The sequence below is a fragment of the Chromobacterium sp. W521 genome (assembly GCF_052805975.1).
Genome location: NZ_JBRBAF010000005.1, coordinates 56885 through 114156 on the forward strand (window position 1 = coordinate 56885; position 57272 = coordinate 114156).

The 57272-nt window shown below is 61.7% G+C and carries 52 protein-coding genes, 3 tRNA genes and 1 riboswitch (2 of these 56 running past the window's edge); of the genes, 13 read left to right on the plus strand and 42 right to left on the minus strand.

All coding sequences use genetic code 11. From position 1 onward, the window contains the following. Positions 1–517: the 3' end of a phosphoenolpyruvate--protein phosphotransferase gene (ptsP, locus tag ACUXV1_RS08735; RefSeq protein WP_446015157.1), read on the plus strand. It extends 2003 nt beyond the left edge of the window; the window shows 517 of its 2520 coding nt (coding positions 2004–2520); its start codon lies beyond the left edge, outside the window; it ends in the stop codon at positions 515–517. A gap of 86 nt (positions 518–603) precedes the next feature. Beyond that, a complete protein-coding gene (gene ptsG, locus ACUXV1_RS08740) occupies positions 604–2367 on the plus strand; it encodes a PTS glucose transporter subunit IIBC (protein WP_194427691.1) in 1764 nt (587 codons plus the stop codon). Positions 2368–2437: 70 nt separating this feature from the next. Here the strand turns inward: ptsG and ACUXV1_RS08745 are convergent, their stop codons facing one another. From ACUXV1_RS08745 to hppD, 12 genes are all read right to left on the minus strand, one after another. After that, positions 2438–3235: a Cof-type HAD-IIB family hydrolase gene (locus ACUXV1_RS08745; protein ID WP_196783841.1), complete on the minus strand. Its 798-nt coding sequence runs from the start codon at positions 3233–3235 to the stop codon at positions 2438–2440. Positions 3236–3327: 92 nt separating this feature from the next. Continuing rightward, entirely contained in the window at positions 3328–3684 is a 357-nt protein-coding gene (locus ACUXV1_RS08750) for a carboxymuconolactone decarboxylase family protein (RefSeq protein WP_043642223.1), read from the minus strand. A 148-nt stretch (positions 3685–3832) separates the two neighbouring features. Continuing rightward, positions 3833–4102 carry a CBU_0592 family membrane protein gene (locus tag ACUXV1_RS08755; RefSeq protein WP_043642221.1) on the minus strand — a complete coding sequence of 90 codons (270 nt, stop codon included), beginning with the start codon at positions 4100–4102 and terminating at the stop codon, positions 3833–3835. Positions 4103–4131: 29 nt separating this feature from the next. Further along, positions 4132–6144, minus strand: coding sequence for a CocE/NonD family hydrolase (locus tag ACUXV1_RS08760; protein ID WP_446015158.1), 2013 nt, complete (start codon positions 6142–6144; stop codon positions 4132–4134). Then, positions 6141–7709, minus strand: coding sequence for a BCCT family transporter (locus tag ACUXV1_RS08765; protein ID WP_446015159.1), 1569 nt, complete (start codon positions 7707–7709; stop codon positions 6141–6143). Before ACUXV1_RS08765 ends, ACUXV1_RS08760 begins: the two co-directional genes overlap by 4 nt. 219 nt (positions 7710–7928) lie before the next feature. Then, positions 7929–8819 (minus strand): LysR substrate-binding domain-containing protein, encoded by an 891-nt coding sequence (locus tag ACUXV1_RS08770; RefSeq protein WP_081554826.1) that lies wholly within the window; start codon positions 8817–8819, stop codon positions 7929–7931. A 99-nt stretch (positions 8820–8918) separates the two neighbouring features. Next, a tRNA-Phe gene (locus ACUXV1_RS08775) sits at positions 8919–8994 on the minus strand. Positions 8995–9019: 25 nt separating this feature from the next. Continuing rightward, positions 9020–9095: transfer RNA gene (locus tag ACUXV1_RS08780), tRNA-Phe, on the minus strand. Between the two features lie 308 nt (positions 9096–9403). Continuing rightward, the gene (maiA, locus tag ACUXV1_RS08785; protein ID WP_043642215.1) at positions 9404–10048 is read right to left on the minus strand and encodes a maleylacetoacetate isomerase; all 645 of its coding nucleotides are present in this window, start codon (positions 10046–10048) and stop codon (positions 9404–9406) included. Then, the gene (locus ACUXV1_RS08790; protein WP_043642212.1) at positions 10041–11024 is read right to left on the minus strand and encodes a fumarylacetoacetate hydrolase family protein; all 984 of its coding nucleotides are present in this window, start codon (positions 11022–11024) and stop codon (positions 10041–10043) included. The genes maiA and ACUXV1_RS08790 overlap by 8 nt, the downstream gene beginning before the upstream one ends. A 185-nt stretch (positions 11025–11209) precedes the next feature. Continuing rightward, complete coding sequence (locus ACUXV1_RS08795; RefSeq protein WP_043642210.1) at positions 11210–12340, minus strand: homogentisate 1,2-dioxygenase; 1131 nt, start codon at positions 12338–12340, stop codon at positions 11210–11212. A 199-nt stretch (positions 12341–12539) separates the two neighbouring features. Next, a complete protein-coding gene (gene hppD, locus ACUXV1_RS08800) occupies positions 12540–13613 on the minus strand; it encodes a 4-hydroxyphenylpyruvate dioxygenase (RefSeq protein ID WP_446015161.1) in 1074 nt (357 codons plus the stop codon). Positions 13614–14095: 482 nt separating this feature from the next. Between hppD and ACUXV1_RS08805 the strand changes: the two genes are divergently transcribed. Continuing rightward, positions 14096–14581: an Lrp/AsnC family transcriptional regulator gene (locus ACUXV1_RS08805; protein ID WP_039756263.1), complete on the plus strand. Its 486-nt coding sequence runs from the start codon at positions 14096–14098 to the stop codon at positions 14579–14581. A 238-nt stretch (positions 14582–14819) separates the two neighbouring features. Here the strand turns inward: ACUXV1_RS08805 and metF are convergent, their stop codons facing one another. Both metF and ahcY read right to left on the minus strand, forming a co-directional pair. Next, the gene (gene metF, locus ACUXV1_RS08810) at positions 14820–15656 is read right to left on the minus strand and encodes a methylenetetrahydrofolate reductase [NAD(P)H] (protein WP_043642207.1); all 837 of its coding nucleotides are present in this window, start codon (positions 15654–15656) and stop codon (positions 14820–14822) included. Positions 15657–15787: 131 nt separating this feature from the next. Beyond that, positions 15788–17197 carry an adenosylhomocysteinase gene (ahcY, locus tag ACUXV1_RS08815; RefSeq protein WP_043642204.1) on the minus strand — a complete coding sequence of 470 codons (1410 nt, stop codon included), beginning with the start codon at positions 17195–17197 and terminating at the stop codon, positions 15788–15790. A 62-nt stretch (positions 17198–17259) separates the two neighbouring features. Next, positions 17260–17333: riboswitch (S-adenosyl-L-homocysteine riboswitch) on the minus strand. Positions 17334–17412: 79 nt separating this feature from the next. Between ahcY and ACUXV1_RS08820 the strand changes: the two genes are divergently transcribed. Then, positions 17413–19050 carry a histidine kinase N-terminal 7TM domain-containing diguanylate cyclase gene (locus ACUXV1_RS08820; protein ID WP_446015162.1) on the plus strand — a complete coding sequence of 546 codons (1638 nt, stop codon included), beginning with the start codon at positions 17413–17415 and terminating at the stop codon, positions 19048–19050. A 206-nt stretch (positions 19051–19256) separates the two neighbouring features. On the opposite strand, the gene metK is transcribed toward ACUXV1_RS08820, so the two are convergent. Next, positions 19257–20426: a methionine adenosyltransferase gene (gene metK / locus ACUXV1_RS08825; RefSeq protein ID WP_019101982.1), complete on the minus strand. Its 1170-nt coding sequence runs from the start codon at positions 20424–20426 to the stop codon at positions 19257–19259. 76 nt (positions 20427–20502) lie between these two features. Here metK and ACUXV1_RS08830 point away from each other — a divergent pair, with 76 nt between their 5' ends. Both ACUXV1_RS08830 and ACUXV1_RS08835 read left to right on the plus strand, forming a co-directional pair. After that, positions 20503–21384, plus strand: a complete 882-nt coding sequence (locus ACUXV1_RS08830; protein WP_203389680.1) for a lysophospholipid acyltransferase family protein — start codon at positions 20503–20505, stop codon at positions 21382–21384. Between the two features lie 69 nt (positions 21385–21453). After that, positions 21454–22320 carry a lipid A biosynthesis lauroyl acyltransferase gene (locus ACUXV1_RS08835; RefSeq protein WP_337883421.1) on the plus strand — a complete coding sequence of 289 codons (867 nt, stop codon included), beginning with the start codon at positions 21454–21456 and terminating at the stop codon, positions 22318–22320. A 489-nt stretch (positions 22321–22809) separates the two neighbouring features. Here the strand turns inward: ACUXV1_RS08835 and ACUXV1_RS08840 are convergent, their stop codons facing one another. From ACUXV1_RS08840 to tpiA, 18 genes are all read right to left on the minus strand, one after another. Continuing rightward, complete coding sequence (locus tag ACUXV1_RS08840; RefSeq protein WP_043642191.1) at positions 22810–23103, minus strand: DUF2818 family protein; 294 nt, start codon at positions 23101–23103, stop codon at positions 22810–22812. Positions 23104–23115: 12 nt separating this feature from the next. Then, positions 23116–24570, minus strand: a complete 1455-nt coding sequence (nuoN, locus tag ACUXV1_RS08845; RefSeq protein WP_043590766.1) for an NADH-quinone oxidoreductase subunit NuoN — start codon at positions 24568–24570, stop codon at positions 23116–23118. Between the two features lie 20 nt (positions 24571–24590). Continuing rightward, positions 24591–26087: an NADH-quinone oxidoreductase subunit M gene (locus ACUXV1_RS08850; protein ID WP_019103712.1), complete on the minus strand. Its 1497-nt coding sequence runs from the start codon at positions 26085–26087 to the stop codon at positions 24591–24593. A 40-nt stretch (positions 26088–26127) separates the two neighbouring features. Next, positions 26128–28161 (minus strand): NADH-quinone oxidoreductase subunit L, encoded by a 2034-nt coding sequence (gene nuoL, locus ACUXV1_RS08855; protein WP_118268273.1) that lies wholly within the window; start codon positions 28159–28161, stop codon positions 26128–26130. Positions 28162–28193: 32 nt separating this feature from the next. Then, complete coding sequence (nuoK, locus tag ACUXV1_RS08860; RefSeq protein WP_019102195.1) at positions 28194–28499, minus strand: NADH-quinone oxidoreductase subunit NuoK; 306 nt, start codon at positions 28497–28499, stop codon at positions 28194–28196. 26 nt (positions 28500–28525) lie between these two features. Continuing rightward, positions 28526–29185, minus strand: a complete 660-nt coding sequence (locus ACUXV1_RS08865; RefSeq protein ID WP_039755352.1) for an NADH-quinone oxidoreductase subunit J — start codon at positions 29183–29185, stop codon at positions 28526–28528. 9 nt (positions 29186–29194) lie between these two features. Next, the gene (gene nuoI / locus ACUXV1_RS08870) at positions 29195–29674 is read right to left on the minus strand and encodes an NADH-quinone oxidoreductase subunit NuoI (protein ID WP_196783887.1); all 480 of its coding nucleotides are present in this window, start codon (positions 29672–29674) and stop codon (positions 29195–29197) included. Positions 29675–29702: 28 nt separating this feature from the next. After that, positions 29703–30749 (minus strand): NADH-quinone oxidoreductase subunit NuoH, encoded by a 1047-nt coding sequence (gene nuoH, locus ACUXV1_RS08875; RefSeq protein ID WP_043642185.1) that lies wholly within the window; start codon positions 30747–30749, stop codon positions 29703–29705. 3 nt (positions 30750–30752) lie between these two features. Beyond that, entirely contained in the window at positions 30753–33083 is a 2331-nt protein-coding gene (gene nuoG / locus ACUXV1_RS08880) for an NADH-quinone oxidoreductase subunit NuoG (RefSeq protein ID WP_446015165.1), read from the minus strand. A gap of 3 nt (positions 33084–33086) precedes the next feature. Continuing rightward, entirely contained in the window at positions 33087–34382 is a 1296-nt protein-coding gene (gene nuoF / locus ACUXV1_RS08885) for an NADH-quinone oxidoreductase subunit NuoF (RefSeq protein WP_019103467.1), read from the minus strand. Beyond that, a complete protein-coding gene (gene nuoE / locus ACUXV1_RS08890; RefSeq protein ID WP_019103468.1) occupies positions 34382–34882 on the minus strand; it encodes an NADH-quinone oxidoreductase subunit NuoE in 501 nt (166 codons plus the stop codon). The genes nuoF and nuoE overlap by 1 nt, the downstream gene beginning before the upstream one ends. After that, entirely contained in the window at positions 34882–36135 is a 1254-nt protein-coding gene (locus tag ACUXV1_RS08895) for an NADH-quinone oxidoreductase subunit D (protein ID WP_043590760.1), read from the minus strand. The genes nuoE and ACUXV1_RS08895 overlap by 1 nt, the downstream gene beginning before the upstream one ends. Next, positions 36128–36724 (minus strand): NADH-quinone oxidoreductase subunit C, encoded by a 597-nt coding sequence (locus tag ACUXV1_RS08900; protein ID WP_446015166.1) that lies wholly within the window; start codon positions 36722–36724, stop codon positions 36128–36130. The genes ACUXV1_RS08895 and ACUXV1_RS08900 overlap by 8 nt, the downstream gene beginning before the upstream one ends. An 11-nt stretch (positions 36725–36735) precedes the next feature. Beyond that, complete coding sequence (locus tag ACUXV1_RS08905; protein ID WP_019103471.1) at positions 36736–37212, minus strand: NuoB/complex I 20 kDa subunit family protein; 477 nt, start codon at positions 37210–37212, stop codon at positions 36736–36738. Continuing rightward, positions 37203–37559 carry an NADH-quinone oxidoreductase subunit A gene (locus tag ACUXV1_RS08910; protein WP_019103472.1) on the minus strand — a complete coding sequence of 119 codons (357 nt, stop codon included), beginning with the start codon at positions 37557–37559 and terminating at the stop codon, positions 37203–37205. Before ACUXV1_RS08910 ends, ACUXV1_RS08905 begins: the two co-directional genes overlap by 10 nt. 93 nt (positions 37560–37652) lie before the next feature. After that, positions 37653–37737, minus strand: a tRNA-Leu gene (locus ACUXV1_RS08915). Between the two features lie 17 nt (positions 37738–37754). Beyond that, positions 37755–38105, minus strand: coding sequence for a preprotein translocase subunit SecG (gene secG, locus ACUXV1_RS08920; RefSeq protein ID WP_043590758.1), 351 nt, complete (start codon positions 38103–38105; stop codon positions 37755–37757). A 1-nt stretch (position 38106) separates the two neighbouring features. Further along, positions 38107–38853 (minus strand): triose-phosphate isomerase, encoded by a 747-nt coding sequence (gene tpiA / locus ACUXV1_RS08925; RefSeq protein WP_043590756.1) that lies wholly within the window; start codon positions 38851–38853, stop codon positions 38107–38109. Positions 38854–39041: 188 nt separating this feature from the next. On the opposite strand from tpiA, the gene pstS reads away from it, so the two are divergent. From pstS to ACUXV1_RS08950, 5 genes are all read left to right on the plus strand, one after another. Further along, complete coding sequence (pstS, locus tag ACUXV1_RS08930) at positions 39042–40085, plus strand: phosphate ABC transporter substrate-binding protein PstS (RefSeq protein ID WP_043642181.1); 1044 nt, start codon at positions 39042–39044, stop codon at positions 40083–40085. 67 nt (positions 40086–40152) lie between these two features. Then, a complete protein-coding gene (pstC, locus tag ACUXV1_RS08935) occupies positions 40153–41115 on the plus strand; it encodes a phosphate ABC transporter permease subunit PstC (RefSeq protein WP_019103115.1) in 963 nt (320 codons plus the stop codon). Between the two features lie 35 nt (positions 41116–41150). Continuing rightward, positions 41151–42044: a phosphate ABC transporter permease PstA gene (pstA, locus tag ACUXV1_RS08940; protein ID WP_143330180.1), complete on the plus strand. Its 894-nt coding sequence runs from the start codon at positions 41151–41153 to the stop codon at positions 42042–42044. A 12-nt stretch (positions 42045–42056) separates the two neighbouring features. Then, the gene (gene pstB, locus ACUXV1_RS08945) at positions 42057–42821 is read left to right on the plus strand and encodes a phosphate ABC transporter ATP-binding protein PstB (RefSeq protein WP_043590752.1); all 765 of its coding nucleotides are present in this window, start codon (positions 42057–42059) and stop codon (positions 42819–42821) included. Positions 42822–43076: 255 nt separating this feature from the next. Continuing rightward, a complete protein-coding gene (locus ACUXV1_RS08950) occupies positions 43077–44531 on the plus strand; it encodes an inorganic phosphate transporter (RefSeq protein WP_043642176.1) in 1455 nt (484 codons plus the stop codon). 406 nt (positions 44532–44937) lie between these two features. On the opposite strand, the gene recG is transcribed toward ACUXV1_RS08950, so the two are convergent. From recG to dusA, 9 genes are all read right to left on the minus strand, one after another. Then, the gene (gene recG / locus ACUXV1_RS08955; RefSeq protein ID WP_446015167.1) at positions 44938–46986 is read right to left on the minus strand and encodes an ATP-dependent DNA helicase RecG; all 2049 of its coding nucleotides are present in this window, start codon (positions 46984–46986) and stop codon (positions 44938–44940) included. A gap of 87 nt (positions 46987–47073) precedes the next feature. After that, the gene (locus ACUXV1_RS08960) at positions 47074–47502 is read right to left on the minus strand and encodes a DUF2147 domain-containing protein (RefSeq protein WP_043590748.1); all 429 of its coding nucleotides are present in this window, start codon (positions 47500–47502) and stop codon (positions 47074–47076) included. Between the two features lie 187 nt (positions 47503–47689). Beyond that, positions 47690–48526, minus strand: a complete 837-nt coding sequence (locus ACUXV1_RS08965) for a PhzF family phenazine biosynthesis protein (RefSeq protein ID WP_114152343.1) — start codon at positions 48524–48526, stop codon at positions 47690–47692. Further along, positions 48523–48981 carry a DUF4124 domain-containing protein gene (locus ACUXV1_RS08970; RefSeq protein WP_446015169.1) on the minus strand — a complete coding sequence of 153 codons (459 nt, stop codon included), beginning with the start codon at positions 48979–48981 and terminating at the stop codon, positions 48523–48525. The genes ACUXV1_RS08965 and ACUXV1_RS08970 overlap by 4 nt, the downstream gene beginning before the upstream one ends. Before the next feature lie 240 nt (positions 48982–49221). Beyond that, complete coding sequence (locus ACUXV1_RS08975; RefSeq protein WP_043642167.1) at positions 49222–49602, minus strand: RidA family protein; 381 nt, start codon at positions 49600–49602, stop codon at positions 49222–49224. After that, positions 49602–50813, minus strand: coding sequence for a radical SAM family heme chaperone HemW (hemW, locus tag ACUXV1_RS08980; RefSeq protein WP_446015170.1), 1212 nt, complete (start codon positions 50811–50813; stop codon positions 49602–49604). Before hemW ends, ACUXV1_RS08975 begins: the two co-directional genes overlap by 1 nt. Before the next feature lie 49 nt (positions 50814–50862). Continuing rightward, positions 50863–51456: an RdgB/HAM1 family non-canonical purine NTP pyrophosphatase gene (rdgB, locus tag ACUXV1_RS08985; protein ID WP_446015171.1), complete on the minus strand. Its 594-nt coding sequence runs from the start codon at positions 51454–51456 to the stop codon at positions 50863–50865. Between the two features lie 204 nt (positions 51457–51660). Continuing rightward, positions 51661–52731, minus strand: a complete 1071-nt coding sequence (locus ACUXV1_RS08990; protein WP_019104484.1) for an ABC transporter substrate-binding protein — start codon at positions 52729–52731, stop codon at positions 51661–51663. Positions 52732–53065: 334 nt separating this feature from the next. Continuing rightward, complete coding sequence (gene dusA, locus ACUXV1_RS08995; protein WP_141111116.1) at positions 53066–54094, minus strand: tRNA dihydrouridine(20/20a) synthase DusA; 1029 nt, start codon at positions 54092–54094, stop codon at positions 53066–53068. Positions 54095–54525: 431 nt separating this feature from the next. On the opposite strand from dusA, the gene ACUXV1_RS09000 reads away from it, so the two are divergent. Then, positions 54526–56559: a glycoside hydrolase family 3 protein gene (locus ACUXV1_RS09000; RefSeq protein WP_446015173.1), complete on the plus strand. Its 2034-nt coding sequence runs from the start codon at positions 54526–54528 to the stop codon at positions 56557–56559. A gap of 247 nt (positions 56560–56806) precedes the next feature. Next, a protein-coding gene (locus ACUXV1_RS09005; protein ID WP_208854926.1) for an AraC family transcriptional regulator crosses the window boundary here: on the plus strand, positions 56807–57272 show its 5' portion. Its footprint extends 296 nt past the window's final position; the window shows 466 of its 762 coding nt (coding positions 1–466); it begins with the start codon at positions 56807–56809; its stop codon lies beyond the right edge, outside the window.

The window sequence follows — 57272 nt, forward strand, 5'->3', positions numbered from 1 at the left end:
GGCCTCGCTGGACGAGCTGCGCGCCGCCAAGGCCGTGCTGGCCGAAGAGCAGGCCGCAAGCGGCAGACAAGACGTCAAAGTGGGCATTATGGTGGAAGTGCCTTCCGCCGCCGTCATGGCCGCGCGCTTCGCGCCGGAAGTGGACTTCTTCTCCATCGGCACCAACGACCTGACTCAGTACGTGCTGGCGATGGACCGCGGCCACCCGCAGCTGGCCAAGCAAGCCGACGCGCTGCACCCGGCGGTGCTGGCGATGATCGCGATGACCTGCGACGGCGCCCGCGCCCACGGCAAATGGGTGGGCATCTGCGGCGGCCTCGCCTCGGACGAACGCGCCGCGCCGCTGCTGGTGGGCATGGGCGTCACCGAGCTGTCGGTCAGCACCCCGGCGCTGGCCGCGGTCAAGGCCACGCTGTCGCGCTGGAGCGCGGCGGAGTGCCGGACCTTGGCGCAGCAGGCGCTGGCCCTGTCCACGGCGAGCGAAGTCCGCGAGCATCTGAACGCGCAAGCCCGATAAACGAAACTCTCCGGTCATCCGGAGCGATGTGGGGCGGCGAACGCCGCCCGCTATTTCCTACGCTGTTGAGCAAGGAATGAACCACCATGTTTAGTCAATCATTCGCATTTCTGCAAAAGATCGGCAAAGCGCTGATGCTGCCGGTGGCCGTGCTGCCGGTAGCCGGCCTGCTGCTGGGCATAGGCGCCACCGATTTCCACACCCAGAGCACCGTGGCGCTGGCCATCCTGTCGCTGATGAAAAACGCCGGCGACGTGATCTTCGGCAATCTGCCGCTGATCTTCGCCGTCGGCGTGGCGCTGGGCTTTACCGAGAACGATGGCGTGGCCGCGATCGCCGCGGTGATCGGCCATCTGGTCACCACCGTCACACTAGGGGTGATGGCCGGCCTGATGGGCGTCAAACCCGATACCATCATGGGCTTGCCGTCGATACAGACCGGCGTGTTCGGCGGCATTCTCGCCGGCGGACTGGCGGCGTATATGTTCAACCGCTATTACCGGATCAAATTGCCCGAATATCTGGGCTTCTTCGCCGGCAAGCGCTTTGTGCCCATCGTCACCGCCATCAGCGCCATCGCGCTGGGCGTGGCTCTGTCCTTCATCTGGCCGCCGATAGGCAACGCCATCAAGAGCTTCTCGCAGTGGGCCGCGGTCAGCGATCCGCGCACCGCCGCCACCGTCTACGGCTTTGTCGAGCGTCTGCTGCTGCCCTTTGGCCTGCACCACATCTGGAACGTGCCCTTCTTCTTTGAAATCGGCGCCTTCCCCGACGCGGTAAGCGGCAAAATGATACACGGCGACATCAACCGCTTCTTCGCCGGCGACCCCACCGCGGGCATCCTGTCCGGGGCCTTCCTGTTCAAGATGTTCGGCCTGCCGGCCGCGGCCATCGCCATCTGGCATTCGGCCAAACCGGAGAACCGCGTCAAAGTGGGCGGCATCATGATTTCCGCCGCGCTAACGTCCTTCCTCACCGGCATCACCGAGCCCATCGAATTCTCCTTCCTGTTCGTGGCGCCGGTGCTGTATTTCCTCCATGCCTGCCTGGCGGCGTCGGCGCAATTCATCGCCAACACCCTGGACATGCACATGGGCTTCACCTTCTCCCAGGGCGGCATCGATTTCCTGATGTTCAACCTGATCGGAGACAAGGCCAAGCACGCCTGGTACGTGTTCATCCTCGGTCCGATCTACGCGGCCATCTACTACGGGGTGTTCCGCTTCGTCATCGCCAAGTTCAACCTGAAAACCCCGGGCCGCGAGGACGAGAGCGCCGATGCTGGCGAAACAGTCAGCGAAGACGCGCGCGCGCGCGAACTGGTGCTGGCCTTTGGCGGCCGCAGCAACATCAGCAGCCTCGACGCCTGCATCACTCGCCTGCGCATCGCGGTGCGGGAACCCGCCAAGGTGAATCAGGCCAAGCTCAAGAGCATGGGCGCATCCGGCGTGGTGGTAGTGGGCACCGGCATTCAGGCCATCTTCGGCCCTCAGTCGGAAAACCTGAAAACCGATATGGAAATCTATCTGCGCGGCGCCGGCGCGGACGCCGAAGTCGACGCGCCCGCCAGCGCGCCGGCTCCAGTGCTTCATGCCGCAACACCGACGCCCGCCGCCGATCAGAACCAAGCCGCGGCGCTGCTCCAGGCGCTGGGCGGCAAGGCCAACCTGGCCAAGGTGGAAGCCATCGCTCATACCCGTTTGCGCGTGGAGCTGAAACAGGGCTCTCAGTTCAATCAAGACGCCGCCCACGCGGCCGGCGTGGCGGCGATGCAGGAAGTGGCTCCCGGCGTCTGGCACCTGATCGTCGGCGACCGGGCGGCCGGCCTGGCGCAAGCGCTGCAAGACTGAACGGGCGCGCCCCGACATGCAAAACGCCAGCGCTTGCGCTGGCGTTTTTTATTGGAACTCCCGATTCGATCTACAAGGCGAACAGCTCGCGCAAATGGCGGGCCACCCCTGCCTCGCGGTTGCTGCCTATGCGCGGCACATCCGGCAGTTGCTCTGCCAGACGAGCCTGGGCGTTGCCCATCATTCTCGGATGGCCTGCGGTGCGCAGCAGTTCGATATCATTCTGACCATCGCCGAAAGCTAGGCAATGCGCCTTGTCCAGGCCCAGATCCGCCAACACCAGTTCCAGCGCGTGGCCTTTGGATACGCCGGGCGCCATCACCTCCAGGCAGTCGTCGGCCGAGAAAGTAATGTACAGCTCATCGCCAAAGGCCTGGTGCAGCTTGCGCTCCACCTCCAGCAAATGCGCGTGCTCGCCGATGTAGAGCACTTTGCCCACGCCCGAGCCGTTGTGCCCGGCCAGATCCGCCAATTGATAGCGCAAACCGGAATCGGCGTGGAAATTGAGCAGATACTGGCAAGGCTGATCAATCAGCCAAGCGTCGTCCAGATAGAAGTTCAGTACCGTGCCGGCAGCGAATTCCGCCTGCGCCAGCCTGCGCACCAAGGCGGGATCGATATCCTGGCGATGCACCAGCTTGTCGTCGGGATCATGGACCCGCGCGCCGTTGGAAGTAATCAGGTGAGCCCGGATGCCCAGCGCCTGACGAATGCCCTGCACGTCCAGATAATGGCGGCCGGTGGCGATGGCGAATCGCACGCCGCGCGCCTGCAAGGTCTGCAACGTGGCGGCGGTGAACGGGTCCACCGCGTGGTTGGGGTCCAGCAAGGTGCCATCCAGATCGGATGCGATGAAGTGATACACCATCAAACTCCCGCGACAACAGAAGCGTACATTATACGCGCGGCCGACGACGCTGCCCATCAATGCGAGCGAATGCTTTCTGGTCCGAACCGGGATCAGTTGGGCGCGCCCTCGCCGCCAAATTGCTCATAGGCCTGCAAGGCCTCTGCCGCCGTCATCAAGGACGGACCACCGCCCATATAGACGGCCACCTGCAGCATCTCCATGAATTCGGCACGGCTGCACCCCAGTTCCACCAGCGCCTTGGCGTGGAAAGCCAGGCAACCATGACAACGGTTGGCGATGCCGATGGCCAGAGCGATCAGCTCCTTGGTCCGGTTCGACAATGCGCCGTCTGCGTGAGCGGCGCGGCTCATCTGGCCGAAGCCTTTCATGGTTTCCGGGATTTCTTTGCGCAGCTTGCTCAACTCCGCGCCGAGTTCCGCGCTTAATTCGGGGTAGCTGTAACTCATGTCCTGCCTCATCAAAATAATAATATATATTATATTTAATCATATACTAAAAGATAAAAGCAAGCCCTATGCGACACGAAGACAGCATGGCCGCGCGACCATGCCATCCCGTGCTCCTCTTCTTTACGATAGGCAGCCCCTTGCCCGCCTAAACACCGCCTCTTCCCGGCAAGGCCAGCAAACGCTCCTTACGCGTCTTGCGCATGCCCACCAGGCTGATGACTATCCACAGCACTTGCGCCAGCAGTGACGCCAAATTAAAGGCATAGCACAGCGAGATCAACAGCAGCAGTGCACCAATCAGATTGAAGCCGCTATAGCTGTAGTCGCTCAAATCCACCAGCCTCCATTGCAACAGGCTGTAAGCCAATAGATAGAAAAACACTCCGATCAGTCCTATCCAGTCATACCACATCATGACGCCCCCTCCCCTTGAGGAGCCCTACCCTATTGGGCACGGCGCGGCACATATTCGTCCCATTCCCGCTGCTGTAGCAGTTGCTCCCCCTCCCAGGCGCTTTGCCGCGCCATGATGCGGAAATGGCTGGCATCCGCCGTCAGCGCCAGCTCGCTCTCCACCCTGACTTGCCAATCACCACGCCCCGCGCCATAACTCCACTTCACCACGCCGCTGGCCGACAAGGGCTGATCAGGCCGGATGCGGTAGATTTCCTCGCAGGTTTGCGCCACTTCCAAACCGTGGTCGTCAAAACGATAGTGGCCGAAATCGTCTCGGATCACGGTGCGGACCTCACCGCTCATCGCGTCCTCGATGATTTCGCGGCTGCTGGCGGGAGAACGTAAATAACTCAAGGCCAGCGGCGGCGCGGCTTCTGGCGCGGCAAAGGGCTGCGTTACCACGGTGCTCAAATCATGTACTGGCAGGCTTAGCTCGGCACTCGCCAAGTCCAAGGTCAGCCGGGCATGATCGGCCGCCGGCCAGATCAGCGGGAAGTAGGCACTGGAAACGCTCAGCCGCAGCCGATGGCCAGCCGGCAAACGGTAGCCGCAATCATCCAGTTGCAGCCGGATCTGCATCCATTCGTCCGGTCTTACCGCCTGCAGCTGTTGATAGTCGTCGCGCAGCGCCAGGTTCAGCACCCCGTAACTGATGCGGGTCACGGCGCCATCCGGCGCCACATCGTTTAGCCGCACCGCGAGTTGACCGCTGGAACTATCGCACTTCAGCCTCAGCCGCAGCACCGGCGCGCCTAGCAGCGGCAGTTCCCGCTCCAGCGCGCTGCTGTCGAACACCAGCGAGCCGGCATCGTCGCGGCGTTGATCCAGCGGAAACTCCGGCCCCAGCCAAATCACACAGTATTCGCCGCAAGCGGCGCCGGTGGTCAGGGGCGAACGAATGCTGAGTTCGCCGGTATCGGACGCCCCCGGTCGCAGTTCGCCCGCGGCGCTCAGCCCCCATTGCTGCGGCCCGACATGCGGGCTGGGCCAGGCCGGATCGCGCAGCCAAACCCCCGGACGCGCGGCGTAACTGGCCTGCGGGGGCACTGCGTCTTGCAGATACAACGTGACCGGGTCTTCCGCCATGATGCCGGTGTCAATATCCTTCAACCAGTAGTCCCACCAGCGCAGCGCTTCCTGCAAAAAGCCAATCGCCGGATCCGGCACCGCGAAATGCGGGTACTTATGGGCCCACGGACCGATCAGCGCTTTTTTCGGACAACTCAGTTGCTGCATCATCCGGCCGACGGCGTTATGGTAGGCGTCACCCCAACCGCCCACCGCGTAGACGGCGGCCTTGATGGCGCTGTAATCGGTGCAGATGGAACCATGCCGCCAATAGTCATCGTCAGTCTGATGACTCAACCAGGTCTTGAGCAGCAGCGGCATTCGCTCCAGCCGTTGCAACCATCGTTCGCGCCATGCTTCGCCCACCAACAGCGGATCGGGTACGGCGGCGCAGTAGCTGAACATAGTGCCGGCCCAGCCCAGGTTCTCCAGCAATAAAGCACCGCCTTTGTAATGGATGTCGTCGGCGTAGCGGTGGTCGGTGGAGCATATGGTAATGACGGCTTTCAAGGCTTCCGGCTGACGAGCGGCCACTTGCAGGCTGTTGAAACCGCCCCAGGAAATGCCCATCATGCCCACCTTGCCGCTACACCATGGCTGCGCGGCGATCCAGGCAATCACTTCCAAGGCATCGTCCTGCTCCTGCCGCAGGTATTCATCGACAAACTCGCCGTCGGATTCGCCACACCCCCGCATATCCACCCGGAGACAGGCATAGCCGTGGCCGGCGAAATACGGATGGGTCAGTTGATCGCGCACAGCGGTGCCGTCTCGCTTGCGATAAGGCAGGTACTCCAGAATCGCCGGCACTGGCCTCGCTTCTGCGTCCAGCGGCAGCCACATCCTCGCCGCCAATTGGCAGCCATCAGCCAGCGTGATGGTGAAATGCTCCACGTCGCGAATGGCGTGCGGAAACTGCGTAACGGTTTTCATGCTTGTGTCTCCTTCGCGGCAGCGGATTCCTGAATATCAGTCCGAGAGACCAGCTTGCCGGAATTCACCAGGATGATGAGCGACAGCATGCAGCCCATAATGATGAGCAGGGCCGGCAAGCCCCCGAGGTTGGACATCATCTTGACGCCATCGACGCCGCCGGCGTAGCTGGTCATCACCCAGGACACCACGCCAATCACCGCGCCCCACACGACTTTCATGCCCATGCCGGCACTTTCGGCGCTGTCGGCTGAAAAGCCAGCGGTGCACAAATTGCTGATCGCATCGGTATTGCTGTCCGCCGCGGTGACATAGTTGAGAAAAGCGATGAACACCACCATGGCCACCATGATTTCGCTCATTGGCAGTTGGCGGATGATGGTGTACAGCACATTCTCCACGCCCCGGCTCTCCAACACTCCTTTCAGCAGACCTGCCTGGCCCAGATCAATGGCAAGGGCGGAGCCGCTGAAAATCATGATCCACAGCGCGGTAAAACCGGCGGGCAGCAGCAGGTTCATTACAATCACCTCGCGCACGGTGTAGCCGCGGGATATCTTGCCGAGGAACATGGCGCTGATCGGCGCCCAGGCAAACCATACCGCCCAGTAGAAGATGGTCCATGACCCGGCCCAGCCATCCTGGCTGGCCGCGCCGGTGGACAGGCTTAGCCGGAAAAACTGGTTCAAATAGTTGCCGAATGATTCCAGACCAAACGCCAGGATGAAGGTGGTCGGCCCAAAGATCAGCAAAAAACCGGCCAGTGCCAGCAATATCCAGGTATTGATGCTGGACAGCCAAGTCAGCCCGCGGTGCAGGCCGCTGAGCGCAGAGCCGACAAAGGTCAGCACAATGGCGGCAATGACCAGCCCGATGCTGAACGGGCTGGCAGGTAGTGGCAGATACTGATTGATCCCCCCCACCAACGCCAACGCGCCGGTACCCAAGCTGGACGCCATCCCGGCCACCAAGGCATACAGCGCCAGCGCGTCTATCAATTGCCCGCTGCGGCCATCCACCCAGCGCCCCAGCAAGGGCCGCAACATGCTGCCCACCGAAAACGGCTGCTTGAGGTTGTAAAACACCAAGCCGAACAACAGCGCCGGCACGGTGTAAATGGCATAAGGGGTGAACGTCCAGTGCAGAAACATCGCCGACATGGAGAAACTCGCGGCCTCGGCGCTGCCTGCACTCAGGTGATAAGACGCCGGAGGGTAGTACAGATGGTAAATCGGCTCGGCCGTAGTCCAAAACAGCACCCCAACCGCCATGGTCGTCATCAAGGTGACGGCAAACCAACGCTTGCGATTCAATAGCGGCTTGGCATCCACACCGCCGATACGCAGCTTGCCTATCGGCGAGCAATAGACCCAGACACAGGTCAACAGCAGGCTGAAACTGGCCAGACTGAACAGCCAGGAAAAGTGACTGAGTATCCATTTATTGGCGGCGGCGGCCATGCCGAGAAAGGCCGGCAGGTCCAGATAGCTGAACAGCAAGGCCGCCAGCAGAAGCAAGAAAGTGGGCCAGAACACCAGAGGCCTGATGCGATGAGAACGATGCATGGTTTGTCTCCTTGATGGAGCCTGCCGCCGCTATCGCCACGGGGGCTGCCGGTCTAAGGCCGGCGCGGCTTGCAGACAAGCCGGAGCCTATTGCGCCGGCCAGACCAGTGTCGGCGATAAGTCCAGCCCGAAACAAACGATAGTTTTAGATAGATTTATGTTCCCAGCTCATCAATCCTCCTGCGCTACCCGCATATCGAGGGCCCCGGCCATCTGCCGTTATGACTGCGCCACCAGCGAGGTCAGCCAATCGGCAAACAACCGGGCAGCCGGCTTGAGCGGCCTACGTTCCGGACGCAGCAGATAAAAGGCGCCACTCATCGTTACCTTGGCCTCCGCCGCCATCACCAACGTGCCGCTGGCCAGGTAGCTGTCTATCAAATAAGCCCAGGCCAGCGCCACCCCTTGCCCGGCCAATGCGGCCTGCACCGCCAAGTGGTGATTCGTCACGCTCAACTGTCTGGCTGCCGGTCGCCAGGCGATGCCTTGAGCGGAAAACCATTGCGGCCAGTTGAACCAATCCCGCTGGCCGCCATCCATGGTGATCAGCCTCTCATCCAATAAAGCCTCCGCCGACAGCGGCCCCGCGAGCAAATAAGCAGGGCTGCAAACCGCGTACATTTGCTCATCGAACAAGGCCACCGCATTGGCCCCCTTGGGGGGCTGACGAAAATAGTAAACGCCGAGATCGAAGTCGCCCGCCTGGAGTTCCTGGACATTATCGTTAGCCAGGATGCGGATAGACAGATCCGGCTGCGCTTGGCGAAAGGCGGATAGATGAGGCATTAGCCATAAGGAGGCGATCGCGGTGGAACAGGCTACGGTGACCTGCTTGTCTTGCTGCCAATGCATCAGACTGGCGGTGGCACCGACCAATTGCTCCAGGGCCGAACGCACCTCTGCCAGATACTGCTCGCCAGCCAGTGTCAGCTCCACTTTACGAGTGCCGCGCTGCAACAGCTTGCACCCCAGATAGTCCTCCAGCAGCAGTAACTGGCGGCTCACCGCACCTTGCGACAAATTCAGTTCCGCGGCGGCCTGAGTAAAGCTGGAGAGCCGGGCCACGGCTTCAAAGGCGATCAGGGTATAAAGTGGAGGTAGCGGTTTCATCGCTGCATTATGACATGACCCCAATCAGGGCCAGGCCCAAGGAGATCCCCCGTGCCAATGCAAAAAGCCGAACTCAATGAGTTCGGCTTTTTTGGTATCTGGTGGCCAGTCGCGGAATCGAACCACGGACACGCGGATTTTCAATCCGCTGCTCTACCAACTGAGCTAACTGGCCGACGAGTGCTATGGCAAGGCGGTGATGGTGGCCAGTCGCGGAATCGAACCACGGACACGCGGATTTTCAATCCGCTGCTCTACCAACTGAGCTAACTGGCCATCACTGCTGCGCTGTCGCGCCGTCAGAGCCACGCATTTAATCAGAGGACGCTATTCACGTCAAGGAATAATTGCAAAAAAACGGACGCCAGCCAGGCAGAAAAAACAGACGGGCCGGCCCTCTCAAGGGACCGGCCCGCCAGATCAACGACTTAGAACCTGTTTACCATCCGCTGCGCGCCGAGAGACGGACACGGAGAGTACCGCTTCGAAATGCTCATGTACCGCATGACCATTCCGCTTCCTCAGCGGTTTTCGCCTTATCTCGCTCTTGCTCGCAAGATCGTAAACACGTTATTGGATCGCGTTTAGATTGCGTCCGGCTGACGAGATGGATGCGCATCGGCGAAAGCCGGCACCTGCTCAAGCGCGTCCGCCACGCGGACAATGTTCGGGTAAGCCGCCAGATCCACGCCGAAACGCCGAGCACTGAATACCTGCGGCAGCAGGCAGACATCGGCCAGCGTCGGCTGCTCGCCCGCCGCGTAGCGGCCAGGCGTTGCAGCCAGCAGCGGCTCCAGCGCGTCGAAGCCGGTGCGAATCCAATGCCGTATCCACTCCGACTTGCCTTCCTCGTCCTTGCCGTACTCGGTCTGCAGATACTTGCCGACCCGAGTGTTCTGCAAGGGATGGATGTCCGCGGCGATGGCCAGCGCCAGCGCGCGGACCCGAGCCCTCGCCGCCGCGCCGGCCGGCAGTAGCCGCGGCGTATCCGGATAGGCTTCGTCCAGATATTCGCAGATGGCCAGGGACTGCGCGATCTTGACCCCGCCGTCATCCAGTAACGGCACCAAGCCCTGTGGGTTGATCGCCAGATACTCGGGGCTGCGCTGCTCGCCCTTGAGCAAATTGACCGCTTGATAACGGTAATCCAGCCCCTTGAGATTCAGCGCGATACGCACCCGATAGGCGGCGCTGGAACGGAAATAACCGTACAGCACGCGTTCAGTCATGCTTCACCACAATCTGCTCAATGGCGCCGAAGATGCTGGCGCCGGCGGCGTCCTTCATCTCGATGCGAACGCGGTCGCCCACTTTCATGAATGGAGTCGTCGGCGCGCCAGTCTCGATGGTCTCTATCATCCGCTGTTCCGCCAGGCAGCAGGAGCCTACGCTGCGGTCGTGATTGGACACGGTGCCGGAGCCGATGATGGAGCCGGCCGCCAGTTCTCGGGTCTTGGCCACGTGAGCCACCAACTGCGGGAAGCTGAACTGCATTTCCACGCCGGCGTTGGGATGGCCGTAAGGCGCGCCATTGTATTCAACCAGCAGCGGCAAATGCGCCTTGCCGTCGCGCCAGGCCGCGCCCAGCTCATCCGGGGTCACCGCAACCGGCGAGAAGGCGGTGGCGGGCTTGCTCTGGAAAAAGCCGAAACCCTTGGCCAGTTCGTTGGGGATCAGATTGCGCAGGCTGACGTCGTTGACCAGCATCAGCAAGCGGATATGACCGGCGCAGGCGGCGGCGTCGGCGCCAAGCGGCACATCGCCGGTGATCACCGCCACCTCGCCCTCAAAGTCCAAGCCCCAGGCTTCGTCGCGCAGCGGAATGGGCGCCAGCGGCGGCAGGAAGGCGTCGGAGCCGCCCTGGTACATCAGCGGGTCGTGGTAGAAGCTGGCCGGCACTTCCGCGCCGCGCGCCTTGCGCACCAGTTCGACATGGTTCAGATAGGCGCTACCGTCCGCCCATTGATAGGCGCGCGGCAGCGGGCTATGACAACGCTGCGCCTCAAACGGGAAAGCGCCCGGCACCTCGCCTTCGTTAAGCGCGGCGTAAACCTCCTGCAAACGCGGCGCCAGCGCGTCCCAACCGTCCAGAGCCTGCTGCAGGCTGGCGGCAATCTGCGGCACCGCCACCGCGCGGGACAGGTCGCGGCTGACAACCAACAACTGGCCGTCGCGAGTTTGATTCTGATAAGTGGCGAGTTTCATCTTCTATTCTTTCTGCAGCTGGGCAGCTGAAATTCCAGTAATACGGTGTGACATCCACAACACCGCCTGAGCGCTATCGCGTCGCGAGCAAGCGGAGGCCGGCGGGAGAAGCGCAGCGGTACAAATGGCACCGCGAGCATCGCAGCGTCGAGATCGGCTTGCGCCGCAGCGATAACGCTAGGCGACTAGGGCTTGGGTTTCCAGCTATCCACATATTGGGTCCACTCCACCTCCGGCATCTGCGGCCCCTGCTCCAACGCGTCGCGCGTGTCTATCATCACCGCCACTTCGTCAGTAAAGGTCTTGGGGTCTGTCATCGCCTTGGCGAAGGCTTTGGGATGGGGCCCGTGGGTGAAGCCGGCCGGGTGGAAAGTCAGCATGCCCGGCTTGATGTTGTCGCGGCTGAAGAAATCGCCGGCGTGGTAGAAGATCACTTCGTCGTAATCGTCGTTGTTGTGATAGAACGGGACCTTCAAAGCACCGGGATCGGACTCTATCGGCCGCGGCACAAAGGTGCAGATCACGAAACCGTCGGCGACGAAAGTCGTGTGCGCAGACGGCGGCAAATGGTAGCGGTGGCTCATCAGCGGCCGGATGTCGCGCCAGTTGATGCGAGCGACGGAGTGGTTGCCGTGCCAGCCTATCGCGTCCAGTGGATTGAACGGATAGGTCACGGTGGACAGGGCGCCGCGGCGCTTGATCACCACTTGCCACTCGTCCTCGGTCTGCTGAGCGCGGAAGGCATCGTCGATCGCCGGCACGTCCAGCATCGCCTCGTCGAAAATGGCGTGCGGCCCCACCAGCCCCTTGTCCGGCAACTGGTAGGCACCGTTGCTCGCCTCAATCAACAGCATGGTGGTGGGCGCGGCCGGTTCGATACGCCAACTGGTGGAGCGCGGCATCAGGATGTAGTCGCCGTCGCGATAGCTCAAATGGCCGTAATCGCAAAATAGCTCGCCGCTGCCGGCGTGGATGAACAGCATGTCGTCGCCGTCGCCATTGCGGAACAGCTGAGTCATCGCCTGATCCACGCTCCAGATGCGCAGTTTGCACTGCGCATTGTGTAGCACCAACGGCGCGGCCCAAGGCGCGGCCACGTTCTTGGGCAGCTCGTTCAGGTCAAAAGCGCGCGGGCGCAGCGGGCCCTCCCAGGCGCTCCAGCCGGTGGGCGGGTGCTTGTGATGCAGATGAGTGGCGGGGCCGAAAAAACCACTGCGGCCCACTTCGCGCTCATAGATGGCTGTGTCCGGAAAGTCGGCGTGCGCCTGGCGCGAGACGGTGCCTTCGCGGTGGGGATATTGAATCCATTTACGCATGGTGTGTCCTTCAATCCCGCCGCCCAGGCGGCGGGATGGCATCGATAGAACTGCGGGCTTAAAGCCGGTTCGTAGTCTGCCGCGCCTCAGCGACGCCGTATTGGAACCGGCTGCGGAATGCTCATGCGCCGTGGCGCGCTCCGCTTCTTCAGCCGCAACGGCTGGCTTCGCCTTGGCCCGCGGGATCGTAAACCGCTATTTAAATGACACCGCGGCGGATCTGATCTTCTTCAATCGACTCGAACAGCGCGCGGAAGTTGCCCTCGCCAAATCCCTCGTTGCCCTTGCGTTGAATGATCTCGAAGAAGATCGGGCCGATCACGGTCTCGGTAAAGATCTGCAGCAGGATGCCGGCGCCGTCCACCGGCGCGCCGTCCACCAGGATGTGGTTCTTGCGCAGACGCTCCAGGTCCTCGCCGTGTCCCGGCACGCGCTCGTCCACTTTTTCATAATAGGTGTCGGGAGTATCGAGAAAACGAGTGCCGGCGGCTTTCAGCGTTTCCACGGTTTTGTAAATGTCGCGGGTGGTCAACGCGATGTGCTGGATGCCTTCGCCGTGGTATTCGCGCAGGAATTCCTCGATCTGGCTCTTGTCGTCGGAGGACTCGTTGATCGGGATGCGAATCTTGCCGCAGGGGCTGGTCATCGCCCGGGACACCAGACCGGTGAGCTTGCCCTCGATGTCGAAGTAGCGGATTTCGCGGAAGTTGGCGATATCAGTGTAGAAGCCCGCCCACTTGGCCATATTGCCGCGGAACACGTTGTGGGTCAGGTGATCGATCTCATACAGGCCCACGCCTTCCGGATGCTGGTCCACGCCCTCCAGCGGCACGAAGTCCACGTCGTAGATGCTGTGTTCCGGGCCGTAGCGATCGACGAAATACAGCGCCGAGCCGCCAATCCCCTCCACTGCAGGAATATTCAGCTCCATGAAGCCGATTGGGCGCTCGTACTTTTTGGCGCCGTGGGCCAATGCGTATTCATAGGCCTTGGCCGCGTCCTTGACGCGCCACGCCATCGCACAAGCCGACGGGCCGTGTTCATGACCAAAGGCGTTGGCCGGCTGCGACGGTTCGCCGTTCAAGATGAAATTGATATCGCCCTGGCGGAACAGGCTGACGTTCTTGCTGCGGTGGCGCGCGACTTCGCTGAACCCCAGCGACAGGAACAGGGCCTTCAGCTTGGCGATGCCTTCCGTTGTGGGCGACGTGTATTCGACAAATTCAAAACCGTCGGTAGCCAGAGGATTCTGCAGCATAGTTTCCATTTTCATCTGTTTCTCCTGTTGTAGATGAGTGTGTGGCCGGTAGGCGGCGAGCGGAGCATGACGCCGCTCTGAACTGGCGACTTGATCTTGCGTTCCGCGCAACAAGCTTGTTTATAAACAAATAACAGTAGCTTTTGATGACATGTCTTGTGATAGTCTTGTCATGACATGTTGTAAAAAGCCCTGCGCAACGCATTTGGCTTCGCGCGGAAAAGTCGGAAGGAAAAAGACTTATCAGGAGGGACGCGCTAGCCGCGCGTCGATTTAGCTTGCCGTGACGCGCGGCAAGCTTCTCCTCAAAATGTGAATCTTATCTCCGCCGTCTTATTCACTCGACAAACCCCGGTGCTTTTTTAGCGCCGTGTGTAGAATGCGTTTTTAGGCTTTTTATTCTATGGAAACTACGGGGCAATTTTCTTGCTAAATACCAAGAAACCATTAATAACTAAGTATAAAACACTAATATTTTGCCTCTTTTAGGAGAAAACATGCCAAGTCTTACATTAGATAAGACAGACTTGCGTATTCTGGCCGAACTTCAGCATGACGGCCGCTTAACCAATGTGGAATTAGCAGAACGGGTGGCCCTGTCTCCATCCCCTTGCCTGCGTCGCCTGAAACAGCTGGAGGAATCCGGCGTGATTCGCCAATACGTGGCGCTGCTGGACCCCGCCCGCATCGGTCTGGGCCTGCAAGCCTGGGTGCGGGTTACGCTGGAAAAACGCGGCAACGCGCATTTGCAAAGCTTCATCGAAGCGGTGCAAAGCTGGCAGGAGGTCATCAACTGCTTTGCGATGACCGGCGAGATGGACTATCTGCTGCAAGTGTATTTCGAGGACATGGAGCACTTTTCGCGCTTCGTGATGGACGAGCTGTTGCAACACCCCGGTGTCGCCGATGTGAAGTCCAGCTTCGTGCTCAAGGAGATCAAGCGGACGACTTCACTGCCGCTCGGCCAGTTGCGTGGTCTTTAAGCGGGGCGGCCTTGCGCCGCATACGGATTCGAAACAAAACAGCCCGGTATACCGGGCCGTTTTGCATGGGTGGAAAACCTAGTCAAAAGCTTTTAGACCCGGTTTACGATCTCGCGAACTAAGGCGAGACAAGGCGAAAACAACTGAGAAAGCGGAGTGTACACACGGTACAGAAGCATTTCGAAGCGGTACTCGCCATGTCACGTCACACAACGCGCGGCAGATCGTAAACAGGTTCTTACAAGCCTAATCGCTGCCAAACCGTGGACACCAGCCCCGCCTGATTCAGCGTGTAGAAATGCAGGCCCGGCGCGCCGTGCTGCAGCAAGCGGTCGCACAACTCGGTGACCACGTCCAGGCCCAGCGCGCGAATGGACGCGCTGTCGTCGTAATAAGCCTGCATGCGCTGGCGCAGCCAGCGCGGCACTTCCGCGCCGCACATGTCGGAAAAACGACACAGTTGCCCGAAGTTGGAGATCGGCATGATGCCCGGAACGATGGGAATATTCACGCCCCTGGCCTGAACTTCGTCGACGAAACGGAAATAGGCGTCGGCGTTGAAAAAATACTGAGTCATCGCCGAGTTGGCGCCGGCATGGACCTTGCGCACGAAGTTGTTGAGGTCGTCCTCGGCCGAGCGCGCCTGTGGATGGAATTCCGGATAGGCCGCGACTTCGATGTGGAAATGATCGCCGTGCTCGGCGCGGATGAACTCCACCAGCTCGTTGGCGTAACGAAACTCGCCGGCCGCCACCATGCCGGACGGGATGTCGCCACGCAAGGCGACGATGTGTCGGATGCCGTTGTTGCGGTATTCGTTGAGGATGGCCCCGATATTCTCGCGGGTGGAACCGATGCAGGACAGGTGCGGCGCGGCGGCGTGGCCTTCACTGCGGATTTCCAGCACTGTCGCCAGCGTCCCGTCGCGGGTGGTGCCGCCGGCGCCAAAGGTGACGGAGAAAAACTGCGGCTTGAATTGAGCCAATTGCTGGCGCGTGGTGCGCAGCTTGGCAATCCCTTCCGGGGTCTTGGGCGGAAAGAATTCGAAACTGAAGGTTCGGCTCTGTGCTGTCATGATCTCTCTGTATCTCCCAACGGGAGACTCCTTTGTTTTTATATAGGATGACCGCGGTCCGCGGCGGCGGACAAGAAAAAACGGACAGCACCATTCTAATAGCCCTGTCCGTTTTTCTATCGTTATAAAAATCAATAACGATAGTGATCCGGCTTATAAGGGCCTTGCTTGGGCACGCTGATGTAGGCGGCCTGCTCGTCGGACAGCTCGGTCAGCCGGGCGCCGATGCGGGCCAGATGCAGGCGCGCCACCTTCTCGTCCAGATGTTTGGGCAGCACATACACCTGCTTGCCGTATTGCTGGCCGTTGGCGAAAATTTCCACCTGCGCCAGCACTTGGTTGGTGAAGGAATTGGACATCACGAAGCTGGGGTGGCCGGTGGCGCAGCCCAAGTTGACCAGGCGGCCTTCGGCCAACAGGATCACCCGTTTTCCGTCCGGGAAGATGATGTGGTCCACCTGCGGCTTGATATTGTCCCACTGGTACTGGCGCAGGCTGGCAACCTCGATCTCACTGTCGAAATGGCCGATATTGCAGACGATGGCGTTATTGCGCATCTTCTTCATGTGTTCGTGAGTGATTACGCCGACATTGCCGGTGGCGGTGACAAAGATGTCGGCCTGATCGGCCACCTCGTCCATGCGCACCACGCGGTAGCCTTCCATCGCCGCTTGCAGCGCGCAAATCGGGTCCACCTCGGTCACCCACACCGTGGCGCCCAGGCCCCGCAGGCTCTGCGCGCACCCCTTGCCCACGTCGCCGTAACCCAGCACCACCGCCACCTTGCCGGCCACCATCACGTCGGTGGCGCGCTTGATGCCGTCCACCAGCGATTCGCGGCAGCCGTAGAGATTGTCGAACTTGGACTTGGTCACCGAGTCGTTGACGTTGAAGGCCGGGAACGGCAAGCGGCCTTCCTTCTCCAGCTGGTACAGGCGATGCACGCCGGTGGTGGTTTCCTCGGTCACGCCCTTGATGTGCTTGAGCCGCTTGGAGTACCACTGCGGATCTTTCTGCAGATAGCGGGCAATGGCGGCGAACAGCGCTGTCTCTTCCTCGTTGGACGGATGGCTGATCACCCCGCGATCGGTTTCCGCCTTGCTGCCCAGCATCAGCAGCAAGGTGGCGTCGCCGCCGTCGTCCAGAATCATATTGGCCGGCTCATGCTCCGGCCATTCGAAGATCTTGTGGCTGAACTCCCAATACTCGTCCAGGCTCTCGCCCTTGAAGGCGAACACCGGGATGCCGGCCGCGGCGATGGCGGCGGCGGCGTGGTCCTGGGTGGAGAAGATATTGCAAGAGGCCCAGCGCACTTCCGCGCCCAGCGCCACCAGGGTTTCAATCAAAACCCCGGTCTGGATCGTCATGTGCAGACTGCCGGCAATACGCGCGCCGCGCAGCGGCTGGCTATGCCGGTGCTCATCGCGCAAGGCCATCAGGCCCGGCATCTCGGTTTCGGCAATCGCCAGTTCCTTACGGCCCCAGGCGGACAAATTAATATCGGCAACATGAAAATCGGTGAAATCAGCCATCGCGAGCATTCCTTAGTTCACGCAGCCGGCCAGGATGCGGCTCACCCGCTCCCGTGCCCGGCACGGTTTTGATCAGGTGAGCGCCGTTGAAACGGGAGCGGCCCGAGCCTGGGGATGGATCATCCTCGCAGCGCCCCTCGGGCCGACCGGCCGCCGGCGGCGTGGACACGCGGACGGCGACGTTTCGATTATACCTATGCCGCTCGGAAAAGGTAGGAGTCTGCATGCCAAGAAGATACACTACCGGCTTGCCGATTCATCGCCGCCCCATGACTTTCGACTTCACCCCGCTGGCCGCCCTGTCCGGGATCGCCGCGCTGATTTCAACCGCTATCGCCGCCATTGCCTGGTATCGCCGCCAGTTTCCTGGCGTGCGCTGGCTGGCGCTGCTGATGAGTTCGGTGGCGTTCTGGGCCGCCGGCGCCATGTGCGAGCTGGCCGCCGCCAGCCTGTCCGCCAAAATCGCCTGGTCCAAGCTGGAATACCTCGGCACGCTGAGCACGCCGGTGCTGTTCCTGCTGCTGGCGCTGGACTACAACCGCATTCAGCTGAGCCGGCGCTGGTTGGCGGCGCTGTTCGCCCTGCCCTTGCTCTGCTTCGTCCTGGCGCTCAGCAACGAAAGCCACCACCTGGTGTGGACCAGTTACCGGCCCAGCCCCTCCGGCTACAACCTCCTGGTCTATGGGCACGGCCCGGCATTCTGGGTCGGCGTCGCCGGCTACTCCTACCTGATGATGCTGATCGGCTCGTTGATGCTGATCCGCGCGCTGCATTACTACCCGGCCCACTTCCGCGGCCAGTCCATCGTTCTGATGGCCAGCGCCTGCGCGCCCTGGCTGGGCAACATCCTCTACCTGAGCAGCGCCATGCCCTTGCAGGGCCTGGATCCTACACCACTGGCCTTCACCATCACCGGCCTGGTGTTCGCGCTGGACCTGCTCTACCTGCGCCTGCTCTACCTGGTGCCGGTGGCCCGCGCGCGTTCTTTCGAAGCCATGGGAGACGGAGTGCTGGTGATAGACGACAAGTTCCGCATCCTGGACCTCAACCCGGCCGCCGCCCGGCTGCTGGGCCGACCCAGCCGCTTGCTGCTGGGCCAGGCCTTGCCGGCGGACTGGCCCAGGGAACAGATTCTGAAAGGGCGAGACGCATCGCTGGAGCTATCTTTGCAAGACGGCGCGCGCATTCTGGACCTGCGCGTGTATCCAATCGCTCATCACCCTCAGCCTCACTCCAGCCGCATGCTGGTGGCGCGCGACATCACTGAGCGGCGCCAGGCCGAGGAAGCGCTGCGCGGCGCCAATCAGACCCTGGCCTTGCGCATCGCCGAAATCGAAGCACTGCAGGCGGCGTTGCGCGAACAGGCCTTGCGCGACCCGCTGACCGGTTTATACAACCGCCGTTATCTGGACGACACCTTCGCCCGCGAGCTGAGCCGCGCCCGCAGCGAGGGCGCGCCGCTCAGCATTGCGCTGATAGATCTGGACGATTTCAAACGCATCAACGACAGTTTCGGCCATTACTTCGGCGACGAAGTATTGCGCCGTTTGTCAGCGCTACTGGCCGAAGACGGCCACCACGGTGACATCCTCTGCCGTCTGGGCGGCGAGGAGTTTCTGGTGCTGATGCCCGGCGCCGACGGCGAGCAGGCCCTGCGTCGCGCCGAGACCTGGCGCGCCGCCTTTCAACGGCTGCCGCACGGCGCCGGAGACGACAGTTTCTGCGCCACCTTCTCCTGCGGCCTAGCCGCCTTCCCATTGCACGCGGACAGCCCCGCCTCGCTGTACCAAGCCGCGGACCGGGCCCTGTACGCGGTCAAGGCCGGCGGCAAGAATGCCTGCCGCCTGAGCGCGGCCCTCTAAAGCGTATTGACGATCTCGCGTGCTAGAACGAGACGAGGCGGAGACAGCTGTAAAAGCGGAATGTACACACGGTACATGAGCATTTTTAAGGTGCACTCACCGAGCCACGTTTCACGACGCGTAGCAGATCGTAAACAGCTTCTAAAAAGAAACAAAAAAACGCCTGTCCGTGGACAGGCGTTTCTTGGCATGAAGCCCAGCGGGGCTTACAGGCCGGCGTCGGCGCGCAGCGCCTCCACCTTGTCGGTGCGCTCCCAGCTGAATTCCGGCTCTTCGCGGCCAAAGTGGCCGTAAGCGGCGGTCTTGCTGTAGATCGGGCGCAGCAGATCCAGCATCTGGATAATGCCTTTGGGACGCAGGTCGAAGTGCTTTTTCACCAGCTCCACGATCTTCTCGTTCGGAATCGAGTTGGTGCCGAAGGTGTCCACCGCGATGGAGGTCGGCTCGGCCACGCCGATGGCGTAGGAAACCTGGATCTGGCACTGGCGCGCCAGACCCGCGGCAACGATGTTCTTCGCCACGTAGCGGCCGGCATAAGCGGCGGAACGGTCCACTTTGGACGGATCCTTGCCGGAGAAAGCGCCGCCGCCGTGCGGCGCCGCGCCGCCATAGGTGTCGACGATGATCTTGCGGCCGGTCAGGCCGCAATCGCCCATCGGGCCGCCAATCACGAAACGGCCGGTCGGGTTGATCAGGAATTTGGTTTCCGGGGTAATCATCTCCGGCGGCAGCACCGGCTTGATGATGTCCTCGATCACCGCCTCGGTCAGCGTCTTGTGATCGATTTCCGGGGTGTGCTGGGTGGACAGCACCACGGTGTCGATGCGCTTGGGCAGGCCGGTGGCGCCGTCGTATACGCAAGTGATCTGGCTCTTGGCGTCCGGACGCAGCCACGGCAGGCGGCCGTCCTTGCGCAACTCGGCCTGACGCTGCACCAAGCGGTGCGCGTAGTAGATCGGGAACGGCATCAGCGTCGGCGTTTCGTCGCAAGCGTAGCCGAACATCAGGCCCTGGTCGCCGGCGCCCTGGTTCAAATCCAGGCCTTCGCCTTCATTGACGCCTTGGGCGATGTCCTGCGACTGCTTGTCGTAGCAAGCCATCACCGCGCAACCGCGGAAGTCGAAGCCCAGCGCGGAATCGTCGTAACCGATGCGCTTGATGGTCTCGCGGGCGATCTTGATGTAGTCGATATTGGCGCTGGTGGTGATTTCGCCGGCCAGCACGACCAGGCCGGTGTTCACCAGGGTCTCGGCGGCGACGCGCGCGTGCTTGTCCTCGCGCAGAATGGCGTCAAGGATGGCGTCGGAGATCTGATCGGCGACTTTGTCCGGGTGCCCTTCCGACACCGACTCAGATGTAAACAGATATTCGCTCATTTATTATTCGTTCCCGAAAAATGCAAAACCTTGTGATGATAAAATAGGTCGCTTTAAGACCAAGACTGAGCTTCATATGTCTAAGCTAGTCCATTTATTGCTGTCTTTCCTGGCGCACCTGCCTTTATCCTGGCTACAAGGCCTAGGTGCCGTTCTTGGACGACTGACTTATCATGCGTCCCCCCGCTACAGAGCACGGCTCCGGGAGAACCTAAGTTCTAGTAAAATCTGTGGAAATTATCAGCTTTTACCGCGTTTAGTCAAACAAAGCGCCGCGGAAACCGGCAAGGGCGCGCTGGAACTGGCCATCGCCTGGTGCCGCGAGCCGGACGACATCGCCGCCATGGTCAAGTCGTGCACCGGCTGGGAGCACGTCGAGGCGGCATTGGCCAAAGGCCACGGCATCGTCTTCGTCACCCCGCACCTGGGCAGCTACGACATCGCCGGCCGCTATATCAGCTCGCGGCTGCCGTTTCCGCTGACCGCGATGTACCGCCCTCCCAAGCTCGCCTGGCTGGAACCGGTGATGCAGGCCGGCCGCGCCCGCGGCAAGGGCAAGACCGCGCCGGCCACCGGCGCCGGAGTTCGCGTGCTTATGAAAGCGCTGAAATCCGGCGAAGCCACCATCATCCTGCCGGATCAAGTGCCCGGCAACGGCGAAGGCGTGTGGGCGCCGTTCTTCGAGCGTCCGGCCTACACCATGACTCTGGTGCCGCGGCTGGCTCAGATCAGCGGCGTGGAGACGCTGTTCTTCGTCGGCGAGCGCCTGCCTTGCGGCCAAGGCTTCCGCGTTCACATCGAACCGCCCGCGCAAGCGTTCAGCGGCGATAAGGAGCAGGACGCCGCTCAGCTCAACGCCCAGGTGGAAGCGCTGATTCGCCGCTTCCCCAGCCAATACCTGTGGAGCTATAACCGCTATAAATGCCCGCCTGGCGTCAGCCGGCCGGACACGCAATAACAGAGAGGCTCGGAACACTCTCGCCCAGGACGCGCGGCGGGTTGTTCGAGCTTCTCGACAAGGAAACCTATGAAATTCGCTTTTTCCCTGCTGTGGTTGATCCGCCTGCTGCCGATGTGGGCGATCGGCCTGCTGGCCCGCGGCCTGGGCAATATCGCCTACTGCCTGGCACATGGCCGCCGCCGCGTCGGCATGATCAATCTGAGGCTATGCTTCCCCGACATGCCGTTGGCGGAACGCCGCCGGCTCATCCGCCGCAATTTCCAGCACATGATACGCATGGTGCTTGAGTACGGCGTGGTCTGGTGGAGTTCGGCCGCTCGCATCGACAAGCTGGTCGAGATCAAAAACCTGCACTACGTCACCGAGCTGCGCGAGCGCGGCGAAGACGTGATCCTGTTTTACCCTCACTTCGTCGGTTTCGAAATGTGCGTGTATTCGCTGAACCAGCACATCCCGTTGGTTAGCGTCTACTCCCACCAGAAGAACGAAGCTCTGGACCGCCAAATCTATAAAGGCCGCCAACGCTACGACAACGCCTACATCGTGTCTCGTCAGGAAGGGCTGCGCCCCATCATCAAGGCAATGCGCAAGGACCACGCCCCCTTCCTCTACTTGCCTGATCAAGACTTTGGGGTGCGCGACTCGGTATTCGTCGACTTCTTCGGCGTCAAGGCCGCCACCATCACCGGCCTGTCCCGCATCAGCAAGCTGGCGCGCGCCAAAGTCGTCCCGGCCATCGCCCGCCGGGTGGGCAACCGCTTTGAGCTGGAGTTCTACCCGCCTTGGGACGACTACCCCAGCGAGGACATCGAAGCGGACACCCGCCGCATGAACGCCTTCCTGGAACAACGCGTTCGCGAAATCCCGGACCAGTACTTCTGGCTGCATAAGCGCTTCAAAAGCCGGCCGCAGGGTGAGGCCCGCTTTTACTAAGAAGCTGTTTACGATCTGCTGCGCGTCGGCGATACCGTAAACATGTTCTAAGCAAGGCGCCCAAAGCGGCGCCTTTTTCAATCAAATGCTAGTGTCTGCAAAGACGTCCGCCAACGAGAAGATGGCCGCCTGCCGCTGCCGGCTATCGATCTGCGGCCCCAAGCTCCGGAAGCGCTCCGTACTGCAATGCCGACCCAAGGCCGCCCTGTCCGGCCAGGTTTAGATGAAGACGAAATGGCCTGAGTCTTTCTGATCGATGAACAGCTCATAGCGGATGCAGTCCGGCTCTTGCCGCGCCTTCTCCACCAAATTCGCGATACAGCGGCTCCACCTCAGCCACGCGGTCCAGCAGGGTGAAGTCCTGAGCAATCACCTTCGCACCCCTCTTCTCATTGCGCGGCCAGCGGTGCTCCGCGCCGCTTCCCCCCAAAAAAACAGCGCGGACGGGGTTTCCCCCATCCGCGCCGATACTGCTCGCCCTGCCCGCTGTTAACCGCGTCGCCGCCAGAAATAGCGATAGACGTAACCCGGAAACGCGAACACCAGGAACAAGGACAAGGTCGTCACATAGAACTGCCAATTCTGCGGCTGCACCGGCATCAACCGGCTTTCCAGCAGGTAGGCGAAGCCGCCCACCAGCAGATACAGCGCCATCAGTTCCAGAAAGCGCCAGCCAAAATGCTTATTGGCTACTTTCCACACGCCGCCCACTTTCTGGGTCAAGAACGGTAGGTTGGCCGCCGCCAAGGCGATGATCAGCAAAGCGATGACGCTGGATTGCATGGTATGGCGGCCTTAAATCACGGTAAGCGATTGACGCACGACTTGCAGGCACAACTCCAGCGCGCGCTCCGGCAGCAGGCCGATGACGAGCAAGGCCAGCGCGTTCAGCGACAGCACCAGCTTCATATCGCCGCGCACCACGATATCGCTGCGGTCTTCAGCATCGTCGAAGTACATGGTCTTGACCACGCGCAGGTAGTAGAACGCGCCGATCACCGACATCAGCACCGCGAAGATGGCCAGCTTGATCATGCCGATATCCACGATAGCCTTGATCACCGCGAACTTGGCGTAGAAGCCCACCAGCGGCGGAATGCCGGCCATGGAGAACATGGTCAGCAGCATCAGCAGCGCATACCAGCTGTTGCGGCTGTTCAGGCCCTTCAGATCCTCAACCTTCTCGCACTCGAAACCGGCGCGCGAGAGGGCCAGCAGCATGCCGAAGCTAACCAGCGACATCAGCACATAGCTCAGCGCGTAGAACAGCGCCGCCGAGTAGCCCACCTTGGTGCCCGCCAGGACACCCAAGAGCAGAAAGCCCATGTGCGAGATCGTCGAGTAAGCCAGCATCCGTTTGATGTTGGTCTGCACGATAGCGGTTACGTTGCCGATCGCCATCGACAGCGCGGACACGATCACCAGCATCAGTTGCCAGTCCGCCACCAGCGCGTCCAGGCCCTGAGCCAGGATGCGCAGCGTGAAGACGAAGGCCGCCAGCTTGGGGGCCGCGCCCACCATCAGCGTCACCGAAGTCGGCGCGCCGTGGTAAACGTCCGGCACCCACATGTGGAACGGCACTGCGCCCAGCTTGAAGGACAGGCCGGCCACAATGAACACCAGACCGAAGACCAGCAGCACATCGTTGGCCTTATGCGCGGCGATGGACTTGGCTACCGTCGCCAGTTCCAGCGAACCAGTGGCGCCATAAACCATGGAAATGCCGTAGAGCAGCAGGCCGGAGGCCAGCGCGCCCAGCACGAAGTACTTCATCGCCGCTTCGGTGGCCTTCACGGACTCGCGCTGCAGAGCGATCAGCGAGTACAGCGCCAGCGAGAGCAGTTCCAGGCCCATATACAGGGTCAGGAAGTGCGAAGCCGACACCATCAGGTTCATGCCCAGCAAAGCGAACAACGCCAGCGAGAAATACTCGCCCTTGAACAGCTGACGATCAGCAGTGTACTGCCGGCTGTAGATCAGCACGATGGCGGTCACAGCGTACATGGCCAGCTTGACCACGCCGCCCATCGGATCCGCGACGAACATGCCGGAGAAAGTCACGACCGGCTGCGAAGAGAAAGTCATCACCTGCGCCACCGCCGCGCCCAAGAGGGTCAGCAGGGTCAGGCCCAGGGTGATGCCGCGCTTTTCGTCCGAAACGAACAGGTCCGCCATCAGCACGAACAGGATCGCGCCGGCGAGGAACATCTCGGGGATTGCCGGTATCAGGTTGAGATCAGCCCAATTCATTGTTTCCATTCCTTCCGCGCTTACAGCTTGCTCTGCGAGACATGCAGGATCAGGTCATTGACCGACAGGTGCATTTTCTCGACGAAGGCTTGCGGATACAGGCCCATGCCCAGCACCGCGATGGCCAGGATGGCCAGCACCAGGAATTCGCGCTTGTTGACGTCGGACAGCTCCGCCACATGGCTGTTGCCCACATCGCCGAAGATCACGCGCTTGTACATCCACAAGGTATAGGCCGCGCCGAAGATCAGCGTGGTGGCGGCCAAGGCCGCGTACCAGAAGTTCACCTGCACCGCGCCCATGATCACCATGAACTCGCCGACGAAGCCGGAGGTGGCCGGCAGACCGGAGTTGGCCATGGCGAACAGCATCATGAAGGCCGCGAAGATCGGCATCTTGTTGGCCACGCCGCCGTAGTCGGCGATATTGCGGCTGTGCACGCGGTCGTACATCACGCCGATGCAGAAGAACATCGCGGCGGACACGAAGCCGTGGGACACCATCTGCACCAGCGCGCCTTCAACCGCCCACTGGTTCAGTTCGGAACCGGTGAACAGGAACAGACCCAGAGTGACGAAGCCCATGTGCGAAATAGACGAATAAGCCACCAGCTTCTTCATGTCGGACTGCACCAGCGCCACCAGACCGATGTAAACCACCGCCACCAGCGACAGCGCCACCATCACGCCGGACAGCTCGCGCGCGGCGTCGGGCAGGATGGGCAGCACGAACCGCAGGAAGCCGTAGGCGCCGATCTTCAGCGTGATCGCGGCCAGCACCATGGAGCCGCCGGTTGGCGCTTCCACGTGAGCGTCCGGCAACCAGGTGTGCACCGGCCACATCGGCACCTTCACCGCGAAGGACAGGAAGAAGGCGACGAAGAGCAGGATCTGCACCGTCAGCGGGATCTTGGCGATGTCGTGGAAAGCCTGGATGTCGAAGGACTTGCCGGCCTGGAAGTACAGGTAGATCAAGGCCACCAGCATCAGCAGCGAGCCCAGCAGGGTGTAAAGAAAGAACTTGATCGACGCGTACACGCGACGCGGGCCGCCCCAGACGCCGATGATCAGATACATCGGAATCAGCATGCCTTCAAAGAAGACATAGAACAGGATGGCGTCCAACGCGGCGAAAGCGCCGTTGATCAAGCCGGACATGATCAGGAAGGCGGCCATGTACTGCGACACGCGCTTCTGGATCACCTGCCAGCCGGCCACCACCACCAGCAGAGTGGTGAAGCTGTTGAGCACCACGAACAGCATCGAGATGCCGTCCACGCCCAAGTGGTAGTTGATGCCGAGGGACTCAATCCACGGCTTCATCTCGACGAACTGCATGCCGCCGCTGAGATTGTTGAATTCAGTGAACAGCGGCAGCGACAGCAGGAAGCCCGCCAGGGCCCCCGCCGCGGCCAGCCAGCGCGCCAGCGTGGCCCGCTGATCGCCCCCGGTTGCCAGCACCAGCAACCCGGCCGCTATCGGGGCCCAGATCACCAGAGTCAATAGATTTGTGAACATAGTCAAACCCAAGTTGTTATTCCAATCCCGGAGTCCGGGCTCAACGCCAGATCAGCGGCCAGAACCACATCGTCATCAGCGCCAGCACCCCGATGATCATCGCGGTGGCGTAGCTGTAGATGAAGCCGGTTTGCGCGCGGCGGATGAAGCCGGAGAACGTCGCCACCAGCTTGGCGGTGCCGTTCACTACCAGACCATCGATCAGCAACATGTCGCCCACCTTCCAGAAGAAGGTACCCAGAGCCCGAGAGCCCTTGGCGAACACGGCGAAGTAGATCTCGTCCAGGTAGTACTTGTTTTCCAGGACCTTGTTCACCAGGCTGAACTTCTGCTTGATGGCGGCCGGAATCTGCGGCGCCTTCATGTAGAAGAACCAGGCGGTGGCCACGCCGGCCAGCGCCAGCCACAGCGGCAGCGTGCTCAGCGAATGCACGCCCATGGCGGCGGCGCCATGGAACTCGCGGGCGATCTCTTCCATCGCCGGGTGCAGTTCATGGTTGACGGTGATCACGCCCTTGAAGAAGTCGCCGTACAGCAGCGGCTCGATCGCGAAGTAACCCACCAGCACCGACGGAATCGCCAGCAGCACCAGCGGCAGGGTCACCACCCACGGCGACTCGTGCGGCTTATCGTTCGGGCCCAGGCCATGGTGATGATCGTGATCGTCATGGCCATGGTCGTGATGATCGTCCTTCTTCTCCATCCAGCGCTCCTTACCATGGAAGACCAGGAAGTACATGCGGAAGGAGTAGAAGGCGGTCACGAACACACCGGCGATCACCGCGAAGTAGGCGAAACCGGCCGCGGACAGATTGGACGCGTGCACCGCCTCGATGATGGAGTCCTTGGAGTAGAAGCCGGAGAAGAACGGCGTGCCGATCAAGGCCAGCGAACCCAAGAGCGAAGTCAGCCAGGTGATGGGCATGTACTTGCGCAGGCCGCCCATATTGCGCATGTCCTGATCGTGATGCATGCCGATGATCACCGAACCCGCCGCCAGGAACAGCAGCGCCTTGAAGAAGGCGTGGGTCATCACATGGAACATCGCCACCGAGTAGGCCGAGGCGCCCAGCGCCACGGTCATGTAACCCAGCTGCGACAGCGTGGAGTAAGCCACCACGCGCTTGATGTCGTTCTGGACGATGCCGAGGAAGCCCATGAACAGCGCGGTGATGGAACCGGCGACCATGATCACGTTCAGCGCGGTGTCGGACAGTTCGAACAGGGGGCTCATCCGCGACACCATGAAGATGCCGGCGGTCACCATGGTGGCCGCGTGAATCAGCGCCGAGATCGGAGTCGGGCCTTCCATCGAGTCCGGCAGCCACACATGCAGCGGGAACTGCGCCGATTTGCCCATCGCGCCGATGAACAAGAGGATGCAGGTCACGCTCAGCAGCGACCATTCGGTGCCCGGAATCAGGCTGATGGTCTTGTTAGCCAGCGCCGGAGCGGCGGCGAACACATCGCTGTAGTTCAGCGAGCCGCCGAAATAAGCCAGCACCAGGCCGATGCCCAGAAGGAAGCCGAAGTCGCCGACGCGGTTGACCAGGAAAGCCTTCAGGTTGGCGAAGATCGCGGTCGGACGCTTGAACCAGAAGCCGATCAGCAGGTAGGACACCAGGCCCACCGCTTCCCAACCGAAGAACAGCTGGATGAAGTTGTTGCTCATCACCAGCATCAGCATCGAGAAGGTAAACAGCGAGATATAGCTGAAGAAGCGCTGATAGCCCGGGTCTTCCTGCATGTAGCCGATGGTGTAAATGTGCACCATCAGCGACACGCTGGTGACCACCACCAGCATCATCGCGGTCAGCGAATCCACCAGGAAGCCCACCGAGAACTCGTAGCCTCCCACTGTCAGCCAGGTGTAAACCGGACCGTTGAACACTTCAGCCTGCCCGGTCAGGAAGGCGTGAAGCACCTTGAGCGACAGCGCGGCGGACAGCGCCACGCCGGCTATCGTCACGACGTGCGAAGCGCGCCGGCCGATGGCCCATCCAAATAGGCCTGCAATGATGGAACCCGCCAGCGGGGCGAGTGCAATCAGCAGGTATAAGCTCTTCATATCCATGCTTGTGTGCTTTGTGTAGGTTCCGGTTTGCCTTAGCCTTTGAGGCTGCCCAAGTCTTCAACGTTGATGGTGCGCAGATTGCGGAACAGCACCACCAGAATGGCGAGACCGATCGCGGCTTCGGCCGCAGCCACCGTCAGGATGAAGAATACGAAGATCTGGCCCGCCGTATCCGACAGGTAATGCGAGAACGCGATGAAATTGAAATTCACCGCGAGCAGCATCAGCTCGATGGCCATCAGCAGCACGATCAGATTTTTCCGGTTCAGGAAAACGCCTAGCACGCCGATGGCAAACAGGATTGCGGCCAGCACCAGGAAGTGAGTCAGTGTCAGCACATTTCCTCCCTTATGTTGATTGGCCGTCAGGCCTGTTGCTTACCGGATTCGGCCTCGGAGGCCTCCTCCACCGTGGATTCTTCAGCAGGCTGTTCGGCCTGCATTTTCACCAGTCGCACGCGGTCGTTGCGCTTGACCTTGACCTGCAGCGCCGGATCGATCGCCTTGGTGTCCTTGCGGCTGCGCATGGTCAGGCCGATGGCGGCCACCATGGCCAGCAGCAGCACCACCGCCGCCACTTCGAAAGGCAGCAGATAAGTGGTGTACAGCTGACGACCCAGCACTTTGACGTTGCTGAAGTCGGCCGCCAGCGGCGCGGCGGCCTGGTAGGCGTCAAGCCTGGCGCTGGGGCTGGCCAGAATCATCGCCATTTCAAACACCATGATGATGCCGACCGCGGCGGCGACCGGAAGATTCTTCCAGAAGCCCTCGCGCAGTTTCTCGATGTTGATGTCCAGCATCATCACCACAAACAGGAACAACACCATCACCGCGCCCACATACACCACCACGAGGGTGATGGCCAGGAACTCGGCCTCCATCAGCAGCCACAGACCGGCGCTGTTGAAGAAGGCCAGCACCAGGAACAGTGCGGCGTGAATCGGGTTCTTGGCCGTCACCACGCGGATACCCGCGAACACCAGGATGGCGGACAGAACATAGAAGACAAACATTGTGAAGTTCATGACCCCCCCTTAGCGATACTTGGCGTCGGCCGCCTTGTTGGCGGCGATCTCGGCTTCGTACTTGTCGCCGATCGCCAGCAGCATCGGCTTGGTGTAGTACAGATCGCCACGTTTTTCGCCGTGGTATTCGAAGATGTGGGTTTCCACGATGGCGTCCACCGGACAGGCTTCCTCGCAGAAGCCGCAGAAGATGCACTTGGTCAGATCGATGTCGTAGCGCGTGGTGCGGCGGGTGCCGTCATCGCGCTGTTCGGACTCGATGCTGATCGCCATCGCCGGGCACACCGCCTCGCACAGCTTGCAGGCGATGCAGCGTTCTTCGCCGTTGGCGTAGCGGCGCTGAGCGTGCAGGCCGCGGAAGCGCGGCGAAATCGGCGTCTTCTCTTCGGGGAACTGAACCGTGATCTTGCGGGCGAAGAAGTAGCGGCCAGTGACCATCAGGCCCTTGACCAGCTCCACCAGCAGGAAGGTCTTGAAAAAGTTTCGGATCGAATTCATCTTTTCACCTATCCCCGTCTCAGTGCCACAAGGACAGCGGGGTCATCATCCAGACGCCCACCACCAGGATCCACACCAGGGTCACCGGGATGAACACCTTCCAGCCCAGACGCATGATTTGGTCATAGCGATAACGCGGGAAGGTGGCGCGGAACCACAGGAAGCAGAACAGCACCATGGCTACCTTGAGCGCCAGCCAGAAGAAACCGCCCGCGCCCAGAATGCCCCAGGACGCCGGGAACGGCGACAGCCAGCCGCCGAGGAACAGCAGCGAGGTCAGCGCGGCAACCAGAATCATGTTGGCGTATTCGGCCAGGAAGAAGATGGCGAAGGCCATGCCCGAGTACTCAACGTGGAAACCGGCCACGATCTCGGATTCGCCCTCGGCCACGTCAAACGGCGCGCGGTTGGTTTCGGCCACGCCGGAAATCAGGTAGACCACGAACAGCGGGAACAGCGGCAGCCAGTTCCACGACAGCACGGAACCGCCCGCCATGCCCTGCCCTTGCTGCTGGACGATCTCCACCAGGTTCAGGCTGCTGGACACCATCAGCACGCCGATCAGCGCGAAGCCCATCGCCAGTTCGTAAGACACGATCTGAGCGGCGGAACGCATGGCGCCGAGGAAGGAGTACTTGGAGTTGCCCGCCCAGCCGGCGATGATCACGCCGTAAACCCCCATCGAGGTCAGCGCCAGGATGTAGAGCAGCGAGGCGTTGACGTTGGCCAGCACCAGCTTGTCGGTGAAGGGGATCACCGCCCAGGCCGCCAACGCCGGAGCGATGGACAGCACCGGCGCCAGCAGGAAGAGGCCCTTGCTGGAGTTGGTGGGCAGGATGATTTCCTTCATCAGCAGCTTGACCGCGTCGGCGATGGGCTGCAGCAGGCCCAGCGGGCCTACCCGGTTGGGGCCGATGCGGATCTGCATGAAGCCGATGACCTTGCGCTCGGCATAGGTCAGGTAGGCGACGCACAGCAGCATCGGCAATACGATGGCGATGATCTTCAACAGGGTCCAAACCACGAGCCCCGCGTCAGTGCCAAGAATACCTTGCAAGAACTCCATGCTTTACCCCTGGGTGATCTCGATAGCGTCGAACATGCCGCCCAGCGCCAGCGTGGCCGCGTGAGCGGTGGCGATGCGGACCGTATCCTGCGGCAGGCTGTCGTCGGCGACGATGCGCACGCGCGCCTGGCCGGAACCCTGGCTCAGCAATGCGGTGCTGTCGACGGCAATGCCCAGCTTCTGCAGCAGGCCGCTGTGAGCGGAAGCCACCGGCTCGGCCGCATCGCGGGTCTGTTGCAGCGACTTAGCGCGGCGGCAGATGGCGTCGGCCTGATACAGCGGCACTTCGCCGATACGGCTCAGACCGGCAGCAGCGGTAGCGGCGACGTTCAGCTGGCTCAGCGCGTTGTTCAGACGCGCGGCGATGTCGCCCTTGGCCAACAGCTCGGCGCGTACTTCCTCCGCGCTGTTGAACTCAAAGCCGGACAGATTCAGCATATTGCCCAGTACCCGCAGCACTTTCCAGGCCGGGCGCGCTTCGCCCAACGGACGCACCACGCCGTTGAACGGCTGCAGCTTGCCTTCCATATTCACGAAGGAACCGGCGGTTTCGGAGAACGGCGCAATCGGCAGCAGCACGTCGGCGTAATCCAGCAAGCCCTGGCCCTTGAACGCGGTCAACGCGATCACGGTGGCGGCCTGCTTCATCGCCGCGACGGCGGCCTGCGGGTTGTAGCTGTCGAACTCGACTTCGGTGTTCAGCAGCACGTAAGCCTTCTTCGGCTGCGCGATCATCGCGGCGGCGTTGGCGCCCGCGCCTTGCGGCAGCGCGCCCGCCAGTTCCGCGCCCACGCTGTTGGCGGCCTCGGACAGCACGCCGAAGCTGGCGCCGCTCAGGCGCGAGATCTCCTGCGCCACGGACAGCAGCTGACTGAACGCCGGATGATGCTGAGCCACATTGCCCAGCACCACGGCGGCGGTTTCCGCGCCGCTCAGGCTTTCGGCGATGCGGCGCGCCTCGGCGGAGACTTCCACCGCGGACAGATCAACGGAGGTTTCACCGCCCTTGATTTCCGCCACAGCCTTCAGCACCTGAGCGAAGCCGTTGACCAGCGCCAGCGGCGACACGATCAGCTTGGCGTTGATCTTGATCAGCAGGTCGTCGTCGGCAACGTGGATAATATTAAGCTCGCTGCCTTTTTTGGCCGCGGTGCGGAGGCGCGAAGTCAGCAGAGGCTGTTCCTTGCGCAGCGTGGAGCCCACCACCAGTACCGACTTGGCCGCGGCCAGATCGGAAATGCTGGAGCCCAGCCATTCCGCGCCCTGCTTGGCCGCATCGGCGGCGAAGTCGCTGCGACGCAGGCGGTAATCAATGCTTTCCACGCCGAAGGCGCGCGCCAGCTTCTGCGCCAGATACAGCTCTTCGGTGGTGGAGTGCGGGCTGGTCAGGAAACCGATGGCGTCCTTGCCGTGATCGGCGGACACGCCGTTCAGGCCCTTGACCACGTAATTGAGCGCGGTCTCCCAATCGGTTTCGTGCCACTTGCCGTCAAACTTGATCATCGGCTGCTTCAGACGCTCGGCCGAGTTCAAGCCCTCGTAGGAGAAGCGGTCGCGGTCGGCGATCCAGCACTCGTTGATGGCTTCGTTTTCCAGCGGCAGCACGCGCATCACTTCATTGCCCTTGACCTGAACGATCAGGTTGGAGCCCAGGCCGTCGTGCGGGCTGACCGATTTGCGGCGCGACAGCTCCCAGGCGCGGGTGCTGTAGCGGAACGGCTTGGAGGTCAGCGCGCCCACCGGGCACAGATCGATGACGTTGCCGGAGATTTCCGAATCCACGGTCTTGCCGAGGAAGGGCAGAATCTCGGAGAACTCGCCGCGATGAGCCATGCCGATTTCCTGGAAGCCGCCGACTTCCTCGGTAAAGCGCACGCAGCGTGTGCAGTGAATGCAGCGCGACATTTCTTCCGCCGAGACCAGCGGGCCCATGTCCTTGCCCACCACCACGCGCTTTTCTTCCTGATAGCGCGAGGAGGAGTTGCCGTAGCCCACGGCCAGATCCTGCAGCTGACATTCGCCGCCTTGGTCGCAGATCGGGCAATCCAGCGGGTGGTTGATCAGCAGGAACTCCATCACGCCCGCCTGGGCCTTCTTGGCCATGTCGGAGTGGGTATGGACCTTCATGCCGTCGGTCACCGGGGTGGCGCAAGCCGGCAGCGGCTTGGGCGCCTTCTCCACTTCCACCAGGCACATGCGGCAGTTGGCCGCGATGGACAGCTTCTTGTGGTAGCAGAAGTGCGGAATGTACGTGCCCACCGAGTGGGCCGCTTCCATGACGGTGCTGCCTTGCGGGACCGTCAGTTTTTTTCCGTCGATTTCGATTTCAAGCATCGCTCAACACCATTTGTGGTCCACCAAGGTCTTTCCGTGTTCGATTGCGTACTCGAACTCGTGACGGAAATGCTTGGTGAAACTGCGAACCGGGAACACGGCGGCGTCGGCCAGCGCACAGATAGTGCGGCCCGCCATGTTATTGCCCACGGAATCCAGAAGCTCCAGATCGCCCGGACGGCCCTGGCCGTTGGCGATGCGGTGGATCACGCGGTACAGCCAACCGGTGCCTTCTCGGCACGGCGTGCACTGGCCGCAGGATTCTTCGTGGTAGAAGTAGGCCAGACGCTCCAGCGCCTTGATCATGCACACGTCTTCATTCATCACGATGACAGCGCCGGAACCCAGCATCGAGCCGGCTTTGGCGATGCTGTCGTAGTCCATCGTGCATTGCATCATGACGTCGGCGGGCAGAATGGGGGCGGACGAACCGCCCGGGATCACCGCCTTGAGCTTCTTGCCGTCGCGCATGCCGCCGGCCATTTCCAGCAGCTCGGAGAACGGAGTGCCCAGCGGGATCTCGTAGTTGCCCGGACGGTTCACATGGCCGGAGACCGAGAACAGCTTGGTGCCGCCGTTGTTCGGCTTGCCCTTTTCCAGGAACGGCTGCGCGCCGTCGCGGATGATGAAGGGCACCGAGGCGAACGATTCGGTGTTGTTAATGGTGGTCGGCTTGCCGTACAGGCCGAAGCTGGCCGGGAACGGCGGCTTGAAACGCGGTTGTCCCTTCTTGCCTTCCAGCGACTCCAGCAGCGCGGTTTCCTCGCCGCAGATGTAGGCGCCGTAGCCATGATGGGCGAACAGGTCGAAGTTGAAGCCGGAGCCCAGAATGTTCTGTCCCAGCAGACCCGCTTTGCGCGCCTCATCCAGCGCTTCTTCGAAACGCTCGTATTCGGCGAAGATTTCACCGTGGATGTAGTTGTAGCCGGCCTTGGTGCCCATCGCGTAACCGGCGATGATCATGCCTTCGATCAGCGAATGCGGATTGAAGCGCAGGATGTCGCGGTCCTTGAAGGTGCCCGGCTCGCCCTCGTCGGTATTGCAAACGACGTATTTGTCGCCCGGGAACGAACGCGGCATGAAGCTCCACTTCAGGCCGGTGGGGAAACCCGCGCCGCCGCGGCCGCGCAGGCCGGAGTTTTTCACTTCGGCGATCACGTCTTCCTGGGCCATCTTGCTGTCCAGAATGCGGCGCAGCGCCTGGTAGCCGCCGCGCGCCTCGTAGGCGCTCAGTTGCCAGCAATTGGGATCGGAAGTGTCGACGCCATCGAAAATCACGCCATTGACGAAGATTGCCATTATTTCAGCTCCGCCAGTTTCTTATCGATTGCTTCGGGCGTCATGAAGCTGCACATCTTGTGGTTGTTGACCAGCAAGACCGGCGCGTCGCCACAGGCCCCCATGCACTCCCCTTCCAGCAAGGTGTACTTGCCGTCCGCGCTGGTTTCGCCGATGGCGATGCCCAGCTTCTTGGAGATGTACTCAGCCGCGTTGACGCCGCCGGACAAGGCACAGGGCAAGTTGGTGCAGACAGTGATCTTGTACTGCCCAACCGGCTTCATGTCGTACATATTGTAGAAAGTGGCGACTTCGTAAGCGGCTACCGGCGGAATCTGCAGGTAGTTGGCGACGAATTCGATCACCTCGGTATTCAGGCAACGCTCCTCCGGAGCGGAGCCCGCTTCGCGACGTTCAGTCAGCGCGATGCGCAAGGCGCCCATCACCGCGGACCGTTTCTGGTCTGCGGGATATTTGGCGACTTCGCGATCGATTTTGGCTAGCGATTCAGCGGACAGCATCAGCGGTCAATCTCCCCAAACACGATATCCTGCGTACCGATGATGGCCACCACGTCGGCGATCATATGGCCCTTGGCCATCTCGTCCAGCGCCGCAAGGTGGGCGTAGCCGGGCGCGCGAATCTTCATGCGGTACGGCTTGTTTGCGCCGTCGGACACCAGATAGACGCCGAACTCGCCTTTCGGGTGCTCGGTGCCCACGTAGGCCTCGCCCTCCGGCACATGCATGCCTTCGGTAAACAGTTTGAAGTGGTGGATCAGGTCTTCCATATTGGCCTTCATGCCTTCGCGCGAAGGCGGCGCCACTTTATGGTTGTCGGTGATCACCGGGCCCGGATTCTTACGCAGCCATTCCACGCACTGGCGGATGATGCGGTTGGACTGGCGCATCTCTTCGATGCGCACCAGGTAGCGGTCGTAGCAATCGCCGTTGACGCCCACGGGAATATCGAAGTCCAGCTTGGAATACACATCGTAGGGCTGCTTCTTGCGCAAATCCCAGGCGATGCCAGAGCCGCGCAGCATCGGACCGGTCAGGCCCAGGTTCAGCGCGCGCTCGGGCGACACCACGCCGATGCCGACGGTGCGCTGCTTCCAGATGCGGTTGTCGGTCAGCAAGGTCTCGTATTCGTCGACATAAGTCGGGAAACGCTTGGTGAAATCGTCGATGAAGTCCAGCAGCGAACCCTGGCGGCCTTCGTTCAGGCGGGCCAGCTCGCGGGCGTTCTTGATCTTGGAAACGGTGTACTGCGGCATGCTGTCCGGCAGATCGCGATACACGCCGCCGGGACGGAAGTAGGCCGCGTGCAGACGCGCGCCGGACACCGCTTCGTAGCAGTCCATCAAGTCTTCGCGTTCGCGGAAGGCGTACAGGAATACGGTCATCGCGCCGATGTCGAGACCATGCGCGCCAATCCACAGCAAGTGGTTCAGCAGGCGGGTGATCTCGGCGAACATCACGCGGATGTATTGTGCGCGCTCAGGCACTTCGATGCCCAGCAGCTTCTCGATGGACAGGCAGTACGCGTGCTCGTTGCACATCATGGACACGTAGTCGAGACGGTCCATGTAAGGCAGCGACTGAATGAAGGTCTTGCTCTCGGCCAGCTTCTCGGTGCCGCGATGCAGCAGGCCGATATGCGGGTCCGCGCGCTGGACGACTTCGCCGTCCAGTTCCAGCACCAGACGCAACACACCGTGAGCGGCAGGGTGTTGCGGGCCGAAGTTGAGGGTGTAGTTACGGATTTCAGCCACCGTAGTTCTCCTCGCGAATGATGCGCGGCGTAATTTCACGCGGCTCAATGGTCACCGGCTGATAAATCACGCGCTGTTGTGTCGGGTCGTAACGCATTTCCACGTGACCGGACAGCGGGAAGTCCTTGCGGAACGGATGGCCGACGAAGCCGTAGTCGGTCAGGATGCGGCGCAGGTCAGGATGGCCGTCGAAAACGATGCCGAACAGGTCGAACGCCTCGCGCTCGAACCAGTTGGCGCCGCTCCAGACGCCCACGACCGAAGCGACCACCGGGAAGGCGTCGTCTTCGGCGAACACGCGCAGGCGGATGCGCTGATTGTGCTTGACCGACAGCAGATGGTAGACCACGGCGAAGCGCGGACCGTCCCATACCTCGTCGCGGTACGCGCTGTAGTCCACACCGCACAAATCGATGCATTGCTCAAAAGACAGGTCGGCGTTGTCGCGCAGCGTGGTCGCCACGGCGATCAGATCCGCCGCCTTGCATACAATGGTCAGCTCTTCCAGAGCCAGCGTGCTTTGCACGAGCTTGTCGCCCAGCGCCTGCTGCACAGCCGACCCTAACGCTTCCATTTTCTTGGAGGCCATAAGTTTCTACCTTAGCGGGCGATGGTGTTGGTGCGTTTGATCTTGTTCTGCAGCTGAATGATGCCGTACAGCAAGGCCTCTGCAGTTGGCGGACAGCCGGGCACGTAGACGTCGACCGGCACAATGCGGTCGCAGCCTCGCACGACTGAATAGGAATAATGGTAATAGCCGCCGCCGTTGGCACAGGACCCCATCGAGATCACCCAGCGAGGCTCGGCCATCTGGTCGTAAACCTTGCGCAGGGCCGGAGCCATCTTGTTGCACAGCGTGCCGGCCACGATCATCAGATCGGACTGGCGCGGGCTGGGACGGAACACGATACCGAAACGGTCCAGATCGTAACGCGCCGCGCCGGCGTGCATCATCTCCACCGCGCAACAGGCCAGACCAAAGGTCATCGGCCACAGCGAACCGGTTCGGGTGTAATTGATGAGCTTGTCAGCCGTTGTGGTGACAAACCCTTTCTCCAGAATACCTTCTACTCCCATTCCAGAGCTCCTTTTTTCCACATGTAGACGAAGCCCAGGGTCAACACGCCCAGGAACTCCACCATGACGCCCAGACCATAAGTCCCCAACTCCTTCAACACCACGGCCCACGGCAGCAGGAAGGCGACCTCTAGGTCGAACAGGATGAAGAGGATGGCTATCAGATAATAGCGGACGTCAAACTTCATGCGAGCGTCTTCGAAAGCCTCGAAGCCGCACTCATACGGAGACAGTTTCTCAGGATCGGGACGATTGGGAGCCAGCAGTTTGCCCAATAAAATAGGGCCTACGCCGACCAACAGTCCGACCATGACAAACAGCAGAATGGGAAAGTAATTTTGCAGCATTTCCCGTACACCCCCACGAAATAAAGGGGGTCCCCCCCCTTTGGCTCCAAATAAAACAGGCCACCGGAGTCCCGGTGGCCTGTTTTTGAATGGTGGTGCCGACAGTGAGACTCGAACTCACACAGCTTTCGCCACTACCCCCTCAAGATAGCGTGTCTACCAATTTCACCATGTCGGCACAGCAAGCTTTAATTGTTACTCCGGTATTTTCGATGCCGTACCCGAAGCTTTATCGCTAGGCACACCGGCCGGGATTTGCGGTGCAACCTGTTCAACCTTGGTTCCCATTACGCCCAAATCGCTTTTTCCGCCCCCAGACAGAAAAACCAGAGCAAGGGAAGTCGAGAAGAACACGGCCGCTGCGACAGCGGTTGTCCTACTCAAGAAATTCGCAGAACCAGACGCGCCGAACAAGCTACCGGAAGAGCCGCTACCGAAAGCCGCCCCCATGTCCGCGCCTTTGCCGTGCTGCATCAAAACCAGCACGATAATAGTCCCTGCAGACAGGAGATTTACGATCCAAATAAGCGTCTTAATAAGTTCCATACTATATCAATTTTCCTGCGGCTTGGCAAATTGCCCTGAATGAACCGGCGTCCAGAGATGCCCCTCCAACAAGGGCTCCGTCGACATTTTCAGTCGCCAGAATCGCTTCGGCATTCTCTGCCTTGACACTGCCGCCGTAGAGGACGCGAATATTATCGGAGGCCTTGACGTTTTGCAAGCACCATTTTTTGATCGCGCCGTGGATTTCGGCGATTTGCGCCAGCGTCGCCACCTTGCCGGTGCCGATCGCCCAGACCGGTTCATAAGCCACAACGTATTCACCATGGTCTATCTCGGACAGAAGCGCAAGCTGATCTCTAATCACCTCGAGCTGACGGCCGGCTTCCCGCTCTTCCAGGGTCTCGCCCACGCACAGCACCGGCACCAGGCCGGCCGCGATGGCGTTCCGCATCTTCCGCAACAAAGCGGCGTTGCTCTCGCCGAAATACTGGCGGCGCTCCGAGTGGCCCACCAAAGTGTAGCCGCAGCCGATATCGGCCAGCATCGCGGCGCTGGTTTCGCCGGTGAAGGCGCCGTCTTGATCGAAGGCGCTGACATCCTGCGCGCACAGCCGGAGCGGCTGACCGCGCAGCCGTTCCGCCAGACCGGCCAGGTAGACGGCCGGCGCGGCCACGCCCACCCAATCGCGGTTGCTCGTCTCATCCGCCAGCAGCGCCTGCAACAGCGTCTGAGCGCTGTCGGCGCGGGTATTCATCTTCCAGTTGCCAATTACCAGCTTGCCGGCCATTTCCGCCTCCCGCGATTCTTGAATATCCGCCGATTATATCCGCAGCCGCCTTGTTGGCTCAAACCGACATCCAGCTGACATTGATTGTCCGCAAACGAAGCCGTTTCCACGACTTGTAATATTCCTGAAAAATTTCCGTCTTAGCATGCGCCCATTACCACGCACCTCATCCATTCTCAGGAGTAGGCATGAAACAGTCTGTTCGTCTGGCCGCATCGTTTGTTCTCGGTTCCGTCTGCCTGTCCGGCGCGGCCGCGGCCGCCGACATCACCGGCGCGGGCGCTACCTTCCCGTACCCGCTGTACGCCAAATGGGCCGCCGCCTACAAAGCCGGCACCAACAACAACCTGAACTACCAGTCCATCGGCTCCGGCGGCGGCATCAAGCAGATCCAGTCCAAGACCGTGGATTTCGGCGCGTCCGACATGCCGCTGAAGCCGGAAGAGCTGGAAAAATCCGGCCTGACCCAATTCCCCACCGTGATCGGCGGCGTGGTGCCGGTGCTGAACGTGCCCGGCATCACTCCGGGACAGGTGAAGTTCACCGGCCCGCTGCTGGCGGACATCTACTTGGGCAAAGTCGCCAAGTGGAACGACCCGGCCATCGCCAAGCTGAATCCCGGCGTCAAACTGCCGGACCTGCGCATCTCCGTGGTGCGTCGCTCCGACGGTTCCGGCACCACCTTCATCTTCACCAACTACCTGTCCAAGGTCTCTCCGGACTGGGCCAAGGAAGTCGGCTCCAACACCGCGGTCAGCTGGAAAGGCAACCCGGTGGGCGGCAAGGGCAATGAGGGCGTGGCCAACTACGTGACCCGCATCAAGGGCGCGATCGGCTACGTGGAATACGCCTACGCCAAGCAGAACAAGTTGGCCTTCGGCCTGATGCAAAACCAGGCAGGCAGCTTCGTGAAGCCGGATGAGTCCAGCTTCAAGGCCGCCGCCGCCAACGCCGACTGGAAAAAAGCGCCGGGCTTCTACCTGCTGCTGACCAACCAGCCAGGCAAGGACAGCTGGCCCATCGCCGGCGCCACCTTCATCTTGATGCACAAGAAGCAGGACAAGCCGGCGCAAGGCGGCGAAGTGTTGAAATTCTTCGACTGGGCTTACAAGAACGGCGACAAGACCGCGCTGGATCTGGACTACATCCCGATGCCGGACGCGATCAAGGGCGTGATTCGCGCCAGCTGGAAGCAAATTGCCGACAACAGCGGCAAATCGGTGTGGAACTGAGCCGCATACCATGCACGCAGGCCGGGGAAGGCTTCCCCGGCTTTTTGTCTGATAAATGAGCATGCATATGCAAAAGTTGAGTCACTCGCAGCAAATCAAAACCCAGCTGCTGCTGGACAATCTGTTCCGCTGGGTTACCCGTTTCTTCGCCTTCCTGGTGCTGGCCTTGCTGGTGGGCATCCTGATTTCGCTGTTGATCGGCGCGCTGCCCAGCATTCAAGCCTTCGGCTTCAAGTTTCTGGTCACCAGCGACTGGGATCCGGTCAATGAGCAATTTGGCGCGCTGGTGCCCATTTTCGGCACCCTGGCCACCTCTTTCATCGCCCTGCTGATCGGCGTGCCGGTCAGCTTCGGCATTGCCCTGTTCCTGACCGAATTGTGCCCCACCTGGCTGAAGCGGCCGCTGGGCATCGCGGTGGAACTGCTGGCGGGTATTCCGTCCATCATCTACGGCATGTGGGGCCTGTTCGTGTTCGCTCCCATTTTCGCCGACCACGTGCAGCCGCTGCTGACCGACACCCTGGGCAATATCCCGCTGCTGGGCGTGCTGTTCCAGGGCGCGCCGATGGGCATTGGCATTTTCACCGCCGGGCTGATCCTGGCCATCATGATCATCCCCTTCATCGCCTCGGTGATGCGTGATGTGTTCGAAGTGGTGCCGGTGATGCTGAAGGAGTCCGCCTACGGTCTGGGCTCCACCACCTGGGAAGTGGTGCGCTATGTGGTGCTGCCCTACACCAAGACCGGCGTGGTCGGCGGCATCATGCTCGGCTTGGGCCGCGCGCTGGGCGAGACCATGGCGGTGACCTTCGTCATCGGCAACTCCACCCGCTTCGCCGCCGGCCTGTTCGAGCCGGGCAATTCCATCGCCTCCTCTCTGGCGAATGAATTCGCCGAAGCCAATGGCGAGCTTTATCTCTCCTCCCTGATTCAACTGGGCCTGATCCTGTTCTTCATCACCTTCGTGGTGCTGGCGTGCTCCAAACTGTTGTTGCTGCGCCTGAAGAAACAGGAAGGTCGCCCGTCCTGAACACGAGAGACGCTAACCGCATGAGCCAAACCGTTATGAATTCCGCCCTGCGCCCGCCCCAATCCGCCATTTCCTCCAAGGCCGACAGCAGCGTTTACCGCCGCCGCCGGCTGGTGAACCGCATCAATATGGGCGCGTCGATGTTCACCATGGCCTTCGGCCTGTTCTGGTTGTTCTGGATTCTAAGCACCTTGCTTCAGCACGGCTTGTCCGGACTCAACTGGGAGGTGTTCACCGCCAGCACGCCACCGCCGGGCAGCACCGGCGGCTTGGCCAACGCCATTTACGGCAGCCTGATGATGACGGCCTTCGGCACCCTGTTCGGCACGCCGATCGGCATCCTGGCCGGCATCTACCTGGCCGAGTTCGGCCAGCGCGGCTGGCTGGCGCCGGCCACCCGCTTCATCAACGACATCCTGCTGTCCGCGCCGTCCATCGTCATCGGCCTGTTCATCTACGAAGTCTACGTGGTATCGGTCGGACACTTTTCCGGCTGGGCCGGCTCCTTCGCGCTGGCCATCCTGGTGATCCCGGTTGTCGTGCGCACCACCGAGAACATGCTGCGCCTGGTGCCGGGCAGCCTGCGCGAAGCCGCGTCGGCGCTGGGCGCGCCGCAGTGGAAGGTCACCTTGCACGTCACCTTGCGCTCGGCCAAGGCCGGCGTGCTGACCGGCATTCTGCTGGCGGTGGCGCGCATTTCCGGCGAAACCGCGCCGCTGCTGTTCACCGCGCTGAACAACCAGTTCTTCAACAGCAATATGAACCAGCCGATGGCCAACCTGCCCATCGTGATCTTCCAGTTCGCGATGAGCCCGTACGAGGACTGGCACAGACTGGCCTGGGCCGGCTCCCTGTTGATCACCTTCAGCGTGCTGACGCTGAACATCGTTGCCCGCTGGATGGGCAGCCAGAAAAACCAATCGCATTAAGGCTTGCAGACCATGGCTGAAATCCACTCCAAGCTTCAGGTCAAGAATCTGAACTTCTTTTACGGTAATTTCCACGCGCTGAAGAACATCCAGCTGGAGATCGCTTCGCGCAAGGTCACCGCTTTCATCGGCCCGTCCGGCTGTGGCAAATCCACGCTGCTGCGCACCTTCAACCGCATGTACGAGCTCTACCCCGGCCTGCGCGCCGAGGGCGACATCCTGCTGGACGGCCACAATGTCCTGGGCCGCGACGTGGACGTCAACCTGCTGCGCGCCAAAGTGGGCATGGTGTTCCAGAAGCCCACCCCGTTCCCGATGTCCATCTACGACAACATCACCTTCGGCGTGAAGCTCTACGAAAAACTGTCCAAAGGCGAGATGGAGGACCGGGTGGAATGGGCGCTGCGCAAGGCCGCGCTGTGGGACGAGGTCAAGGACAAGCTCAAGCAGTCCGGCAACTCGCTGTCCGGCGGCCAGCAGCAGCGGCTGTGCATCGCGCGCGCGGTGGCGTCCAAGCCGGAGGTGCTGCTGCTGGACGAGCCCACCTCGGCGCTGGACCCGATTTCCACCGCTCACATCGAAGAGCTGATTCATGAGCTCAAAGAGGACTACACCATCGCCATCGTCACCCACAATATGCAACAGGCGGCTCGGGTGTCGGACTACACCGCCTACATGTATTTGGGCGAATTGATCGAGTTCGGTGACACCGACTCCATCTTCACCACCCCGCAGAAGAAGGCCACCGAAGACTATATCACCGGCAAGTTCGGCTGATCCCGTCCAGGCTCTCAGACCGCCGTCATAACCTCTCCGGTCATGGCGGCTTTTAACATTATCGCGAGCACAAATTACCATGACAGCGGCAAAATACCGCCTAAATCAGCCGGTCTCCCGGACCGGTCTGTCAAGGCGATTCCACATGGTTTGCCGGCAAATACGACACCATTTATTTTTTTTTTATAAGTACTTGACGGCATTGGCCTTGGACACAACAATCCCGCCTTTACGATACTGTGTGCACATTTCACCATGTTGGACCTGTTTTCCGGGCTTGAGACCCACGTCGCCATCACCCTGGTGCTTTCCCTGGGCTTCGTGCTCGCCTTTGAGTTCATCAACGGCTTCCATGACACTGCCAACGCGGTGGCTACCGTTATCTATACCCAGTCGATGAAACCGCGCCTCGCGGTGTTCTACTCCGGTATTTTCAATTTCCTCGGCGTCATCACCGGCGGCCTCGCCGTCGCCTACGCCATCGTGCACTTGCTGCCCGTGGACCTGCTGATCTCGATCAATACCACCCGCGGCATGGCCATGGTGTTTGCGCTGCTGACCGCCGCCATCGCCTGGAACCTGGGCACGTGGTACTTCGGCCTGCCCGCCTCCAGCAGCCACACGCTGATCGGCGCCATTCTGGGCGTGGGCGTGGCCAACAGCCTCATCCACGGCACTTCTCTGTCCCATGGCATCAACTGGAGCAAGGCCATCGACGTCGGCGCCTCGCTGCTGGCATCGCCGCTGGTGGGCGCCTTGCTCGCCGCGCTGATCGTCATCCTGCTGCGGCGCTACCGGCCTCACAGCAATGTGCACAAGACCCCTTACCAACGCCAGCAGGTGGAAGGCCGCAAACATCCGCCGTTCTGGACCCGCTTCATGCTGATCGTGTCGTCGATGGGCGTCAGCTTCGCCCACGGCTCCAATGACGGCCAGAAAGGCGTTGGCCTGATCATGCTGGTGCTGATCGGCATCGTGCCGGCCAAGTTCGTGCTGGATCTGGACAGCACGCCCTATCAGCTGGACCGCACTCGCGACGCCGCCATTCACTTGCAGAAGTTCTACGAACGTCATCAAGTCGAACTGAACAAGATCATCCTGCCGTCCAAGGGCTCCAGCCAGTACGAATGCCACCCGCTGGAAACCGGCGACACCGTCAAGCGCCTGCTGAGCACCATGGGCGACGGCGGCGACTACCATGCGCTGAGCTCCGAACAGCGCTGGAATGTGCGCACCGAACTGCTGTGTCTGGACGACGCCGCCAAGAAGGCCTCCGCCCTGCCCAAGCTGTCCGCCGACGACAAGCAGATGCTGCAGAACCTGCGCAAGGATTTGACCACCACCACTGAATACGCGCCCACCTGGGTGATCGTCGCCGTGGCGCTGTCCCTTGGCATCGGCACCATGGTCGGCTGGCGCCGCGTGGTGAAAACCGTGGGCGAAGGCATTGGCAAGAAAGACATGACTTACGCCCAGGGCGTATCCGCGCAAATGACCGCCGCCATCTCCATCGGCCTCGCCAGCCAGTTCGGCTTCCCGGTGTCCACCACTCAGGTGCTGTCCAGCGCCGTGGCCGGCACCATGGTGGCGGACAAGGCCGGCTTGCAGATGTCCACTATCCGCTCGATCGCATTGGCTTGGCTGTTCACGCTGCCGGTATCGATGTTGCTGGCGGGCGGGCTGTACTACGTGGCCTCGCTCTGGTTGTAATAAAAGCCTTGCCAGCCTCTTCAAGGCTGTCGAGAAAGCCAAAGCCACCGCATTGCGGTGGCTTTTTCTTTTGGCATTTCCTTGTCGGAAAATTTTCGATTGACCTGGGTCAAGCTTTAAGCCGGCACTGCTTGTGCCAATATTTTATAAATTGCTAATATTTGCTCGCTTCATCATGGTTTCTCCTTTGTTGTTTGCAGCAATCCCTTTGCGCCTCAGCCCCCCAGCCGAGGCGCTTTTTTTTGCCCTATTCGAAAGCCTGCTCCAAGGATGGAGAGCCAGAGCGAGGCAAGGCGAGAACCGCTGAGAAAACGGAATGTGGACGTGGCTCATGAGCATTTCGAAGCGGCTCTCCACGCCCTTTATCCATCCATCCCGCCGAAGCGGAGCAAGCATTTAGCCGGCTTCAAGCTTTGAGAAACTGCTCGCGTCCGGCCAGCCAACGGTCCAGATGAGCATCCACCGCCTGCGGGTGGCGCTCCAGCAGCAAGGGCGCCAGTTCCCGCGCCGCCTCCAACAGTTCCAGGTCCTCCTCCAGATTGGCGAAGCGCAGCATGGGCAGGCCGCTCTGGCGCGCGCCCAGTAGTTCGCCGGGCCCGCGAATCAGCAAGTCCTGCCGCGCGATCTCGAAGCCATCAACATTCTCGTAAATCACTTTCAAGCGCGCCTTGGCCAAGTCGGATAACGGATTGTCGAACATCAGCACGCAGACGCTGCGCGCGCTGCCGCGCCCCACCCGGCCGCGCAACTGGTGTAACTGAGCCAGGCCCATGCGCTCTGCGTGCTCTATCACCATCAAGCTGGCGTTGGGCACGTCCACGCCCACCTCGATCACCGTGGTGGCCACCAACACTTGCAGTTCGTTTCGGGCAAAAGCCGCCATCACCGCCGCTTTTTCGTCCGCCTTCATCCGGCCATGCACCAGCCCGACGCCAAGCTGCGGCAGGTCGGCGGTGAGTTGCTGATGGGTGTCCACCGCGGTCTGCAATTGCAGGGTTTCCGATTCTTCGATCAGCGGGCACACCCAGTAGGCCTGCTGCCCGTCGGCGCAGGTCTTGGCCACGTGGGCGACGATCTCCTCGCGGCGAGTGCTGTTGATCAGCTTGGTCACGATGGGCGTGCGCCCCGGCGGCAGTTCGTCTATCACCGACACGTCGAGGTCGGCGTAGAAACTCATCGCCAGCGTGCGCGGAATCGGCGTCGCCGACATCATCAGCTGGTGCGGCTCGCCGCCCTTCTCCTTCAACGCCAGCCGCTGGCCGACGCCGAAACGGTGTTGCTCGTCGACAATGACCAGGCCCAGGCGATGGAAGGCCACCTCGTCCTGGAACAAGGCATGGGTGCCCACCGCCAGCCGCGTTTCGCCGCTGGCGATCGCCGCCATCGCTTCTTGCTTTTGCTTCTTGCGCAGGCTGCCGGCCAGCCAGCGCACGGGAACGCCCAAGGGCTCCAGCCAGGCGGAAAGTTTGAGGAAGTGCTGCTCGGCCAGAATCTCGGTCGGCGCCATCAACGCCACTTGGTAGCCGGATTCAATCGCGGTCAAGGCCGCCAGGGCCGCGACGATGGTCTTGCCGCTGCCCACGTCGCCTTGCAACAGACGGTGCATCGGATGCGGCTGAGTCAGGTCGGCGCGGACTTCAGCCAAGGCCCGTTGCTGCGCGCCAGTCAGCGAGAACGGCAGGCGCTCGACCAACGCTCGGCTCAACGTGCCGTCGCCGCGCAGCGGCGGCGCGCGGCCCAGCCGTCGAGCGCGATAGGCCAAACGCATCGACAGCTGCTGCGCCAGTAATTCGTCGAACTTGAGCCGCTGCCAAGCCGGCAGTCTCGGGTCCGCCAATTGGCTGGCGCTGTAATCCGGCGTTGGCAAGTGCAGCAGGCGGATCGCCTCGGCGAACGGCGTCAGCCGCAACGGCGCTGCCAGTTCCTCCGGCAACGTCTCGCCCAAAGGCTGGCTGTCCAGCTCGGCATGGATCAGCTTGCGCAGCGCCGGCTGGGTGAGGCCGTTGACCGTGGGATAGATCGGAGTCAGGCTGTCAGCCAGCGGCGCGCCATTGCCCACTTCGCGGATTTTGGGGTGCACCATCTCGTCTCCGGCGAAGCCGCGGCGGATCTCGCCCAAGGCACGCACCCGGTTGCCGGTGGTGAATTGCTTGACCTGATTGGGATAGAAATGAATGAAGCGCAGCACCAGGCTGCCGCTGGCGTCCTCAATGCGCGCCACCAGCTGACGGCGTGGCCGGAACTGGATTTCATGGGCGATCACCTCGCCCTCCACCAGCACCGCCTGGCCGTACGGCGCGTCGGCGATGGCGTACAGATGGGTCTCGTCCTCATAGCGCAGCGGCAGATGCAGGACCAGGTCGAAACGGCGGCGTATGCCCAGCTTTTCCAGCTTCTTGGCCAGTGCCGGCGCCACGGCCGGCGGTTGATTGGCGGGGTCGATTAGGGAGCTCATCAGCAGCGATTGTACCCAATAAAGAAAAAGGCGGGAGCTGTTCGCGCTCCCGCCTTGCTCATTCTCGCCGCGCCGCGGCGCTTGCGCTTACTGACGCTCCCACACCTGAGAACGGAAGAAGGGGCCGATGTAGCCGCGCACGCGCAGCTTCTTGCCGTCTTCGATCAGCTTGGCGCCGGAGGTGTAGATCTTGCCGGACTTGGGGTCCAGAATTTTGCCGCTGCCCCACTCGGCGCCGTCTTTCTTCAGCCCCCAGAGGATTTGCATGCCGTTTACCGGCTTGCCTTTGCGATCGCCTTCGCATTTGTCGCACACCGCTTCCGGGTTGGCGAACAGCTTGATGATCTTGCCGTTCAGTTCCCCGCTGGCGCTTTCCGTGATCTGCACCAGGGCCTTGGCCTGCTTGGTTTCGTCGTCTATCGTCTTCCAGACGCCGGCGGCGCTGTCGGCCAGCGCCATGTGGCTGAACAGGCCCAGCACGGACGCCAGGCAGGCGGCTTTGGCGAATTTGCTCATCTTGATTTCCTCGCGAGTCGGGCCGAGAGGCCGCTCCGCGAACGGGCGGCCGCAGCGGCCTTTTAATTATCAGAACGCCGCCCCGGAACAGCCGGCACGCCGAAAAGAAACGTTGGTTTGGAGCAGCGGCTCTAGGATGCCAACAGCCAATGCCGCCGTCAAGAATGGAGACGAAGAGCGATGAAACTCACAAAGATATCTCTCCGCGCCCTACCCTATGCACTCGCCCGCCCACCAGGATGCCGCCCTCGGCGTCCACTTGCAGATGCAGCACATTGGGCCGCGCCAGCGCCGCCCCCTGCTCCACCCGCCACTGCAAGGGTCCCAGGCCGTTGAGCGCGCACCAGCCGCCCAGATTGGCGCAGGCCGATCCGGTGCCTGGATCTTCCAGCACTGCGCCCCGCTGTTCGAAAAACAGCCGCACGGTGGCGACGCCGCCGTCCTCGTGCCACAGATAGGCGACGCTGCGCCCCGGCCTCAAGGTGGCGTCGCGCAGCAGCAAGGCATGCACCGGACGGGCGCGCAACACCGCGCCGGCGCTGGCGGCGCGAATCAGCAGCTGTTCGCTGCCGGTGTCCACCCATACCGGCTCCAGCGCGATGTCCTCCTCGTCCAGCCCCAGCATCGCCGCGGCCTGAGCGCGGCTGAGGCCGGCGGCGCGCGCGCTGGGCGGGTTCGCCCGCAAGGTGTAAACGCCGTCGCTGTGGAGGATGGGAATCAGGCCGGCGTTGGTGCGCAACTGAAAGCGGGAGTCCAGCTCCCCGCGCCAATGCAGCACCGCCGCCGCGCCCAGCGTGGGATGGCCGGCGAACGGCAGTTCCTGGCTGGGGGTGAAGATGCGCAGCCGCGCAGCCGCCTCCCCGTCCGGGAACAAAAATACGGTTTCCGACAGATTCATCTGTCTGGCCAAGAGCTGCATCTCGCGCTCGTCCAGCCCGCTGGCGTCGGAGAACACCGCCAGTGGATTGCCGCCGAAGCGCTCCTCGGCGAACACATTGACCAATTCGAACGAATACCCGCTCATGCCCCCTCCCGGAATGGATGACACGCCGCCGCGGCCAGTTTTTCCTCGACGCCGGCCAGACGCTCGGCCAGGGACTTCCTGACCGGCGCCGCCGCCAAGGACTGCCGCAAGCGCCGCTGTTGAAGCTCCAGACCATGACAGCGGCGACGCGCTTTGTCCAGTTCCCGCGCTTGCGCACTCTCCGCACGGCTGCGTTGCGCCTGTCGCCGCCGGGCCTCGCGCGCCTCCTCGGCGGCCCAGCGCCGGCTTTGGGCCTGGGACTCGGCCACGCCCCGGCGCTGGCGCTCATCCTGTTCCACCACGCTCAACGGGGGCGGCTGGAACGCTTCCGCCGCGCCGCCGTCGGCGCAGGCCCGGTCGCGGTAGGTCAATCCGCCTTCCGCGTCCCGACATTTGTAAACCTGGGCCCAGACCAGGCCCGGCAGCAATAACAACAGTGCGATCCAGATGCTCATGCGACCTCCGCGGCAGGAATGAACGATCCGGATAGTTAACATGAAAAAAGGCGGCCTGGGCCGCCTTGTGGTCTGACATTTCGAGCAGTTGGGCTGCTCAGAGCCTGTTTACGATCTCGCGAGCAAGAGCGAGACAAGGCGAAAACGGCTGAGAAAGCGGAGTGTACACGTGGTACACGAGCATTCTGAAGCTGTTCTCAACGCCGTATCGCCAACGCGCAGCAGATCGTGAACAGGTTCTTAGAGCACCAGAACCGCTTCCGCCTCCACCAACACGCCCTTGGGCAGGCTGGCCACGCCCACGGCGGCACGCGCCGGGAAGGGTTGGCTGAAATACTGGCCCATGATTTCGTTGAAGGTGGCGAAATTGGACAGGTCGGTCAGATAGGCGTTGAGTTTGACGATCTGGTCCAGGCTGCCGCCGGCGGCTTCGCATACCGCCTTCATGTTCTTGAACACCTGGTGGGTTTCAGCGGCGAAACCGCCTTCCACCACGTTCATGGTGGCCGGGTCCAGCGGGATCTGGCCGGACAAGTAAACGGTGTTGCCGGCTTTCACAGCTTGCGAGTAAGCGCCGATGGCGGCCGGGGCCTTGTCGGTGTGAATGATTTCCTTAGCCATTATTCATCTCCTTCTTTCAGGAACAGGGTTAATAAGTCATTGAGGAAGCGTTGGCCCTTGAGCGTGGGCCGCAACATCACGGCGTCGCGCTCAATCAGGCCTTGCGCCTTGGCTTGCGTCAACGCGGATTGTATGCCGGACAGCGGCAGACCGGTGCGCTCTTGGAACAGACGCAATTCGAAGCCTTCGGTCAGCCTCAGCAGGTTCATCATGAATTCGAACGGCAGTTCGTCGCGTGTCACCTTGCGGCTGCTTTGCAAGGGCTTGCCCTCGGCCACCGCTTTCAGATAGGCGGCCGGCTGCTTGTGACGCATCTGGCGGACAATGCCCGCGTGGCTGCTGATCTTGCCGTGGGCGCCGGCGCCGATGCCGACATAGTCGCCGAACTGCCAGTAGTTAAGATTGTGCCGCGCGCGGCGGCCCGGCCGCGCGAAGGCCGAGGTTTCGTAGTGCTCGAAACCGGCGGCGGCGAGCCGCGCTTCGATCGTCTCCTGCATATCGGCGGACACTTCGTCGTCCGGCAGATTGCGCGGCGTCTCTGCGGCAAACAGGGTGTTGGGCTCTATCGTCAGGTGATAGGCGGACAGATGAGTAATCCCATAGGACAGTGCGGTGTCCAGATCGGCCAGCGCTTCGTCCAGGGTCTGCCCCGGCAACGCGTACATCAGGTCCAGATTGACGTTGTCGAAGTGGCTGAGCGCGATGTCGATGGCGCGACGCGCCTCCTCGCCGTCATGGATGCGGCCCAGCGCCTGCAAATGCGCAGGCTTGAAGCTCTGGATGCCGATGGACAAGCGGTTGATGCCGGCCTCGCGGTAGCCGCGGAAACGCTCGGCCTCGAACGTGCCGGGATTGGCTTCCATGGTGATTTCCGCATCCGGCTGCAGACGCATGCGCGCGCGCACGCCGGCCAGCAGCGCGTCCATCGCCTGCGGCGAGAACAGGCTGGGCGTGCCGCCGCCCATGAAGATGCTGGTCAAGGGACGGCCCCAGACTTCCGGCAGGCTGAACTCCAGATCGCGCAGCAAGGCGTCGACATAGGCCATCTCGTCGAAACCGCTCTTGGGCTCGTGCGAATTGAAGTCGCAATACGGGCACTTGCGCACGCACCACGGGAAATGGATGTACAGCGACAGCGGCGGCAGCTCCGTCAAAGCGGGCTGCCCGCCCAAGCCCCCAAGCGCGGACAGCGAGATCTTGGTCACCTGCACGTTGCGGCTCCTTGTCGCTTCAGCCGGGCGCAGAAAGGAAGAAAGGGCTTCATGCCAACGCGCGCAGCTTGGCCAGCAGCGCCTGCATCGCCTGGCCGCGGTGGCTGACGCGGTTCTTCTCCGCCGCATCCAGTTCGGCCACGCTACAGCCGTGTTGCGGCAGCCAGAAATGCGGATCGTAGCCGAAGCCGCCCGTGCCGGCCGCCTCGTCTTTCACCTCACCAAACCACATGCCGTCCGCCACCAGCGGCTGCGGATCGTCGGCGTGGCGCACCAAGACCAGCACGCAGTAATACCAGGCGCGGCGGTTGGCTTCGCCTTGCAGCGCCGCCACCAGCTTGGCGTTGTTGGCGGCATCGGACTTGGGCTCGCCGGCGTAGCGGGCCGAATACACGCCCGGCGCGCCGGACAACGCCTCGACGCAGATGCCGGAGTCGTCGGCCAACGCCGGCAAGCCGGTCATGCGGCTGGCGTGGCGCGCTTTTTCCAGCGCGTTTTCCAGGAAAGTGTGGTGGGGCTCCGGACATTCCGGCACCTGCAGTTTCACCTGCGGAATCACTTGTATGCCCAGCGGCGCCAGCAGCGAGGAGAATTCCTTCAGCTTGCCGGCGTTGTTGCTGGCCATCACTAATTTGTCGAACATTGAGAACTCCATCGAATGCGACGCAGCCCCGACGACGCCGGGGCTGCGGACATAAGTATAAGAACTTATTCAAAGTCTCGCGAGCTAGCGCGAGACAAGGCGAAAACAGCTGAGAACGCGGAATGTACGCGTGGTACATGAGCATTTCGAAGCCGTTTTCAACGCCGTATCGTCGACGCGCAGCAGACTTTGTTCAAAACAAGCTTAACGGCTGACCTTCACTTCCGTCCACATCCGCGCCAGCGAGCGCCGTTCCACTGGCGTCAGCTCACGTAGCACCGTCCATTTCTTCACGGTGTCCGGCGTCGGATCGATCACCGGATGGGCTTTCAAATCCGCGCGGAAAAAGGGAGCGGCGGTTTTAACCGGATTAGTGGCGCCGTTAAGGTTGGTCAGTTGGGCGGCGTTCTTGCCGTCCAGCATGAAGTTGATGAACTGATGCGCCAGGTCCGGGCGTTTGGCGCTGGCCAGGACCGCCATGGTGTCCACGCCCAGCTCATTGCCTTCCTTCTGCGCCACATTGGCGATGTGGAAGCGGCGCTTGGCCTGCCGCGCGTCCTCGGCGGCCTGGAAGAACTCGGTGGAATAGCCCAGCGACACCCAGATATTGCCCACTGCCAGCTCTTTCAGATAACTGGCGTTGGAGAAGGTGGCCCAGTAGGGCTTGGCCTGCTTGATCACCGCCTGCGCCGCGCGATAATCCGCCTGGCTGGCGGTGTTGGGGTTCTTGCCCAAGTAGAACAGCGCGGCGGCGAACACCTCGCGCGAGCTGTCCAGCACGGTGACCTTGCCCTTGATCTTCTGCAGCACCTTGGGATCGAAGATCACAGACCAGCTGTGCGGATCGATGCCCAGTTTCTGCAAGCGCTCCGCGTTGTAGCCGACCGAGGTCAGCGACAGCACCGTGGGCACGGTGTAACGGTTGCCGGGATCATAGCTTTGGGACAAGTAGGCGGGGTCGACGTTCTTCAGATTCGGCAGCTTGGCGTGATCCAGCGGCCGCAGCAGCTTCTGTTTGCTCATCGCCTGGATCACGAAGCTGGATGGAAACACCATATCGTAACCCTTGGCCCCGGCCGCCAGCTTGGCCAGCATTTCCTCATTATCGCCGTAGTAATTCTGCACCACGCGGCAATCACAGCTTTTCTCGAACTGACGGAGGATGGCGTCCGACAGCGAGCCGCTCCAGTTATAGATGTGCAAGACGTCCTTGGGCCCGGCCCAGACGGCGGACGACAGGATGGAGGACAATAGGACAAGCTTCAGCGGTTTCAATTCAGATTCACCTCCAGACGGCCATGACCAGCATGGCGAACAGAAAAGGCGGCAAGCCGCCATGGCGGGTTTCCCTCTTGGGAAGCCCCGCGACGTAGAACCTGTTCAAAGTCCGCTTAGCATAGACAAGCGTCGCGTTCTGATGCCCATGCGCGGTAGGCGCATTAGCGCTTCTTCAACGGTTTCGGTCTTGTCTCGCGCTAGCCAGCGAGACTTTGAACAAGCTCTTAAATACGGCGGCGTCGGGCCCTGCCTCAGCAAGAGCAACGCTCTCGCCTTGCTACAGCAGACCCCGGCGCCGCGAATCCGTTCCTGGCCGCAACGGCCAGGCGGTTTATTCAGCGCGGCGGGCTGCGCCCAGCGTCGCCTCCAGCGCCTGTTGCAGCAGGCGCTCGTCGGCGCCGTCCAGCAATTTGGCGTCGGACAGCATGCGCCGCCAGTTGCGCGCGCCGGGAATGCCCTGAAACAGGCCCAGGATGTGGCGGGCGATATTGCGTGTCTTGTGACCCTCGGCCAGACGCGCCGCCACATAGGGCATCATCGCGGCCACCACCTGTTCTCGCTCCGGCGCGGCGGCGACGCCGTAGTAGCGCTGGTCCCAATCCGCCATCAGCCAGGGGTTGTGGTAGGCCTCGCGCCCCACCATCACGCCGTCGACGTGGCGCAGATGCTCGTCAATGTCGGCCTGGCTTTTGACGCCGCCGTTGATCAGGATTTCCAGATCCGGACGCTCCTGCTTCAGCCGATAGACGTAATCGTATTTCAAGGGCGGGATTTCGCGGTTTTCCTTGGGGCTCAGGCCTTTGAGAATGGCGTTTCGCGCATGCACGATGAAAGTGCGGCAGCCGGCGTCCGCCACCTGGCCGACGAAATCGCTCAGGTAATCGTAATGCTCGATGCGGTCGATGCCGATACGGTGCTTGACCGTCACATCAATGGACACCGCGTCGCGCATCGCTTTGACGCAGTCGGCCACCAGCTGCGGCTCGGCCATCAGGCAGGCGCCGAAAGCGCCTTTCTGCACCCGTTCCGACGGGCAGCCCACGTTCAGATTGACCTCGTCGTAGCCCCACTCAGCCGCCAGCTTGGCGCAACGCGCCAGCTCCGTCGGCTCGCTGCCGCCCAGTTGCAAGGCCAGCGGATGTTCCGCCTCGTCGAAACGCAGGTGGCGTTCAACGTCGCCATGCAACAACGCTCCGGTGGTCACCATCTCGGTGTACAGCCAGGCATGCCGAGTGATCTGACGCGCGAAATAGCGGTAGTGACGGTCGGTCCAATCCAGCATCGGCGCCACCGATAGACGGCGCGGCGGCAAGCCGTCGCTGTTCCCAACCCTAGAATGCTGCACTCCGCTGTCCTGCATCGTATCCATATCCACCCGAAACCAGATCGCCGCTCAGCGCCGGCTGCAGACCGGCCAGCCATCGCGCTAAGCGTTTGAAAAAAGGCATGAATTATCCTCCCGCACCCGAACAAGGGTCAAGCATTTAGGCAAAAACACCGAGCAATCAAAGGGATATGGCGATTTTGTCCCAACGATTCTCCCCCATAGGCAACTTTTTCAAAAATTGAATTTCATAAGCTTTAACCTCGGCAGCCGCTTCTTCGCGCCGGACGCGCCCTGGCAGGGGTGTCTGGCGTGCCAATCCATTACTAACAAGAATCATTCACAAATGAATATATTCATGAAAATAGAATCCAGCCCTCGCGCCTGTCCGCCGGACCAGCGTTGCAGGCTGTAGGGCGGGCCTGCCCGTCATTCCGGATGTTTCCACTTCAGCACAAGGTTGACCCATGTTTAAACCACACTCCCTGCGCTTACCGGCGCTGATGCTATTGCCGGCGCTGTTGAGCGGCTGCCTGGACCAGCCCAGCGTCGAGCAGCAAGCCGCGCGCATCGTCGAACAAATGAGCCCCCGCGAGAAAATCGGCCAGAAAATCATGATGGCCTTCCGCTACTGGTGCCCGGACGATCAGCCCGCCTGCACCGCCGGCATGACCGAACTGCCGGAAGCCGCCAGCCGCGCCTTGCGCGACAACGCCATCGGCGGCGTGATTCTGTTCGCCAACAATCTGACCGATCTGCAGCAAACCCGCCGCCTGTCCGAGCAGATCCGCAAGGCGCGGCCGCAAAACAGCCCGGTCGGCCTGTTGATTGGTTCTGACCAGGAGGGCGGCAATGTCTTCCGCTTGCCGCGTCCGCTGGCCACCAGCTTTCCTGGCAATATGGCGCTGGGCGCCGCCTATGAAGCAACTCGGGATAGTGGCCTGGCCCGCGACTCCGGCCGCGTTCTGGCCGCCGAGATCCGCGCCGTCGGCTTCAACGTCAACTTTGCCCCGGACGTGGACGTCAACAGCAATCCGCTCAATCCGGTAATCAATGTCCGCGCCTACGGCGACGACCCCGCCACCATCAGCCTGCTGGGCCAGGCCACGACGCAAGGCATGCGCGAGCAAGGCGTGATCGGCTCCTTCAAACACTTCCCCGGCCACGGCGACACCGCCACCGACTCCCATTACGGTCTGCCCGTGGTCAACAAATCGCGCGCCGACGCCTACGCCATCGACCTGGCGCCCTACCGCCAAGCCATCGCCTCCGGCCAGCCCCCGGAGATGATCATGACCGCCCACATCCAGTACCCGGCGCTGGACAACAGCCAAATCACCGCCCGCAACGGCGAACGCATGATCGCGCCGGCGACCATGTCGCGCAAAATCCAGCACGATCTGCTGCGCGGCGAGATGGGCTACCAGGGCGTCACCGTCACTGACGCGCTGGACATGAAGGGCATCAGTGATTTCTTCGAGCAGGCCGACGCGGTAATCAAGGTGTTCCAGGCCGATGTCGACATCGCGCTGATGCCCACCGAGTTCCGCACCGCCGCGCAAGCCGGCCGGCTGCGTCAATTAATCGACCAAGTAGCCGCCGCGGTGGCGGACGGACGGATAGACCGCGCCGAACTGGACCGCTCGGTGCGGCGCATCGTGGCGATGAAGTTGCGCAACGAGGTCACCCCTGCCGGCGAAGCCAAGCCGTTGCCGGAGTTGAGCACCATAGGCGGTGCGGAACACCGCGCGGTGGAAGATAAGATCACCCGGCAATCCATCACCCTGCTGCGCAATCAGGGCGCGGCGCTGCCGTTGCGCTCGCCCAGCCAGCGCATCTTCATCCTGACGCCCTGGGGCGAGCAGGCCGAGGCGATGCGTCGCCGCTTTGATGAGAAAGGCTATCGCCAAGTCAGCGGCGCCAAGCTGAGCGCCACGCCGTGGGAGGCCCAGAAACAGGCGATCGATCAGGCCGACGTGGTCGTCATCGGCACCCTGGCCACCGGCGTCAGCCCGGTGGAGCGCAACGGCGACCCCAACGCGCCGGCCCTTGCGCCTCGACTGAAACGCAGCCTGCCGACTGAAGCGGCGTCGGCGCCGATGTCCGGCAACGGCTCCCTGGTCTTCAACGTGGCGGAAGACCTGCCGTCCTTGCAAACCCGTTTCGCCCGCAGCCTGTCCACGCCGCCGCTCAGCGAGGCGCAACAAATGCGCAATGCGATGGAATACGCCAAACGGCAAGGTAAGAAGCTGATCCACGTGACCTTGCGCGCGCCTTACGACGTGATCAATTACGACGATCTGGCAGACGCCACGCTGGCCACCTACTCCTACTACGGTTATGAGAACGGCCTGCGCGGGCCCTCCATGCCGGCGCTGGTGGACGTCATGCTGGGCGCGAACCCGCCGGGCGGCAAGCTGCCGGTGGCCATCCATGCGCTGGATGAAAACGGCCAGCCGGGCGCGTTGCGCTACGCGCGCGGTTTTGGGCTGAGGTTCTGACGAAGCATCGCTCTTCTTAACCCTCCTCCTAACGCACCGCGGCCCTCCGGCCGCGGTGTTTTCTTTTGTCCTTGCGGGGGCGGAGCCGCAACCCCAAGGCATTCGCATCGAAATAGACACAATTTATACTGTATGAATATTTTGTGCGCTGCAGTATCATGAGATTGAACTCGCGGCTGAAGACGCCCGCACAACAGGGCCGCAAGCCGCGCGGAACCGGGCTACCCTCAAATAAGAAAGCAAGCGCATGGCCATAGAATCCAACGCTGTCCTGCCGGACTTCGCCGCGTGGAGCATGTCCAAGGACTTTCCCAGCGGTCATCAAGTCGGCCGCCACCAACACCGCGAAGGCCAACTGATTTTCGCCGTCTCCGGCGTGATGGAGCTGTCTACCTCCGACGGCCTGTGGCTGGTGCCGCCGCAGCGCGGCGTCTGGATGCCCCCGGCGGTGGAGCACAGCATGCGTGCCCGCGGCACGGTGTCCTTGCGCACGCTGTACATACAGTCCCCCCGCTACTTGGCGCAATTGCCGCGTCACTCCAAAGCCATCGCCATTTCGCCGCTGATGCGGGAAATCATCATCCGCCTGATGCGCACGCACGCCATTCCCCACGACAACCAAAAAGAAGGCCGCTTGCTGGATTTACTGATCGACGAAATCGAATGGTCCAGCGAAACGGCCTTGCCGCTGCCCCCGCTGGGCGACCCGCGCT

Bases quoted from the DNA above. Each gene is read 5' to 3' on its own strand.
- ACUXV1_RS08865 (WP_039755352.1), bottom strand. From the start codon at position 29,185: ATGAACTTCACAATGTTTGTCTTCTATGTTCTGTCCGCCATCCTGGTG.
- nuoH (WP_043642185.1), bottom strand. From the start codon at position 30,749: ATGGAGTTCTTGCAAGGTATTCTTGGCACTGACGCGGGGCTCGTGGTT.
- ACUXV1_RS09000 (WP_446015173.1), top strand. From the start codon at position 54,526: ATGTTTAAACCACACTCCCTGCGCTTACCGGCGCTGATGCTATTGCCG.
- metF (WP_043642207.1), bottom strand. From the start codon at position 15,656: ATGACAGCACAGAGCCGAACCTTCAGTTTCGAATTCTTTCCGCCCAAG.
- ACUXV1_RS08960 (WP_043590748.1), bottom strand. From the start codon at position 47,502: ATGAGCAAATTCGCCAAAGCCGCCTGCCTGGCGTCCGTGCTGGGCCTG.
- ACUXV1_RS08910 (WP_019103472.1), bottom strand. From the start codon at position 37,559: ATGCTGCAAAATTACTTTCCCATTCTGCTGTTTGTCATGGTCGGACTG.
- dusA (WP_141111116.1), bottom strand. From the start codon at position 54,094: ATGCAGGACAGCGGAGTGCAGCATTCTAGGGTTGGGAACAGCGACGGC.
- rdgB (WP_446015171.1), bottom strand. From the start codon at position 51,456: ATGTTCGACAAATTAGTGATGGCCAGCAACAACGCCGGCAAGCTGAAG.
- maiA (WP_043642215.1), bottom strand. From the start codon at position 10,048: ATGACTGAACGCGTGCTGTACGGTTATTTCCGTTCCAGCGCCGCCTAT.
- ACUXV1_RS08820 (WP_446015162.1), top strand. From the start codon at position 17,413: ATGCCAAGAAGATACACTACCGGCTTGCCGATTCATCGCCGCCCCATG.
- ACUXV1_RS08795 (WP_043642210.1), bottom strand. From the start codon at position 12,340: ATGCGTAAATGGATTCAATATCCCCACCGCGAAGGCACCGTCTCGCGC.
- ACUXV1_RS08950 (WP_043642176.1), top strand. From the start codon at position 43,077: ATGTTGGACCTGTTTTCCGGGCTTGAGACCCACGTCGCCATCACCCTG.
- nuoG (WP_446015165.1), bottom strand. From the start codon at position 33,083: ATGCTTGAAATCGAAATCGACGGAAAAAAACTGACGGTCCCGCAAGGC.
- pstA (WP_143330180.1), top strand. From the start codon at position 41,151: ATGAATTCCGCCCTGCGCCCGCCCCAATCCGCCATTTCCTCCAAGGCC.
- nuoN (WP_043590766.1), bottom strand. From the start codon at position 24,570: ATGAATTGGGCTGATCTCAACCTGATACCGGCAATCCCCGAGATGTTC.
- nuoF (WP_019103467.1), bottom strand. From the start codon at position 34,382: ATGGCAATCTTCGTCAATGGCGTGATTTTCGATGGCGTCGACACTTCC.
- ACUXV1_RS08905 (WP_019103471.1), bottom strand. From the start codon at position 37,212: ATGGGAGTAGAAGGTATTCTGGAGAAAGGGTTTGTCACCACAACGGCT.
- ACUXV1_RS08830 (WP_203389680.1), top strand. From the start codon at position 20,503: ATGTCTAAGCTAGTCCATTTATTGCTGTCTTTCCTGGCGCACCTGCCT.
- pstB (WP_043590752.1), top strand. From the start codon at position 42,057: ATGGCTGAAATCCACTCCAAGCTTCAGGTCAAGAATCTGAACTTCTTT.
- tpiA (WP_043590756.1), bottom strand. From the start codon at position 38,853: ATGGCCGGCAAGCTGGTAATTGGCAACTGGAAGATGAATACCCGCGCC.
- ACUXV1_RS08975 (WP_043642167.1), bottom strand. From the start codon at position 49,602: ATGGCTAAGGAAATCATTCACACCGACAAGGCCCCGGCCGCCATCGGC.
- pstS (WP_043642181.1), top strand. From the start codon at position 39,042: ATGAAACAGTCTGTTCGTCTGGCCGCATCGTTTGTTCTCGGTTCCGTC.
- ACUXV1_RS08840 (WP_043642191.1), bottom strand. From the start codon at position 23,103: ATGCAATCCAGCGTCATCGCTTTGCTGATCATCGCCTTGGCGGCGGCC.
- secG (WP_043590758.1), bottom strand. From the start codon at position 38,105: ATGGAACTTATTAAGACGCTTATTTGGATCGTAAATCTCCTGTCTGCA.
- hppD (WP_446015161.1), bottom strand. From the start codon at position 13,613: ATGAAAATGGAAACTATGCTGCAGAATCCTCTGGCTACCGACGGTTTT.
- ACUXV1_RS08835 (WP_337883421.1), top strand. From the start codon at position 21,454: ATGAAATTCGCTTTTTCCCTGCTGTGGTTGATCCGCCTGCTGCCGATG.
- ACUXV1_RS08765 (WP_446015159.1), bottom strand. From the start codon at position 7,709: ATGCATCGTTCTCATCGCATCAGGCCTCTGGTGTTCTGGCCCACTTTC.
- nuoE (WP_019103468.1), bottom strand. From the start codon at position 34,882: ATGCTGTCCGCTGAATCGCTAGCCAAAATCGATCGCGAAGTCGCCAAA.
- ACUXV1_RS08805 (WP_039756263.1), top strand. From the start codon at position 14,096: ATGCCAAGTCTTACATTAGATAAGACAGACTTGCGTATTCTGGCCGAA.
- ahcY (WP_043642204.1), bottom strand. From the start codon at position 17,197: ATGCTCGCGATGGCTGATTTCACCGATTTTCATGTTGCCGATATTAAT.
- ACUXV1_RS08745 (WP_196783841.1), bottom strand. From the start codon at position 3,235: ATGGTGTATCACTTCATCGCATCCGATCTGGATGGCACCTTGCTGGAC.
- ACUXV1_RS08770 (WP_081554826.1), bottom strand. From the start codon at position 8,819: ATGAAACCGCTACCTCCACTTTATACCCTGATCGCCTTTGAAGCCGTG.
- ACUXV1_RS08965 (WP_114152343.1), bottom strand. From the start codon at position 48,526: ATGAGCGGGTATTCGTTCGAATTGGTCAATGTGTTCGCCGAGGAGCGC.
- ACUXV1_RS08790 (WP_043642212.1), bottom strand. From the start codon at position 11,024: ATGAAACTCGCCACTTATCAGAATCAAACTCGCGACGGCCAGTTGTTG.
- ACUXV1_RS08760 (WP_446015158.1), bottom strand. From the start codon at position 6,144: ATGAAAACCGTTACGCAGTTTCCGCACGCCATTCGCGACGTGGAGCAT.
- ACUXV1_RS08900 (WP_446015166.1), bottom strand. From the start codon at position 36,724: ATGGCCTCCAAGAAAATGGAAGCGTTAGGGTCGGCTGTGCAGCAGGCG.
- ACUXV1_RS08750 (WP_043642223.1), bottom strand. From the start codon at position 3,684: ATGAGTTACAGCTACCCCGAATTAAGCGCGGAACTCGGCGCGGAGTTG.
- ptsG (WP_194427691.1), top strand. From the start codon at position 604: ATGTTTAGTCAATCATTCGCATTTCTGCAAAAGATCGGCAAAGCGCTG.
- pstC (WP_019103115.1), top strand. From the start codon at position 40,153: ATGCAAAAGTTGAGTCACTCGCAGCAAATCAAAACCCAGCTGCTGCTG.
- nuoL (WP_118268273.1), bottom strand. From the start codon at position 28,161: ATGGATATGAAGAGCTTATACCTGCTGATTGCACTCGCCCCGCTGGCG.
- ACUXV1_RS08970 (WP_446015169.1), bottom strand. From the start codon at position 48,981: ATGAGCATCTGGATCGCACTGTTGTTATTGCTGCCGGGCCTGGTCTGG.
- ACUXV1_RS08850 (WP_019103712.1), bottom strand. From the start codon at position 26,087: ATGTTCACAAATCTATTGACTCTGGTGATCTGGGCCCCGATAGCGGCC.
- ACUXV1_RS08755 (WP_043642221.1), bottom strand. From the start codon at position 4,102: ATGATGTGGTATGACTGGATAGGACTGATCGGAGTGTTTTTCTATCTA.
- metK (WP_019101982.1), bottom strand. From the start codon at position 20,426: ATGAGCGAATATCTGTTTACATCTGAGTCGGTGTCGGAAGGGCACCCG.
- recG (WP_446015167.1), bottom strand. From the start codon at position 46,986: ATGAGCTCCCTAATCGACCCCGCCAATCAACCGCCGGCCGTGGCGCCG.